The sequence below is a fragment of the Shewanella sp. DC2-4 genome, from assembly GCF_013248875.1.
Classification (GTDB): domain Bacteria; phylum Pseudomonadota; class Gammaproteobacteria; order Enterobacterales; family Shewanellaceae; genus Shewanella; species Shewanella oncorhynchi.
In genome coordinates this window covers 1,326,446-1,384,116 of record NZ_JABRVR010000002.1, presented here as the reverse complement: position 1 = coordinate 1,384,116, position 57,671 = coordinate 1,326,446, and the positions used below count along the sequence as shown (strand labels likewise).

At 46.5% G+C, this 57,671-nt stretch carries 46 protein-coding genes, 1 pseudogene and 1 other annotated feature (1 of these 48 cut by a window edge); of the genes and pseudogenes, 22 read left to right on the top strand and 25 right to left on the bottom strand.

What is annotated here, in order from left to right:
- Positions 1-238 precede the first annotated feature (238 nt).
- Positions 239-976: a YciK family oxidoreductase gene (locus HQQ92_RS06835; protein ID WP_028760989.1), complete on the top strand. Its 738-nt coding sequence runs from the start codon at positions 239-241 to the stop codon at positions 974-976.
- Between the two features lie 146 nt (positions 977-1,122).
- Here the strand turns inward: HQQ92_RS06835 and HQQ92_RS06830 are convergent, their stop codons facing one another.
- The 6 genes from HQQ92_RS06830 to HQQ92_RS06805 all read right to left on the bottom strand — a co-directional run bounded on the left by HQQ92_RS06830 (position 1,123) and on the right by HQQ92_RS06805 (position 6,083).
- Positions 1,123-2,088 carry an exo-alpha-sialidase gene (locus HQQ92_RS06830; RefSeq protein WP_173244122.1) on the bottom strand — a complete coding sequence of 322 codons (966 nt, stop codon included), beginning with the start codon at positions 2,086-2,088 and terminating at the stop codon, positions 1,123-1,125.
- Between the two features lie 101 nt (positions 2,089-2,189).
- Positions 2,190-3,065, bottom strand: coding sequence for a 23S rRNA pseudouridine(2605) synthase RluB (gene rluB / locus HQQ92_RS06825; RefSeq protein ID WP_028760991.1), 876 nt, complete (start codon positions 3,063-3,065; stop codon positions 2,190-2,192).
- Complete coding sequence (gene scpB, locus HQQ92_RS06820; protein ID WP_011788946.1) at positions 3,058-3,654, bottom strand: SMC-Scp complex subunit ScpB; 597 nt, start codon at positions 3,652-3,654, stop codon at positions 3,058-3,060. The genes rluB and scpB overlap by 8 nt, the downstream gene beginning before the upstream one ends.
- A gap of 3 nt (positions 3,655-3,657) precedes the next feature.
- Complete coding sequence (locus HQQ92_RS06815) at positions 3,658-4,446, bottom strand: ScpA family protein (protein ID WP_105252121.1); 789 nt, start codon at positions 4,444-4,446, stop codon at positions 3,658-3,660.
- Between the two features lie 159 nt (positions 4,447-4,605).
- Positions 4,606-5,226 (bottom strand): L-threonylcarbamoyladenylate synthase, encoded by a 621-nt coding sequence (locus HQQ92_RS06810; protein ID WP_028760994.1) that lies wholly within the window; start codon positions 5,224-5,226, stop codon positions 4,606-4,608.
- Positions 5,223-6,083: a PHP domain-containing protein gene (locus tag HQQ92_RS06805; RefSeq protein ID WP_173248605.1), complete on the bottom strand. Its 861-nt coding sequence runs from the start codon at positions 6,081-6,083 to the stop codon at positions 5,223-5,225. Before HQQ92_RS06805 ends, HQQ92_RS06810 begins: the two co-directional genes overlap by 4 nt.
- A gap of 210 nt (positions 6,084-6,293) precedes the next feature.
- Positions 6,294-6,401 (top strand) — a sequence feature (Trp leader region).
- A gap of 97 nt (positions 6,402-6,498) precedes the next feature.
- Between HQQ92_RS06805 and HQQ92_RS06800 the strand changes: the two genes are divergently transcribed.
- From HQQ92_RS06800 to ltrA, 17 genes and pseudogenes are all read left to right on the top strand, one after another.
- Positions 6,499-8,157 (top strand): anthranilate synthase component 1, encoded by a 1,659-nt coding sequence (locus HQQ92_RS06800; protein WP_173244119.1) that lies wholly within the window; start codon positions 6,499-6,501, stop codon positions 8,155-8,157.
- A gap of 9 nt (positions 8,158-8,166) precedes the next feature.
- The gene (locus HQQ92_RS06795; protein ID WP_173244116.1) at positions 8,167-8,769 is read left to right on the top strand and encodes an aminodeoxychorismate/anthranilate synthase component II; all 603 of its coding nucleotides are present in this window, start codon (positions 8,167-8,169) and stop codon (positions 8,767-8,769) included.
- The gene (gene trpD, locus HQQ92_RS06790; RefSeq protein WP_173244113.1) at positions 8,766-9,812 is read left to right on the top strand and encodes an anthranilate phosphoribosyltransferase; all 1,047 of its coding nucleotides are present in this window, start codon (positions 8,766-8,768) and stop codon (positions 9,810-9,812) included. The genes HQQ92_RS06795 and trpD overlap by 4 nt, the downstream gene beginning before the upstream one ends.
- A 6-nt stretch (positions 9,813-9,818) precedes the next feature.
- Positions 9,819-11,297 (top strand): bifunctional indole-3-glycerol-phosphate synthase TrpC/phosphoribosylanthranilate isomerase TrpF, encoded by a 1,479-nt coding sequence (gene trpCF, locus HQQ92_RS06785; protein ID WP_173244110.1) that lies wholly within the window; start codon positions 9,819-9,821, stop codon positions 11,295-11,297.
- 178 nt (positions 11,298-11,475) lie between these two features.
- Positions 11,476-12,666 (top strand): tryptophan synthase subunit beta, encoded by a 1,191-nt coding sequence (trpB, locus tag HQQ92_RS06780; RefSeq protein ID WP_173244108.1) that lies wholly within the window; start codon positions 11,476-11,478, stop codon positions 12,664-12,666.
- A gap of 5 nt (positions 12,667-12,671) precedes the next feature.
- The gene (trpA, locus tag HQQ92_RS06775) at positions 12,672-13,508 is read left to right on the top strand and encodes a tryptophan synthase subunit alpha (protein WP_173244105.1); all 837 of its coding nucleotides are present in this window, start codon (positions 12,672-12,674) and stop codon (positions 13,506-13,508) included.
- 246 nt (positions 13,509-13,754) lie between these two features.
- Positions 13,755-14,186, top strand: a complete 432-nt coding sequence (locus tag HQQ92_RS06770; protein ID WP_105252115.1) for a glycerate kinase — start codon at positions 13,755-13,757, stop codon at positions 14,184-14,186.
- Between the two features lie 71 nt (positions 14,187-14,257).
- Positions 14,258-14,542, top strand: coding sequence for a DUF2798 domain-containing protein (locus HQQ92_RS06765; protein ID WP_028761002.1), 285 nt, complete (start codon positions 14,258-14,260; stop codon positions 14,540-14,542).
- 733 nt (positions 14,543-15,275) lie between these two features.
- The gene (locus HQQ92_RS06760) at positions 15,276-16,778 is read left to right on the top strand and encodes a lysine N(6)-hydroxylase/L-ornithine N(5)-oxygenase family protein (protein ID WP_105252114.1); all 1,503 of its coding nucleotides are present in this window, start codon (positions 15,276-15,278) and stop codon (positions 16,776-16,778) included.
- Positions 16,779-16,780: 2 nt separating this feature from the next.
- Entirely contained in the window at positions 16,781-17,536 is a 756-nt protein-coding gene (locus HQQ92_RS06755; RefSeq protein ID WP_173244102.1) for a GNAT family N-acetyltransferase, read from the top strand.
- A 9-nt stretch (positions 17,537-17,545) separates the two neighbouring features.
- Positions 17,546-19,474 carry an IucA/IucC family siderophore biosynthesis protein gene (locus HQQ92_RS06750; protein ID WP_173244099.1) on the top strand — a complete coding sequence of 643 codons (1,929 nt, stop codon included), beginning with the start codon at positions 17,546-17,548 and terminating at the stop codon, positions 19,472-19,474.
- 96 nt (positions 19,475-19,570) lie between these two features.
- On the top strand, positions 19,571-21,793 hold the full coding sequence (locus tag HQQ92_RS06745; RefSeq protein WP_105252111.1) for a TonB-dependent siderophore receptor: 2,223 nt from the start codon (positions 19,571-19,573) through the stop codon (positions 21,791-21,793).
- Positions 21,794-21,917: 124 nt separating this feature from the next.
- Positions 21,918-22,988 (top strand): siderophore-iron reductase FhuF, encoded by a 1,071-nt coding sequence (fhuF, locus tag HQQ92_RS06740; RefSeq protein WP_173244096.1) that lies wholly within the window; start codon positions 21,918-21,920, stop codon positions 22,986-22,988.
- 113 nt (positions 22,989-23,101) lie between these two features.
- On the top strand, positions 23,102-23,647 hold the full coding sequence (locus HQQ92_RS06735; protein ID WP_028761007.1) for a septation protein A: 546 nt from the start codon (positions 23,102-23,104) through the stop codon (positions 23,645-23,647).
- Positions 23,647-23,946: a YciI family protein gene (locus HQQ92_RS06730; RefSeq protein WP_006082200.1), complete on the top strand. Its 300-nt coding sequence runs from the start codon at positions 23,647-23,649 to the stop codon at positions 23,944-23,946. The genes HQQ92_RS06735 and HQQ92_RS06730 overlap by 1 nt, the downstream gene beginning before the upstream one ends.
- Positions 23,946-24,758 carry an exodeoxyribonuclease III gene (gene xthA, locus HQQ92_RS06725; protein WP_105252109.1) on the top strand — a complete coding sequence of 271 codons (813 nt, stop codon included), beginning with the start codon at positions 23,946-23,948 and terminating at the stop codon, positions 24,756-24,758. Before HQQ92_RS06730 ends, xthA begins: the two co-directional genes overlap by 1 nt.
- 949 nt (positions 24,759-25,707) lie before the next feature.
- Positions 25,708-27,182 (top strand): annotated as a pseudogene (gene ltrA, locus HQQ92_RS23925) (group II intron reverse transcriptase/maturase).
- A gap of 270 nt (positions 27,183-27,452) precedes the next feature.
- Here the strand turns inward: ltrA and HQQ92_RS06715 are convergent.
- From HQQ92_RS06715 to HQQ92_RS06680, 8 genes are all read right to left on the bottom strand, one after another.
- Positions 27,453-28,904, bottom strand: a complete 1,452-nt coding sequence (locus HQQ92_RS06715; protein WP_173244093.1) for a methyl-accepting chemotaxis protein — start codon at positions 28,902-28,904, stop codon at positions 27,453-27,455.
- Between the two features lie 104 nt (positions 28,905-29,008).
- On the bottom strand, positions 29,009-29,500 hold the full coding sequence (locus HQQ92_RS06710; protein ID WP_028761013.1) for a DUF1097 domain-containing protein: 492 nt from the start codon (positions 29,498-29,500) through the stop codon (positions 29,009-29,011).
- A gap of 260 nt (positions 29,501-29,760) precedes the next feature.
- Positions 29,761-32,007 (bottom strand): molybdopterin cofactor-binding domain-containing protein, encoded by a 2,247-nt coding sequence (locus tag HQQ92_RS06705; RefSeq protein ID WP_173244090.1) that lies wholly within the window; start codon positions 32,005-32,007, stop codon positions 29,761-29,763.
- Between the two features lies 1 nt (position 32,008).
- Complete coding sequence (locus HQQ92_RS06700) at positions 32,009-32,512, bottom strand: (2Fe-2S)-binding protein (RefSeq protein WP_028761015.1); 504 nt, start codon at positions 32,510-32,512, stop codon at positions 32,009-32,011.
- 3 nt (positions 32,513-32,515) lie between these two features.
- The gene (locus HQQ92_RS06695; protein ID WP_375539966.1) at positions 32,516-33,283 is read right to left on the bottom strand and encodes a nucleotidyltransferase family protein; all 768 of its coding nucleotides are present in this window, start codon (positions 33,281-33,283) and stop codon (positions 32,516-32,518) included.
- Positions 33,283-34,299 (bottom strand): XdhC family protein, encoded by a 1,017-nt coding sequence (locus HQQ92_RS06690; protein ID WP_028761017.1) that lies wholly within the window; start codon positions 34,297-34,299, stop codon positions 33,283-33,285. The genes HQQ92_RS06695 and HQQ92_RS06690 overlap by 1 nt, the downstream gene beginning before the upstream one ends.
- Before the next feature lie 321 nt (positions 34,300-34,620).
- The gene (locus HQQ92_RS06685) at positions 34,621-36,360 is read right to left on the bottom strand and encodes a methyl-accepting chemotaxis protein (RefSeq protein ID WP_028761018.1); all 1,740 of its coding nucleotides are present in this window, start codon (positions 36,358-36,360) and stop codon (positions 34,621-34,623) included.
- Between the two features lie 145 nt (positions 36,361-36,505).
- On the bottom strand, positions 36,506-37,150 hold the full coding sequence (locus HQQ92_RS06680; protein WP_173244087.1) for an MBL fold metallo-hydrolase: 645 nt from the start codon (positions 37,148-37,150) through the stop codon (positions 36,506-36,508).
- Between the two features lie 255 nt (positions 37,151-37,405).
- Here HQQ92_RS06680 and HQQ92_RS06675 point away from each other — a divergent pair, with 255 nt between their 5' ends.
- The gene (locus tag HQQ92_RS06675; protein WP_173244083.1) at positions 37,406-38,695 is read left to right on the top strand and encodes an alpha/beta fold hydrolase; all 1,290 of its coding nucleotides are present in this window, start codon (positions 37,406-37,408) and stop codon (positions 38,693-38,695) included.
- A gap of 207 nt (positions 38,696-38,902) precedes the next feature.
- On the opposite strand, the gene HQQ92_RS06670 is transcribed toward HQQ92_RS06675, so the two are convergent.
- Genes HQQ92_RS06670 through HQQ92_RS06660 form a run of 3 tightly spaced genes read right to left on the bottom strand, consistent with a single transcriptional unit; the run spans position 38,903 to position 42,561 of the window.
- A complete protein-coding gene (locus HQQ92_RS06670) occupies positions 38,903-39,286 on the bottom strand; it encodes a cytochrome c3 family protein (protein WP_173244080.1) in 384 nt (127 codons plus the stop codon).
- A 42-nt stretch (positions 39,287-39,328) separates the two neighbouring features.
- Positions 39,329-40,966, bottom strand: a complete 1,638-nt coding sequence (gene hutH, locus HQQ92_RS06665; RefSeq protein ID WP_173244077.1) for a histidine ammonia-lyase — start codon at positions 40,964-40,966, stop codon at positions 39,329-39,331.
- 41 nt (positions 40,967-41,007) lie between these two features.
- On the bottom strand, positions 41,008-42,561 hold the full coding sequence (locus tag HQQ92_RS06660) for a flavocytochrome c (protein ID WP_173244074.1): 1,554 nt from the start codon (positions 42,559-42,561) through the stop codon (positions 41,008-41,010).
- Positions 42,562-42,726: 165 nt separating this feature from the next.
- Here HQQ92_RS06660 and HQQ92_RS06655 point away from each other — a divergent pair, with 165 nt between their 5' ends.
- Complete coding sequence (locus HQQ92_RS06655) at positions 42,727-44,253, top strand: sigma-54-dependent Fis family transcriptional regulator (protein WP_173244071.1); 1,527 nt, start codon at positions 42,727-42,729, stop codon at positions 44,251-44,253.
- A gap of 115 nt (positions 44,254-44,368) precedes the next feature.
- On the opposite strand, the gene HQQ92_RS06650 is transcribed toward HQQ92_RS06655, so the two are convergent.
- Both HQQ92_RS06650 and HQQ92_RS06645 read right to left on the bottom strand, forming a co-directional pair.
- Complete coding sequence (locus HQQ92_RS06650; RefSeq protein ID WP_173244068.1) at positions 44,369-45,538, bottom strand: porin; 1,170 nt, start codon at positions 45,536-45,538, stop codon at positions 44,369-44,371.
- A gap of 248 nt (positions 45,539-45,786) precedes the next feature.
- Complete coding sequence (locus tag HQQ92_RS06645) at positions 45,787-47,913, bottom strand: DNA topoisomerase III (RefSeq protein ID WP_173244065.1); 2,127 nt, start codon at positions 47,911-47,913, stop codon at positions 45,787-45,789.
- 166 nt (positions 47,914-48,079) lie between these two features.
- Here HQQ92_RS06645 and HQQ92_RS06640 point away from each other — a divergent pair, with 166 nt between their 5' ends.
- Together HQQ92_RS06640 and HQQ92_RS06635 are read left to right on the top strand one after the other, a co-directional pair.
- Positions 48,080-48,367, top strand: coding sequence for a hypothetical protein (locus HQQ92_RS06640; RefSeq protein WP_173244062.1), 288 nt, complete (start codon positions 48,080-48,082; stop codon positions 48,365-48,367).
- Positions 48,368-48,634: 267 nt separating this feature from the next.
- A complete protein-coding gene (locus tag HQQ92_RS06635; RefSeq protein ID WP_173244059.1) occupies positions 48,635-50,113 on the top strand; it encodes a sodium:alanine symporter family protein in 1,479 nt (492 codons plus the stop codon).
- 126 nt (positions 50,114-50,239) lie between these two features.
- On the opposite strand, the gene purF is transcribed toward HQQ92_RS06635, so the two are convergent.
- The 6 genes from purF to HQQ92_RS06605 form a co-directional block, all read right to left on the bottom strand.
- Positions 50,240-51,754, bottom strand: coding sequence for an amidophosphoribosyltransferase (gene purF, locus HQQ92_RS06630; protein WP_028761029.1), 1,515 nt, complete (start codon positions 51,752-51,754; stop codon positions 50,240-50,242).
- A gap of 57 nt (positions 51,755-51,811) precedes the next feature.
- Entirely contained in the window at positions 51,812-52,300 is a 489-nt protein-coding gene (locus tag HQQ92_RS06625) for a CvpA family protein (protein ID WP_028761030.1), read from the bottom strand.
- Positions 52,301-52,415: 115 nt separating this feature from the next.
- The gene (locus tag HQQ92_RS06620) at positions 52,416-53,189 is read right to left on the bottom strand and encodes an SPOR domain-containing protein (RefSeq protein ID WP_028761031.1); all 774 of its coding nucleotides are present in this window, start codon (positions 53,187-53,189) and stop codon (positions 52,416-52,418) included.
- Positions 53,182-54,453, bottom strand: coding sequence for a bifunctional tetrahydrofolate synthase/dihydrofolate synthase (gene folC / locus HQQ92_RS06615; RefSeq protein WP_173244056.1), 1,272 nt, complete (start codon positions 54,451-54,453; stop codon positions 53,182-53,184). The genes HQQ92_RS06620 and folC overlap by 8 nt, the downstream gene beginning before the upstream one ends.
- A gap of 44 nt (positions 54,454-54,497) precedes the next feature.
- On the bottom strand, positions 54,498-55,283 hold the full coding sequence (truA, locus tag HQQ92_RS06610; RefSeq protein WP_028761033.1) for a tRNA pseudouridine(38-40) synthase TruA: 786 nt from the start codon (positions 55,281-55,283) through the stop codon (positions 54,498-54,500).
- 102 nt (positions 55,284-55,385) lie between these two features.
- Positions 55,386-57,671: the 3' portion of a FimV/HubP family polar landmark protein gene (locus HQQ92_RS06605; RefSeq protein WP_173244053.1), read on the bottom strand. It continues 1,146 nt past the right edge of the window; 2,286 of the gene's 3,432 nt are visible here — the last part of the coding sequence; its start codon lies off the right edge, out of view; it ends in the stop codon at positions 55,386-55,388.

The following is a 57,671-nucleotide window of genomic DNA, read 5'->3' as shown; positions in this document are numbered from 1 at the left end:
ATAGTTTTGTTTTCCCCAAGAAATTAGTCACAATAGCTTTTAGATCTGTGACCAATAGGGCTTATGTTAGCCCCTAACTCATTTCAAGTTAACGTAAAAATATTGAGTTAGCCACAAGTTTGTCACAAAGATTTTAGCTATTGATAACAAAGTTTCATTCATTTGTTTGAAACATGCGTTTATCACTTCGGCGACTCTAGAAGTGGCGGGCATTCTCGCCAAGAGGAAAAAGAGACTCATGTTGGAATATCAAGCAGCAAAAGATTTACTCAAGGGCAAGACAATTTTAGTCACAGGCGCTGGTGCTGGCATAGGCCGAACCGCCGCCATTGAGTTTGCAAAACACGGCGCCACTGTGATTTTACTTGGTAAAACAGTGAAAAAATTGGAAGCAGTTTACGACGTAATAGAACAAGCCGGTTATCCCAAACCTGCCATAGTGCCATTGGATCTTAAGGGCGCAACGGAACAAAATTATCGCGATATGGGCGATACCATAGCCGAGCAATTCGATCATTTAGACGGCTTATTACATAATGCTAGCTTACTCGGTGCCTTAGGTCCGTTTGAACACATAGATATTCCATCACTCGAAGACGTGCTCAAAGTGAACGTCACGGCCCAAGTCATGCTAACTAAAGCATTACTACCTGTGATGCGCCAAGCACCCAGTGCATCGATTATCTTTACGTCGAGCAGTGTGGGTCGTCAAGGCCGCGCTTATTGGGGACCTTATGCCTTCTCTAAGTTTGCCACCGAAGGCATGATGCAAGTTCTCGCCCATGAATGCGATGGCACCTCAGTTCGAGTTAACAGCATCAATCCTGGAGCTACCCGCACTGAGATGCGCGCTAAAGCGTACCCTGCAGAGAATCCACTGGATCTCAAAACCGCTGAAGAGATCATGCCGACCTATCTCTATTTGATGGGGCAAGATTCTAGTGCCGTCAACGGACAGCAGTTTAACGCACAGTAATCGAATCGCTTATTGAGTTTCTGCCGGTATGATTCAGCAATATTAAAGGGCCTATTTATGGCTCTTTATTATTTTAGATATTCTCAAAATGAAACCCAGAACTTGTCGATGATATTAAGTACGACAAAGATACCGCACCGCCAATCCTAGCTTAACTGAATTTTTGCAAAATAAATCATCGTTTTAGCTTTGGCGACTTTGTTTGACTCATCAAGCGAATTTTGTGTATCCAGCTGTGAGTCAGCTAACTCATGGCTGGAGTAATAACTTACCCACAACTCATTTCCGTCAATCACAACGCCCGCATAACTGGTATCGCCCTTCGATGGCAGTGTCAGTAGTTCTTGAACCACGCCAGTATCTGGATGAATTTCAACTAAAGCCGTACGAACTTGCTCATCGTATAAACGCACTACAGCCAACAAACGGGATTGATACATTAACATCACTGGCCCACCAATGCGCTTATCGAGTTCTTGCCATTGCCAATCAGTGAATGGCATTTGACTGCGGCCGAGTAAACCGACAAATTCTGGGCCCCATACTGGATCGCGCCTCAATAGACAAAAGCCGTTTTCTTGATGAAAAACAATGGCAGTTTCGTTGACATAACCTTGATTATTAAACACCTTTAACCAAGTCTCAAACTGCACCCCATCATCACTTTTATACAAGCGGGTATCGCCATCAGGCCCAGCGCGATAACCCACGCCATAGAGTGCATTTTGATGCTCGGTTAAGCGCCATAACCAATAGCCTTTATCAGCGACTTTTAACGCATCCGACCACGCTAGCCCATTGGCTGAGCGCCAAAGATGTGATTGTAAGCCGGACTTATCGTGTAAAGTCCCGCCGCCGAGTAAGAGTAATTCTCCTTGATACTCAATCAGTTTGCCATCGCGTAAATCCGCCTCATCCGAACGGATCAGCGCCACGCTCTGCCAAGTGTCGCCTAAATCCGCTGAGCGTAGAATTCGTAGCGCACCATCGGGTGACACATGGGCAGTCCCTTCACGGAAAACGCAAAACAGTGCCCCCTGAAACGTGATTAAATCGGTAAACGCATTATGGGCAGCGTGTTCCCAAATCCGTTTCACTGAAATTAGCTTCATCCATTCACTCCTCAATCCAACTGAGACTTGTTATAACATAGCTGCAAATAACAGAAAGCAAAAAGGCCGCTTAGCGGCCTTTTTCATTGGGATAAAACAACTTAGCTGCGCTGACGCGATGGCTTAGGTTTTCCCGATCCGGTTACTTTATGCTTACGTACGGCGCGGCGAATTTTAGCACTCTTCACCTGAGCACGGGCTACGCTGTGTTTATCAGCGGCGAGCATAGTACGAGTTTCGGGCTCAAGACCCGCCAGCTTACGCAAGTAGTTAACTTGCTCTACGGGCAATTCAACCCAGCCACCGCGAGGCAGTGATTTTGGCAGTTCGACCATACCATAACGAATACGGATCAAACGACTCACCTGTACTTCTTGGGATTCCCACAAACGGCGCACTTCACGGTTGCGACCTTCGCGTAAACACACATGCCACCACTGGTTCATGCCTTCGCCGCCCGCTGGTTTGATGCTATCAAACTGCGCAGGGCCGTCTTCTAACATGACGCCAGTACGTAAACGTTGTACTGTAGCCTCAGGGATTTCACCAAAGGTACGCACTGCGTATTCGCGGTCGACTTCGTTCGATGGATGCATTAAACGGTTCGCCAACTCACCATCTGACGTAAACAACAATAAGCCTGAGGTGTTAATGTCTAAACGACCCACCGCTACCCAGCGTGAATCACGCACTTTAGGTAAGCGATCGAATACCGTTGGACGGCCTTCAGGATCTTTACGACTACAAATTTCACCTTCAGGTTTATGATATGCCAGCACACGGCAAATAACATCTTCGGCAGACTTTAACGAAATGGCTCTGCCATCGATACGCACTTTAGCATCAGCTTCAATACGATCCCCAAGGCTAGCAATTTCACCATCAATACTAACTCGGCCTGCAGCAATCCATGCCTCCATCTCACGACGGGAGCCATGGCCTGCACGGGCCAAGACTTTCTGCAATTTTTCACTCATTAGTATTTTGCTCTTCTGACTGTTCTGGCGCTGATTTCAAACCTGAAAAAACCGCCTGCAATGACTCAGTATCCGACAGCGGCGGTAAATCCGCTAAGGTGTCTAAGCCAAAATATGCTAAAAATTCTAAGGTAGTGGCATATAACGCGGGTCGCCCCGGTACTTCTTTATGGCCAACTACTTTAATCCAATGTCTATCTGACAAACTTTTTATGATATGGCTACTTATAGCCACACCGCGCACCTGTTCAATATCGCCGCGAGTCACAGGTTGACGATAGGCAATCACCGCCAAGGTTTCTAATGTCGCACGCGAATATTTAGGCGCCTTTTCTTGCCACAGGGGTTGCAAAAAAGGACTCAAGACTTCTAAGGTCTGGAAGCGATAACCCCCAGCGACTTTCACAAGTTGTACACCTCGGTCTTGATAATCCTGCTGCAGCTCATCCAATGCAGCTTTTATTTTGTCTCTGGAAACCGTGAAATCCACCAATACAGTGTCTTTCAACATTTTCGCCGACAAGGGTTTCCCCAATACAAACAAACTCGCTTCAATAAGCTGTTTTAATTGAGTCGGATTTATCTGCATCAATTAATAGGCCTTAACGTAAATAGTTGAAAACGGCTCTGTTTGGTACAATTCCACCAATAATTCTTTGACTAATTCCATCAAAGCTAAGAAGGTGACTACCACGCCGGCACGGCCTTCTTCTAGGGTAAATAAACGTTCAAATGCCGTAAAATCTTCCGAGTTCAACATGGCTAAAATCTGGCTCATGCGCTCACGGGTCGATAACTGTTCACGCTTAACATGATGATCTTCATAGGCATCGATACGTTTGAGTACATCACCAAAGGCGCGGGCAATTTCAAACAGCGAAACTTCTGGCGGGATCATTAACGGCTTAATGTCAGGTGCTGCCACCGCTTTGGCTTGGAACACATCCCGCTCGAGTCGCGGCAAATCATCGAGTTTTTGCGACGCTTCTTTAATCACTTCATAGGCTTTAAGCTGCCGAATAAGTTGTGCCCGTGGATCTTCCTCAACCTCATCTTCGGCCACCATACGCGGCAGCAGCAAACGGGATTTAATCTCGGCAAGCGTTGCCGCCATCACTAAGTAATCGGCGGCAAGTTCAATTCGAGCCTGAGTCAGCAACGTAATATATTCTAAATACTGCGCGGTGATTTGCTGAATGGGTAAATCGACAACGTCTAATTTTTGCTTACGGATCAAATATAAAAGCAAATCCAATGGCCCTTCAAAGGACTCGAGGAATACTTCTAATGCCTCCGGCGGAATAAACAAATCCAGCGGCATTTCGGTCATTGCCTGACCACGAATAACGGCTAAGGGTAAACTTTGTTGCGTGCCCTGCATCCGCTATCTTGCTCCGTTAACACTGCGCTATCCAACCTAGGCTAACGCCAAACGCGCGATTATACCTGTAAATCTACGGCGATAAAACTGCCAAATGTTGACTACCACTATCCGAATCACTTACCCGCATCCATTAGCGATAAATCTAATGTGGCAGATTTAGAGGAACGGCGTGATATCACCCGCGCCTTCACGTAAAATCTCGGCGCCATCTTCAGACATATCAATCACAGTCGTTGGCTTTTCGCCTAAATAACCACCGTGGATAATCACATCCACTTGATGCTCGAGCAAATCACGAATTTGTTCAGGATCAGACTCGGCAAATTCTGCATTCGGCATCACTAAACTGGTCGACATCAGCGGCGCATCTAAGGCTTCAAGCAACGCCAGTGCGATCACATTGTCGGGCACACGAATACCTATGGTCTTTTTCTTGTCATTTTGTAAGCGACGCGGTACTTCTTTAGTCGCTTTGAAAATGAACGTATAAGGCCCAGGCGTGCAACTTTTTAGGATGCGATACGCCTGATTATCCACTTTAGCGTAGGTCGCAAGCTCGGATAAATCGCGGCACATCAAGGAAAAGTTATGATCGTTCTCAATTTGACGAATTCTCGCCATCCGCGTCATCGCGTCTTTCTCACCAATCAGGCAGCCTAAGGCATAACCCGAATCGGTGGGATAAACAATCACACCGCCGCTTTTCAATACGGCGACCGCCTGACTAATAAGCCGCGTTTGCGGATTTACTTCATGTACATAAAAAAACTGACTCATGGTCGTTCCATCCAAGATTCCGATTGCCAGACCCAATCAATACCTTGGGGCTGATACAGATTTTTACCTAATTCTATCCAACTGCTCGGAAAGTGAAAATCACTCCCTATCGATGCGAGCAACTGGTTTTGGACACTCAGCGCCACAAGATTGGCCCTGTCGTCTAACGTTTGCTGGCCAAGCACCACTTCCATGGCATCTCCACCCGCTTCTTTAAATTCACGCACTAAGCGCTTAAGCCACTTAGCCGATAACTTATAACCACTGGGATGCGCCAACACGGCTAATCCACCTGCGTTATGGATGATATCAATAGCACTGGCCATATCACCCCAATTATTAGGCACATAACCGGTTTTACCGCGGGCAAGGTAGCGTTTAAAGACACTGGGCATATCCACAGCATAACCATTTTCAGCCATCCAGCGAGCGTAATGTCCACGGCTCAATGCCGCATCACCCGCCAACGCCTTGGCACCTTCGTAAGCACCTTCAATGCCAGCTTTAGCTAATCTATGACCAATTTCTTGAGCACGTAATTCACGTAATTCACGCTGGTTTTCTAAAAATGCTAATAACGCTGGATTATCAGCATCGAAGTTAAGCGCCACTATGTGGATATCGTAACTGTTCCAGCGAGTAGAGATTTCCACGCCAGAAATCAATTTCAATGGAGTAGCTTGAGCCTGATTAAAGGCACGGGCTTCAGGTAAACCAGCCACTGTGTCATGATCGGTAATGGCAAATAACTGCACACCCTTTTCAAGGGCTCTGGCCACCAATTCAGACGGCGTTAACTGACCATCGGACGCGGTCGTGTGGCTATGTAGATCAGCCAATATGCTTTGAGTATTCATGGCGCTATTGTACGCGAACTTGTTAACAAATGCGCTGCTATCTCGTATTTTGTGGCTGAGTAACATCAATTTTATGCACCATTGCAGCGAATAAATCGCAGGAAGTGAAAAATATTCAATTGACATTCAGCTCCAGCTAAGGTTTTCTATACATCAATTAACGAATTAGCGAGACCCTTTTGAATGACACATATTAACGCTTCATTAAACATCATTTGGTGGTGGCACTTCCCAACGTAGCGGGTGGTGTGAAGCTCTGTGCTCATTTGAAAGTGACCAGAATCAACAAGAAGCCCGCAGAAATGCGGGCTTTTTTGTTAGGTGCGAAAAATGTCGGCAGACTCGGGTAAAAAATTAAGAAAGCGAGATAACTCATGATGTTAAAGACATTTTATAAGGTAGCTGGAATATGAACATGCCCAAACAGACATTCGCACGCTCAAGCACACTCAAGGCGGCATTAACCTACCACAGCGATCCACTACGCTTATATCAGCACATCACCCAAGATGCGCCCCATACTATGTTGCTCGAATCGGCCGAAATCGACAGTAAAGATCACTTAAAAAGCATGGTAATGACCCATGCCGCCATGATGATCCGCTGTGACGGTTATCAGTTGACCTTCACCGCACTGACCGACAATGGCGCGAGCTTACTTGCTCCCATCGCGCTGTTTTTCAGTACAGCAGTCAATGTGGCCCGAGATAACTTGACCTTAGTCGTCACGCTGCAAAAAGACACTCAGCTGCAGGATGAAGATGCACGCTTAAAATCGACCTCGCCACTCGATGGCCTGCGGATGTTTATCCAGCAGATTGATTGTGGCGCCCATACTGACAGCCAGACCAAGCCCGCCTTTGAGGATCTGTTTTTAGGTGGCGTGCTGGCCTACGACTTGATTGATACTGTCGAACCACTGCCTGCCGTACCGAACCGCGATAACGATTGCCCAGACTACTTATTTTACCTCGCTGAAACCTTAATCCTTATTGACCATAAACTGAAACAAGCTGACATCATTACCCATAATTTTAGTGGCGATTCCGACCAGTATGCCACCATTACCGCAGCGCTAAGCGAGCGAGTACAGCGTTTAAGCACACAATGTAAAACTCTGGGTAATTCACCTGCCGATATACCGACACTGGTCGCCATTGACGCAACTGAGCAAGTCAATATTTCCGATGAGGTGTTCAAACAAACCATTATCGATTTGAAAGAACACATTATTGCGGGCGATATTTTCCAAGTGGTGCCATCCCGTAGCTTTAGTTTGCCTTGCCCGAATACTTTAGGGGCTTATCGTGCCCTGCGCCTGACTAACCCTAGCCCTTACATGTTTTATTTCAGAGGCCAAGATTTCACGCTTTTTGGTGCCTCACCAGAAAGTGCGCTCAAATTTGATGCCAGCAGTAATCAGGTGGAAGTCTACCCGATTGCAGGAACCCGCAAACGCGGTAAAACCGCCACGGGCGAGATTGATTTTGACTTAGACAGCCGTATTGAACTTGAACTGCGTTTAGATAAAAAAGAACTGTCGGAACACTTAATGCTGGTCGATTTAGCGCGCAACGATATCGCACGCATCAGCCAAAGCGGCAGCCGCAAAGTCGCCGAACTATTAAAAGTTGACCGTTATTCCCACGTGATGCACCTCGTCAGCCGCGTAACGGGTCAACTGCGCCAAGATTTAGATGCCCTGCATGCTTATCAGGCCTGTATGAATATGGGCACATTAGTGGGCGCACCAAAAGTACGTGCATCACAACTGGTACGCCAAGCAGAAAAAGCCCGCCGCGGCAGCTATGGCGGCGCTGTGGGTTACCTTAATGCCCTTGGTGATATGGACACTTGCATCGTGATCCGCTCCGCCTTTGTTAAAAATGGCACCGCCTTTATTCAAGCGGGCGCTGGCGTGGTATTTGATTCTGATCCACAAAGCGAGGCAGATGAAACCCGTCAAAAAGCCCAAGCTGTGATTTCAGCCATCAAGATGGGCGCTGGACTGCTAGTCAATGAATCGCCAGTAAATGAATCGTCAGCTCAATCCTCTTCAGTGCAATATAAATAGGAGCCAAACATGAAACTCTATCTACTCGATAACTTTGACTCCTTTACCTACAACCTAGTGGATCAATTTCGCAGCCTTGGCTGTGAAGTGGTGATTTACCGCAACGATGTTGCCGCCGATTTTATTGCTGAAAAACTGCTTAACGAACAAGTACCCGCAGCCCTCGTGTTATCACCCGGTCCTGGCGCACCCCATGAGGCGGGTTCTATGATGGCACTTATCGCCAAAGTTGCGGGTAAGGTGCCTATGCTGGGTATCTGCCTTGGGCATCAAGCCATGGTGGAATATTACGGCGGCACAGTGGCACGCGCACCTTTTGTGGTGCACGGCAAGGCAAGTCCGACTTTCCATGACGGTACTGGCGTATTTGCCGGTTTGCCTTCTCCCCTGCCCGTTGCCCGTTATCACAGTCTCGTCGCCACTCAAGTACCGGATTGCTTGCAAGTGATCGCAACCACTGACGCTATGCCGATGGCGATTTTGCACCCTGAGCATAAAGCCGTTGGGTTTCAGTTCCACCCAGAATCAATTCTGACGACGCTGGGCAGCACACTGCTCATTCAAACCTTGGCATTTCTGACCCAAGACATGACAGCAGGAGTAAATGCATGAGTACAAACAATATTCAGCCTTTACTCGACGTTTTATACCAAGGTAAGAGTTTAAGTCGCGAGCACACCTTTGAGATTTTTAGCGCGTTAATTCGCGGTGAAATGAGTGAAGCCACTATGGCGGGCATGTTAGTCGCGCTCAAGATGCGCGGCGAAACCATTGATGAAATCAGCGGCGCCGCCGATGCGATGCGCGCCGCCGCCAAGACGTTTCCCTACTCGAATGGCGATAACCTTAGCAATGGCATCGTTGACATAGTTGGCACCGGTGGCGATGGCTTTAATACCATCAACATTTCCACCACTGCGGCCTTTGTTGCCGCGGCGGCGGGCGCCAAGGTCGCCAAACACGGCAATCGTAGCGTGTCGAGTAAATCGGGTTCATCGGATCTATTGGCGCAGTTTGGCATTGACTTAACCATGTCACCAGACACCGCCAGTCGTTGCCTCGACGCATTGAACCTGTGCTTTTTATTTGCGCCCCACTACCACGGCGGAGTAAAACATGCGGGGCCGGTCAGGCAAGCACTGAAAACGCGCACCTTATTCAATGTGTTAGGGCCACTTATCAATCCTGCCCGCCCCGAATTTATGTTACTTGGCGTGTATAGCCCTGAGTTAGTCTTACCAATAGCAAAAGTATTAAAGGCGCTTGGCACAAAACGCGCTATGGTAGTGCACGGCAGCGGTTTAGATGAAGTCGCGCTGCACGGCAACACCCAAGTGGCCGAATTAAAAGATGGCGACATCATAGAGTATCAACTCACACCCGCCGATTTAGGTGTGCCTTTAGCACAAATCAGTGACTTAGAAGGCGGCGAACCCGCGCAGAATGCCTTGATCACCGAGGCAATTTTGAAAGGTTGTGGCACAGATGCACATGCCAATGCGGTCGCCATCAATGCCGGTTGTGCTTTATATGTGTGTGGGATTGCTGATTCAGTGAAAACAGGAACCTTACTTGCGCTCAGTACCATACAAAGCGGTAAAGCGTTTGAATTGTTAAGCCAATTAGCTAAAGTCAGCAGTGAAACAAAGGAATAAGTGGCAATGACTCAAGAACTGATAACAAATAGCCAAGATATGAGAACTCAGCCACAGGCAGAAACAAACCCTATGCCAAAAAGTAATGTGTTAACCCGTATAGTCGACACCAAAGCTGCCCATATTGCCGCCCTGAAGCTGCGTTTCCCCGAGGCCAGTCTGTCGCCAAAAATCTCTGACCGCAGTTTATTTGCCGCACTCAAGGCGCCCAAGGCGGGTTACATTTTAGAATGTAAAAAAGCCAGCCCGTCCAAAGGGCTTATCCGCGATGTGTTTGATGTAGAAGCCATTGCCGATATTTACGTAAAATATGCGGCGGGCATTTCGGTATTAACCGACGAGCAGTTTTTCCAAGGGGATATGGACTATATCCCTAAGGTGCGCGCTCGGGTGAACCAACCTATTCTGTGCAAAGATTTTTTTGTCGATGAATACCAAATTAAACTCGCCGCCCACCAAGGTGCCGATGCCATTCTGTTAATGCTATCCGTACTCGATAATGCGCAATATCACCGCCTAGCGAAAGAAGCCGCTCAGTATCAACTCGATGTGCTGACTGAAGTAAGTAACGAAGAAGAACTTAAACGCGCCATCGCATTAGATGCGCCGATTATTGGGATCAATAACCGTAACTTAAGGGATTTAAGTACCGACCTCGCCACCACAGAAGCCTTAGCGCCACACATTGGCAGCGACCGCGTGGTGATCAGCGAATCAGGCATCTACAACAATCAGCAAGTACGCCGCCTGAGTCCACTGGTTGATGGTTTCCTCGTCGGTAGTTCGATAATGGCCGAGGCTGATATCGACTTAGCCTGCCGTAAATTGATCTTCGGTCACAATAAAGTCTGCGGCCTCACCCGCATGGAAGATATTCGCGCCGCGGCAACGTCAGGCGCCGTCTATGCCGGGCTGATTTTTGCTGAAAAATCCCCGCGCGCATTAACCCTTAATGCCGCTGAACAATTGCTCAGGGAATATCGCGCATCCGCGGCTCCCGCCATTGAATTCGTCGGTGTGTTTGTTAATGCCGCGCCAAGCACCATTACGGATACCGCAGCCAGTTTGCAGTTATCTGCCGTACAGCTGCATGGCACTGAAACTGAACTTGAAATCGCACAACTCGCAGAGCGACTTGAGCAAGCGGGACTCACTACTCAAATTTGGAAAGCCGTCAGCGTCGATGCGCAAACGGGTGAGCTTGGTAACTTACCTCAGGGAGCATCGCGATATCTCTTTGATAGTAAAACGGCAGACCAATTTGGCGGCTCGGGCCAAGCCTTTAATTGGCAAAGCATTGATGTGAAATCCCTCTGCCCACAAAAAGCCCATGCCATGTTGGCTGGCGGACTCAACGCCGACAATGCGGCCAGTGCCAATGCCCAAGGATTTTACGGTTTAGATTTTAATTCTGGCCTAGAAACCGCCGCAGGAATTAAATCGGCGCAACTGATCCAAACGGCTTTTGCCCATTTACGTCTCTAGCCTATCGCGCTAAGCAAGAAGCCCTAGATGCTGTTGGTGCAGGACAAGAGTGATGCTCAACAAACAATATGAACCTATTAATGCCAGTGGCCAAATAGATAACGATGCGGTTAACCCCAAGACGCTGTTAGCACCATCAAGCCACTGACAAACTGATTGATAAGATAAGGAAAAAGGTATGTCAAAGTTAAAGCTTAACCCTTATTTCGGTGAATACGGCGGCATGTATGTGCCACAGATTTTAGTGCCAGCCCTTAAGCAATTAGAAACTGCCTTTGTGGAAGCGCAGGAAGATGAAGACTTTAAAGCCGAGTTTACCGATTTATTGAAAAACTATGCGGGTCGCCCAACAGCACTGACCTTAACCCGCAATTTAAGCCCAAATCCTATGGTGAAAATCTACCTTAAACGGGAAGATTTACTCCACGGCGGCGCCCATAAAACCAACCAAGTGTTAGGCCAAGCCCTGCTGGCTAAGCGCATGGGTAAAAAAGAAATTATTGCCGAAACCGGTGCAGGACAACACGGCGTTGCCACCGCCCTTGCCTGCGCGCTATTAGGTTTAAAATGTAAAGTCTATATGGGTGCCAAAGACGTTGCGCGCCAATCACCTAACGTATTTAGAATGCGTTTGATGGGCGCGGAAGTGATCCCTGTCACCTCAGGTTCTGCCACCCTAAAAGATGCCTGTAACGAAGCGATGCGCGACTGGTCTGGCAGCTACGAAAAGGCCCACTATTTACTCGGCACAGCTGCGGGGCCACATCCGTTCCCAACAATCGTGCGTGAATTCCAACGCATTATTGGTGAAGAAACCAAGAAGCAAATGCTGGAACGTGAAGGTCGCCTGCCCGATGCCGTTATCGCTTGTGTTGGCGGCGGTTCCAACGCTATCGGCATGTTCGCTGACTTTATCGACGAACCAAGTGTCGAACTGATTGGCGTCGAACCTGCGGGTAAAGGCATAGACACGCCAATGCACGGCGCGCCGCTTAAACACGGTAAGACAGGTATTTTCTTCGGCATGAAAGCGCCTTTGATGCAAGACAGCGAAGGGCAAATCGAAGAATCTTACTCGATTTCAGCCGGATTGGACTTCCCCTCCGTTGGCCCGCAGCACGCGCATCTTAATGCCACAGGCCGCGCCCGTTATGAATCGGCTACCGACGATGAAGCCTTAGAAGCCTTCCAACAACTGGCGCGCTGTGAAGGGATTATCCCCGCATTAGAATCAGCGCATGCTATCGCCTATGCCGTCAAAATGGCGCGCGAGTGCACCAAAGAAACCATTTTAGTGGTCAATCTTTCCGGTCGTGGCGACAAAGATATTTTCACCGTTTCTGACATTTTGAATGGTAAAGAGGTATAACGAACATGAGTGATACATTGACTAACCCAGGCCTTTACCAAGCGGCCCGTTACCAAGCCACCTTTGCCAGACTCAACGCCGAAGGCCGTGGCGCTTTTGTCCCCTTCGTCACCCTTGGTGATCCTAGCCCTGAGTTATCGCTAAAAATTATCGATACATTAGTGCAAAACGGTGCCGATGCCTTAGAACTGGGCTTTCCGTTTTCCGATCCCTTGGCCGATGGCCCTGTGATCCAAGGCGCTAACCTGCGTTCTTTAGCCGCTGGCACGACTCCAACGGCGTGTTTTGAATTACTGGCGCAAGTGCGTGCAAAATATCCAGAACTACCAATCGGTTTGCTGCTGTATGCGAACTTGGTGTTTGCTAACGGCATAGATGCGTTTTACGCCAAAGCGCTGCAAGCGGGTGTGGATTCAGTGCTTATCGCCGATGTGCCAGTGGAAGAATCTGCGCCCTTTAGCGAAGCCGCTAAAGCCCATGGTATTGCGCCGATTTTTATCGCGCCGCCCAATGCCGACAGTGAAACCCTGGAGCAAGTGAGTAAAAGTGGTGAAGGTTACACCTATCTCTTATCCCGCGCGGGGGTGACAGGCACAGACACGAAAGCTGGCGTGCCGGTAGAGGAAATTTTATCTAAATTAAAAGCCTTTAACGCCCCGCCACCGCTCCTCGGTTTTGGTATTGCCGAGCCTTCACAGGTAAGCGCCGCCATCAAAGCGGGCGCTGCAGGGGCGATTTCTGGCTCTGCCGTAGTAAAAATCATCGAAACCCACCAGCACGATGAAGTTAAGCTACTTGCAACGCTTGGGGAATTTACTCGCGCAATGAAGGCTGCAACCTAAGCGAGTCTTGATTTAAATAATCCAATATAAATCAAGAATTCAATTACAAATAAAATAAGTGAGGTAGACTCGTCGCCTCTCTTATTTTGTTTGTATTTACCAAGCTCTATGTTTACTCAGCCTTTATCTCCCTCAAACACAATCTATCAAGGCAATACTGACACTCACGCAGTACTACACTGACAGCGTATTTATTTAGTCACAGTTCCTCGATAGAATGCCCTATCGAAGAAAAACGGACTTTTTATGCAGTATCGGATCTATATTCTCGAATTAACGCCTTGGGGCTGTGGTTTTGAAGGTGAAGTTGCAGGTAAATGCGATAATGGTGCACCAATTTGGTTTTACTACCAAGGTAGCGATCAGCAGGCCGAAATTCGCTTTCCGGTTAACCAATGGGTCACAGTTGAATTGCTTGGCCGATTAGCAAGTGCAAGTCTTCAAGCTGATATGATTAAACAAACGCCACACCAGCATCTGAAGTTTCCGCTGCATAACTGTCACTTTGAAGCTTCAGGACAAATCATCGACATCAGCCAAACACCCGAAGATACAATTTACCTGTTGCAATCAAACCTACCGCTCCCCTTTGATAATGAACTTGGGAAATCCCCTATCTCGCTAGGCCATTGGGTTAATGTAACAGGCGAGCTTTGGGTAACAAATTGGATGAATTGAGTCGATAAAAAAAGGTATAGTGCTAGCCTGTAACAAATCATTCGCCTGATACATATCCATTAGAGGATCCGATGACCATTTCTAAATCTTTACCCGATAACAAACCTCGTACTTTTTTGGGGACACCCAAATTACCGGCAAAGTATGCCACTGTGGTGATGCCATTTTTTCTCTCTATTCTCATGAGTTGTATCGTTTCTGGGATCAGCACTTTCAATGGCGTTGGCGCTTCACCGCAATTTCTCGAACTCTGGCTCGGCGCTTGGCTGATCTCATGGGTTGTCGCCTTTCCGACACTGCTGATGGTGTTACCTTTGGTGCGTAAAATCACAGCTCATTTTGTCGATTTACGCTAGTTTTACGACTTAATCTTCCGATTTAACTATTTTATTTCAAAGCCGTTTTAGGACGGCTTTATCTTGAACTCCTTCTCTTATGCGTACAGCGACTAAAAATTACATCGATAATTGCTCGATCTGTTACCCTGCCAATATTCACTTAAACTAAAACAGTACGACCTACATCATACCAATCGTATTAAATCAAAGCGCTCATTGAGCCCCCTGTCCACGCTTTACAATGGATTTACACTGACCGTTTAGCGGCACCTATGTTTATTGTATAAGGATGACATGACTCCCACCTAAATCAATTTTCCTCTGCTCTCGAACCAACTCAAGCATGAATATAACCCACTGTATTTATATATTTTATAAAAATAGAGCTCGTAAAATCCTAAATGATACATCCCCAAAACGCTGCCTAATTATCACTCCTTTATCATTTACTTATTTGTACCATTAACCGTATCTGCCCCCCTTATTTATCAGTTAAAAGTATTAACCTACAGCCCCACGCAAATGAGAATGGTTTGCATTTGAATATTTTCACATGCTAATTTACCTACCGTTGTCGGGACAGAGACAGCAGGAAATGGCCTAAGGACTGAGCTAAAAATAGCGAGTTGATCAACGCAAGATAAATAGCCAAACAGTCTATTTTGATAACCGCATTCACTTTGGTTTGCGTCCTTAGGTAACTGATTACTGGATCGGCAACGCGCAGTAGCATGTTGCCAAGGAGGCGTAAGTGAGTACACAGCAAAGGGAAATGGATCGCGAAATCTTTGATCTACTTGGCATAGGCATTGGCCCATTCAATCTTGGCCTCGCCGCCTTATCAGAACCTATTCACGACTTTAACTGCTTATTTTTAGATGCTAAAACCAGTTTTGACTGGCATCCAGGCATGCTACTCAAATCCTCAAGATTACAAACACCCTTTATGTCGGATCTGGTGACTATGGCCGATCCCACCAGTCGCTACAGTTACCTTAATTTTGCCAAGCAAACGGGCAGACTTTATCCCTTTTATATTCGTGAGAATTTCTTTTTACCCCGCCACGAATACAACTTGTATTGCCAATGGGTGAGCCAACAACTCAGCAACCTTAAATTTGGTTTTAAGGTCACTCAAGTGGATTACAACGCAGGTGAAAGTATTTATCGAGTTACAGGTTTTGATAGGCGCAGTGGTAAAACCCATTCCTATCAATGCCGAAAGCTAGTGCTAGGCACTGGCACTGAACCTTATCTACCAAAGGATTGCCCAATCCAAGATGCACGGGTCATGCATACCGCCTGTTATATGCAGCAAAAAACCTACCTGCAGAGTCAGAGTGCCATCACTGTAATTGGCAGTGGCCAAAGTGCGGCGGAAGTGTTTTACGATCTACTACAAGATATTGATACCTATGGCTATCAACTCAATTGGATGACACGATCAGCGCGTTTTTATCCCTTGGAATATACCAAGCTTACTTTAGAGATGACCTCGCCAGATTATGTCGATTACTTCCACGAGTTGACCCCTAATCAAAGATGCTCACTGATCGCCAGCCAGAAACAACTCTACAAAGGAATAAATTCTGAGCTGATAAACGACATTTACGATTTGTTATATCAAAAACGTCTATTGGCCGATTTTCAATGCCGACTGATGACGAATGCGGCGCTGACTCATATCGAGCCCCAAGCCAATATGCTCAAGTTGCATTTCCACCACAATGAAAAAAATCACACCTTTGAGCAAGAAACGGGCGCCGTCATTTTAGGCACAGGTTACCACTATCGTTTACCCGAGTTTATCAGTGGTATTAAACAACAAGTCGAATTCGATGACGCCGGACAACTTAGCGTGCAGCGTGATTACAGCATAGATATTCGAGGGGATATTTTTGTCCAGAATGTCGGTTTGCATACCCATGGGATAAGCTCTCCAGATCTGGGTATGGGCTGTTATCGCAACGGCACCATCTTAAAAGCTGTGCTCGGTTATGCGCCCTACCACATTGAGGAACATATCGCGTTTCAAACCTTCGATCCGGCCAAACTTGCCAGTCATCAGCCCTGCGGCGCCAATGCAATTAACACGTTGGATCTTAATCCAAGACATTTTCCTAAGGCGCCACACAGAAAAACTCAAGTTGATGCGCCACAAACTATCCCTCCAACCAAGATTCCAAGTTCTGGCGCAAGTTCAGGCGCGGGAACCAATATGCCGGTCTTAATGGCGCCGAACCAGGAGGCATAATAATGGCAAGCCAATTTAGTAACCATTGTTTAACGCAACTATGTTTAACGCAACTATCCGCTATTTCGAGCATTAATGGTTTCCAGTTCAGAGCGTTAGACCTTACACAAGACATTCCAACACTACAGTCTTGGTTTAACCAAGATTACGCCAAGTTTTGGGGTATGCAGGGCTTGAACCTTGATGCCATAAAAAATCTGTTAGCAACAACAGAACACAAGTTTGCCTTGATAGGTGAATGGCAGGCCAAAGCACTATTTATGGTGGAGCTCTACGATCCCGTCCACGATGAAGTCGGTCAGCACTATCGTGTTGCGCCGGGTGATTGTGGTATGCATCTGATTATCGCGCCGCCAGATGGCAAACCCGTCAGCGGCTTATCCTTGAAGGTGATGGATGCGATAGCGCAGCTCGTGCTTGAAAAACTGGCCTTTAATCGCCTCGTGGTTGAACCCGATCAACTCAATAGCAAAATTCATCGCTTAAATAGCCTGATAGGCATTCGCTATGAAAAAGCGATTCAGTTAAACACTAAAGCTGCTTTCCTCGGATTTTGCACTGCGGCCCAGCGCCTTCAACCATCGAGCACGCCCTCTTTGACGAGCCTAGCCCAAACAACCTCAGCCCTGCCAAGCTCAGCTCAGTCAACGTCTGCTCTGCCAAACTTAGCAGAACAATACTTAGCAAGCCCAACCCTAGCAAAGCCAAGCTCGCACGCGGCATCTGCAACCTCTCCAATGACATTATCGACTCTTTAGGTGAATTAGATGAACTTACCCACAAAAGCCTTATTAATTAACCCATTGCCAACGCAAGATCATCATGACCAAGCAGTACATGCTCAGCAAAGCTCGGCGCTGTCGACAACATCGACTTCTATGCCAGAGCATTTAACCCCCGCCTATTGGCAAGCGGCTAATCGTCATTTAGTGAAGAAAATCCTCTGCGAATTCACCCACGAGAAGCTCATTACGCCGACCCTATACGGGCAAAAAGCGGGGCTCAATCACTATGAACTCAGGCTCAAAGACAGCACTTATTATTTTAGTGCACGACATTATCAGCTAGATCATCTCGCGATTGATGCCGATACCATCCGCGTTTCACTTGCAGGCAAAGAACAAACCCTCGATGCGATGTCGCTGATTATTTCCCTTAAAAATGACTTAGAGATCAGTGAAACCTTACTACCAACCTATTTAGAAGAAATCACCAGCACTCTTTACAGCAAGGCATACAAGTTAGCACATCAGGCAATTCCCGCAGCCACACTGGCGCGAGCCGATTATCAGAGCATAGAAGCGGGTATGACAGAAGGTCATCCGGTGTTTATCGCCAATAATGGCCGGATTGGTTTTGATATGCAGGATTACCGTCAATTTGCCCCAGAAAGCGCGATGCCGATGCAGTTAGTCTGGCTTGGAGTCCGCAAAAACAAAACCACGTTTGCCGCCCTCGAAAACTTGAGTCACGACGCGTTACTCAAGGAGGAGCTTGGCCAACAGTTCACTGACTTCCAACAACGTCTTAAAACGCAGCAGCATGATCCACAGGACTTCTACTTTATACCAGTGCACCCTTGGCAGTGGCGTGAAAAAATCGCCCGCGTCTTTGCCGGCGACATAGCCCGTGGCGATCTGGTTTATCTTGGTGAAGGCAATGAGCAATACCAAGTGCAGCAATCGATACGCACTTTCTTCAATCTTGCATCACCGCAAAAGTGCTACGTCAAAACCGCGCTTTCTATCCTAAATATGGGCTTTATGCGTGGTCTATCGCCCCTTTACATGAGCTGCACACCGCAGATCAATGCTTGGGTTGCAAACTTGGTTGAAAACGATCTTTACTTTGCCCAACAAGGCTTTGTGATCCTGAAGGAAATTGCCGCAATAGGTTACCACCACACCTATTACGAGCAGGCTCTCACCCAAGATAGCGCCTATAAAAAAATGCTTTCTGCCCTGTGGCGCGAAAGCCCACTGCCACACATTGAGCCTAAGCAAAATCTGATGACCATGGCTGCGCTACTGCATACGGATCATGAAGATAAGGCCCTTATTGCAGCCTTGATAGCCGCCTCAGGCTTGCCAGCAAAGGATTGGGTCAGTCGCTACTTAAACCTGTATTTATCGCCGCTGTTACATGCCTTTTTTGCCTACGATCTGGTCTTTATGCCCCATGGTGAAAACCTGATTTTAGTGCTCGATGAATATGTGCCAGTCAAGATTTTGATGAAAGACATAGGCGAAGAAGTCGCTGTACTCAATGGCGCTAAGCCGCTACCTGATGATGTAAAACGCCTTGCAGTAAGCCTTGAAGAAGAGATGAAGCTTAACTACATCTTACTGGATATTTTTGACTGTATTTTCCGCTATTTAGCACCGCTGCTCGATGAGCAAACCAGTGTCAGTGAAAGCCAATTCTGGGAGTTAGTGGCGGACAATGTACGTGATTACCAAGCCCAGCATCCACATTTGGCCGACAAGTTTGCCCAATACGATCTGTTTAAGGACAGTTTTGTACGCACCTGCCTCAATCGTATCCAATTGAATAATAACCAGCAAATGATAGACCTCGCCGACAGGGAGAAAAACCTGCGTTTCGCCGGCGGCATCGACAATCCCTTGGCGGCCTTTAGACAAAGCCATGCCTTTAAGCGCCCTATGCTTAGCAGCGCTGAGCAAAGGACACGTTAACACACCACAAAGTGGATAACCCCGAAACTTTAGCATGGGCCAATGTTGGCCCAGCTTGTTTAACCCCCAACCTAAACGGAATTAAAGATCAACATTATGAAGACTTTTCCTCTCTCCAGCATCGCACTCGTCTGTCGGCAAGCCCTCGTTAACCCGAAGCTATTGCTGTGCTCAGCCATGTTAGCTACGGTTCCCCATGCCACAGCTGACACTGTCGATGCGGATAGTAAGACTAAAAAGCACCAGAAAGAAATTGAAGTCATCAATGTCATTGGCGCTAAGGACTTACACGACAACCGTTATAAAACCCAAGCGATGAACACGGCAACTGGGCTCGATTTATCCTATCTAGAAACGCCGCAGTCGGTCACTTCTATCACCCGCCAGATGATGAACGATCAACAGCTTAATAGCGTGATTGATGCCATGACCAGCGTTGCGGGGATCAATGCCCGCCCAATGGATAACGACAGATACAGTATTAGTGCCCGCGGCATTGCCGTGAGCAGCATTTTGTACGATGGCGTGCCAACCACCTACGATACTCGCTTCAACTATGGGGATAATCTGATCGACACCGCCATCTACGAGCGAGTAGAAGTGGTACGCGGCGCGACTGGCCTCATGACGGGAGCCGGTAATCCCTCGGCGGCCATTAACCTTATCCGTAAACGCCCGACTCAAGAGTTTATGGGCAGCACGTCGTTAAGTGTGGGCTCATGGAATAATGCACGCGGTATGGTCGATGTTTCCAGCGGCTTAAATGATTCGGGTTCTGTGCGCGGTCGCGTGGTGGCCGCCTATCAGGATAAAGATTCATTCCAAGACAGGTACGAGCAGCAGCGCACAACGCTATACGGCATAGTCGAAACCGATATTGGCGATAGCACCTTATTTACCCTTGGTGTCGATTACCAAGATGCCACACCGAGCGGCACTATGTCGGGCGGTTTACCGCTATTTTACAGCGATGGCAGTCGCACTAACTATGATCGTGCCACTTCAACGGCACCCGATTGGGGCTCGGCGCATACCCAAGGCCTCAACACCTTTGCGAGTCTCGAACACAGATTAGATAATGGTTGGAACCTAAAAGGGACTTACACCTACGGCGATAACTCATTGGAGTTCGATGTACTATGGGCCATGGGCTATCCCGATCCTGTAACCAATGTCGGCGCAAAGGCTGGGTCTATCGCCTATGTCGACGGCAGTCGCACCCAACACAATGTGGATTTGCGCGCCGAAGGACAATACCAACTCTTTGGATTAGAACATCAATTGATGTTTGGCTGGAATGGCCAACGCCAAGAGTTCGCCAATCCCTATTATTACCCCACGGCTGCAGTACCGCTTTTAGGGGATTTTCGCGATCCGAACTTCCAATATCCAAAACCTCAATGGAAGGAAACTTATACCACGGGTTCATTTGGCGAAACCAAACAGAGTGCAGCCTATGTAGCAACTCAGCTTAATCTCAGCGACGCGTTAGCTGTCCTCGTCGGATTACGCCTCAATGAGTGGGAAACCGACCAAGATAACTTTGGCGGCCGCTACGATTTTAGCATCAACAACGAACTCACTACTTACTTCGGCCTCACCTACGCCCTGACCGATCAATATTCGCTCTATGCCAGTTATACGGATATTTTTGCACCACAAACTAAGCAAAAAATCGATAAAAGCTATCTAGATCCGGTCAAAGGGAAAAACTACGAAGGCGGAATTAAGGCGAGTTTATTCGATGAGGCCTTAGATATGTCGCTGTCGGTGTTTGAGATCAAGCAAGACAACATAGGCATAGACACTCGCACACTCATTCCCGGCACCACCACTCCTATCTACAAAGAAGTCGATGGCACTAACACTCGGGGTTTCGAATTTGAATCTACGGGTAAAATCACTGATGACTGGAATGTTTACTTAGGCTACACCCAGTTCACCACCGAAGATCCTAAGGGCAAACGCATCAATACCACGTCACCACGTCAGCAGTTAAAACTCTTCACTACTTATACCTTTGGTGGTGATTGGCATAAATTGCAAATTGGTGCAGGGGTTAACTGGCAGAGCCGCGTCTACCAAGATGCCGATAAACCTGTAGGCAATGGTATAGACACGATTAAAGTCGAAGTAGAACAAGGCTCTTACGCGCTAGCGAGTCTAATGGCGAGTTACGCCTTCACCGAGCAACTTAAGCTCAGCGCAAACCTGCACAACGCCTTAGATAAAAGCTACTACAGCCAAGTCGGTCAATATAGTCAATTCCAATACGGTACGCCGCGAAGTGCCAGCTTAACCTTGGACTATCGCTTCTAAGTCAGACTTTTATTGAGATCGTTCGAAAAACCTTGTGAGCCCAAATCTTGGGCTCGCAAGGTAATCATTTACATGGACTTATCGATAACCGCGGGAATCAATCACAACCCTATAAGGAGTGACAATGGCAAGCCAACGGAGAGACACCAGACTGCAAACATTGTGCGATACAGCGCCAAGCCACAACGCGTTGAATCAAACTATTTTGTCACTCAATCAGCTGTTACATCAACGGGCACCCTTCTATGGCGAGCACCTTAGCGCAACGCAGTCCCCTACTGGGTTCAGTTTTGATGAATGGAGCTGCGCCGATACTTATCAAAAACTCATTGCACGTTTTGCCATCGCACACCCTAGCGCAGAAACTCAGAGTGAAACTGAAACTGTAACTGAAGCTGAAACCGAGGCGACTAAAACAGCTGCAAACAGCCGAGCGCACGCTTTCGCCAGTAAAAGCGCTGCGGCCAGTAGAAAAGACACTCGCAAAGCGCTGCATTCACTTTGGGGCCAATGGTATTTTGGCCTTTTAGTTCCGCCTGTGATGGAGTGGATTTTTAACGCCCCAAAAGCCACATTCGAGCCTATTCACTGGCAGCCACAGTCCGTTTTTATGCGGATACACGCAAGTGGCCGAGTGGCAAAATTTGAATTTAAAATAACAAAGCAACAGCCAAATACCGCTTTGACCTTTAAAAAACACCATGGCATCGAACCACTTACCCAAATAAACACTAAGCCAAGTAACAAGATAGACATTGAGGTACACTCGTCATTAATTTCATATAAGCCGCCAGTTGATAAAGAACTCGCCCTACAAGGCTTTATCTTAAACTTACTGCAACCGAGTGTTGAGCGCCTACTCACTTTGAGCCCCGTGCCCGCTAAATTATATTGGAGTCACTTAGGCTATCTGATCCACTGGTATCTAGGAGAGTTGGGATTATCTCAGCAACAAAGTCAGCAACTTAAGCAAGCTCTGTTTCGCCGAACGACCTTTTTTGATGGCACCCAAAATCCACTGTATAACAGCATCAATTTGATTGTTGAACCCAAAGAAGACAGCACAAACATCCAATGTATTCGCCGTACTTGCTGCCTAAGGTATCAACTCGCCAACACTGGCCAATGCCACGATTGCCCACTACTAAGTCGCCCTAACGCTAAGACAAACGCCGCCAAACAAGCACAAGTCTAACTTGCCCATTAAACCCATTTAATGGGCAAGATCGCAATCCTAGGCCCATGGTGCTTTTGCCCTTATGTTGCACATGCTACACTCAAGCCCATGTCTCTTTAACATGATTATTTATGAAACAACTGCTTGATTTCCTGCCCCTCGTCATCTTTTTTGCCGTTTATAAATTTTTCGATATTTATATCGCCAGCGGCGCATTGATCGCAGCCACCGCGCTTCAATTGATCGTGACCTATGCGTTATATAAGAAACTTGAAAAGATGCACTTAATCACCTTTGCGATGGTGACAGTGTTTGGCACACTCACTTTAGTGTTTCACGATGATTCTTTTATCAAGTGGAAAGTGACCATCATCTATAGTTTGTTTGCCATCGCCTTAGGTGTCAGTCAATTGCTCAATAAATCGATATTAAAGTCGATGTTAGGCAAAGAAATGCAAGTAGACGACAAAATTTGGGCTCGCGTAACTTGGTATTGGGTGATCTTTTTCGCCGCTTGTGGCCTAGTCAATATTTATGTCGCCTTTAGTTTGCCATTAGAAACTTGGGTCAATTTTAAAGTGTTTGGTTTAACCGCTTTAACCTTAATTAATACTGTCCTGACCGTATTTTATCTTTATAAACACCTTCCCGAAGATCAACGCAAGGAACTCAAATAATGTGGTATATGATTTCAGCTCAAGATTTTGAGAATAGTTTAGAAAAACGTTTAGCCGCACGCCCAGCCCATTTAGCTCGCCTACAAGCCCTCGCCGATGAAGGTCGTTTACTGATCGCTGGCCCACACCCAGCCATCGACAGTGAAAACCCTGGTGATGCAGGCTTTAGTGGTTCACTGGTTGTCGCAGATTTTGAATCCTTAGTGGCAGCAAAACACTGGGCCGATGCCGATCCCTATATCGAAGCGGGCGTTTACAAAAGTGTTGTGGTTAAACCCTTTAAACGAGTCCTGCCTTAATGAAAATAGTGTCCTTTAACATCAATGGTCTGCGGGCACGCTTGCATCAATTGCAAGCCTTAATCGATAGCCACCAGCCCGACATTATCGGCCTGCAAGAAACCAAAGTGCACGATGAGGCGTTTCCATTAGCCGAAGTCGAAGCTATGGGATATCAAGTGCATTACCACGGCGGTAAAGCTCACTATGGTGTTGCCATGCTGTCTAAAGTCGCACCAGAAAAACTGCAAAAGGGTTTTCCAAGCGATGATGAAGATGCCCAGCGCCGCATGATTATCGGCACATTTACCCAAGCGAATGGTCGTCCATTGACTGTGTTCAACGGCTATTTCCCCCAGGGCGAAAGCATAGACCACCCAACAAAATATCCTGCTAAACGTAAGTTTTATCAGGATTTAATGCACTACTTGCAGACAAATCACAGCAACGATGAAGATATCGCCATCATAGGTGACATCAATATTTCGCCGACCGATTTAGACATAGGTATAGGTGAAGTCAATCGTAAGCGTTGGCTAAAAACCGGCAAATGTAGCTTCCAACCGGAAGAACGTGAGTGGTTGAAAACCTTGCAAGACTGGGGTTTAGTCGACACTTTCCGTCAATTACACCCAGAGCGCATCGAACGTTATTCTTGGTTCGATTACCGCAGCAAAGGGTTCGATGACAACCGCGGCCTGCGAATTGATGTGATTTTAGCAACGCCTTCACTGGCAGCACGTTTAGTCGAATCCGATGTCGATTACGATCTGCGCGGCATAGATAAACCCTCAGATCACGCGCCCATCTGGAGCACGTTCAAAGAGGCTTAATCAGCTAACGTTCGATCATCTTAGTAGACATAAAACATCGGCTTAGGCCGATGTTTTTGTTTGAGAGTGACTTAAGCAGAATGAGATTGGCACAAGTAAGTTAAAAATGAACAGCATACATCGCAGCAAAGTTGTGAGCTTAGCTTCAGCCACAGATTAATCGTGAGCCATGGCATTCACTCGTCGACTCGCAGCCAGTCCATCCTTAGATGCTCGACCGCCCCATCTGATGTGAAAGGATTCACAAATGCCGCGATGGCATGGACGCCAAAGAGCGGCCATGGGGCAGACGGTCGTCTCGCAAATAACCATGGTTCACCTGTTTAGCATCGGCGAAGCCTGTTTGTTTTAAAGAAATAGGTAGCATGCTTTGGGACGTGCGACGTGAAGTCGTATGAAGCGCTGTTCACCGCTTAACGAGTGAACCTTCTGTATCACCAGATGAACCTAGGAGCCTGAATAAAGTAGCGGCTCTGACAATGTAACGAAGATTAGTCTTTGACCAATCGGGATATAAACCGCGAGGGGATGATCCTCCTGATAACCACAAATCGGGTGAGTGCTAGGTAGTCAGTATGATGAATGTAAGTGAATCCGCGTAAGGTGCGTCATGCGATGAAACAGCGGAAGTGGTTAACACGCTGTAGCCAAAAGGCACGAGAGTCGGAAAGAGATTGTCCCATGCTCTTTCGTGATCATTGTACTCTCCGCACCATAGCGGGCATCTAACCTGACATTGCGCGACATACGGAACACGGTAAGCCTGTATCGCTCCCTCTGGGAAAGCCAATATAGCCGATGGCGGTGCAGGTATAGGATGTTGGAGAAAGCAAAGGCTGCATTGTAACGATGCAGATACAGACAACTGTCTGGCACGAAAGTGAGCCCACTTCCGACTGGTCTCCCGTTGCGAGAGAATTTGAAGAACTTTATTCAAGGTGAAACGCAAATGATGATTTCGCATGAAATCAGTGCCTCCCCTGACAGCAACCCGTGGAAATCCATTGACTGGAAGGCCGCTGAGTCGCTTGTATTAAAGCTTCAGATGCGTATTGCAAAGGCAACAAGAGAAGGTAAACAAGGCAAGGTGAAAGCCCTGCAATGGATACTGACTCACTCTCGCTCAGCAAAACTCCTTGCTGTTAAACGAGTGTCGAAAAACAAAGGCAGTAAGACGCCTGGAATAGACGGCATTATCTGGAACACAGATGCACGCCGCATGAAAGCAGTCAATCAATTGAGCAGAAAAAGCTTATCAAGCCAAGCCGCTCAAGCGTATCTACATCCCTAAGAAAAACGGCAAGCTCAGACCTCTCGGTATCCCGTGCATGATAGACAGAGCGCAACAAGCACTCCACCTTCTTGCACTAGAGCCCGTGTCAGAAACACTTGCCGACCCTAACAGCTATGGGTTTAGACCAAACCGCAGTACTGCTGACGCTGTCGATCAGTGCTTTAAGTGTCTGGCTCTAAAGACATCAGCCCAATGGGTTCTCGAAGGTGATATCAAAGCCTGTTTTGACAAGATCGGTCATCAATGGCTTCTTGATAACATCGCCGTAGATAAGCGGATGTTGGAACAATGGTTAAAGTCTGGCTTTATGGATAAAGGGCTGTTTTATCGTACCGACGAGGGTACACCGCAAGGCGGGATCATCTCACCAACCTTGATGTTAATGACTCTTGCAGGCCTTGAGCAGCACATAAAATCCACCGCCCTCAAAAAAGGGGACTAGAGCCAACTTTATTGGGTACGCCGACGATTTCGTCGTCACTTGTGCTTCAAAGGAAGTGCTGGAGAACGATATCAAACCGTTGATTACTGACTTCTTAGCAGAAAGAGGCTTAACACTATCCGAAGAGAAAACGCATATCACTCACATCAACGATGGCTTTGACTTTTTAGGTTTTAACCATAGGAAGTACAAAGGAAAACTGCTCATTAAACCGAGTAAATCCAATACGTTGATGTTCTTAAGTCATCTGCGTGAACTCATCAAAAAGCACGTAACCCTACCCGTGAACGATCTTATCAAACTGATAAATCCGAAACTTAGGGGATGGTCGAATTACTATCGACACTGCGTCGCGAAACAGGTGTTTGGATATGTAGGCCACAAGCTATTCCTTGCGTTATGGCACTGGGCTAAAAGGCGTCATCCAACCAAATCTAAAACTTGGATCGCCCTTAAATACTTCGTCAATCGAAAAGGCCAGTGGCAATTTCACGGTTGGCAGAAGCTCTTGGGTATGGATTGCCAGTTCAATCTCTTCCAAATAGCCAAAGTGCCTATCGAGAGACATGTGAAAATCCGAAGTTCAGCAACACCATTTGACCCTCAATACCAAGCATACTTGGCGAAGAGAAAGTCCAAAAGGCTAGCTCGCAGCTCTTGGAACGAACCTGCTCTGACTGCTTTATAAGTTGCTGGGTATCAAACGATGCTTTTGTGGAGGCTTGAGCCGTATGCAGTGAAAGTTGCACGTACGGTTCTTAGGGAGACGGCACTTGGTAACAAGTGTCGTCCACCCGACAATATAACTAAATAGTTCTTTGGGTACTTCCAAATTAAAATGGCGGAAATCTACGATTTCCGCCATTGTCGGATGATACGTTACTACTTAACATGAGACTCAGTATCGGGCGTTATTGCTCAACACCCCATGCCGACGACTCACATTAAAGGTGACATATTAACTCGTGCGGTACTGCTTTAAAATGCCATCTAACTCGACCGAGGCATGGTGCAGATCATTGGCTAAGGTCACACTACGCTGGGCTGTTTGTTTGATAGTTTCTGACTGATGGCGGATTTCATTCAATTGTCCGGCAATGTCGCGAGCGGCGACACTCTGCTCTTCCGCCGAGGCGGCAATTTGGCTGCTCATATCAAATACCGCATTGACCGATTGCGCCATACCTTGAACATCATCACCGACGGCGATAATCGCACTGCGACCTTCATCGGCCTGATCGACTATCTCCATGGTAATACTAGATAAACGAGTCGTGCCAGATTGTAAGCCTTCAATCATGGCCTGAATTTCTACCGTGGCCTGTTGAGTTCGACCCGCTAAGGTACGCACTTCATCGGCTACCACAGCAAAGCCACGACCTTGCTCACCGGCACGGGCCGCTTCAATGGCCGCATTTAAGGCTAACAAATTGGTTTGCTGGGAAATACTGTTAATGGTTGTGACTACAGCATCGATACTCGCCGCATCCTTAGACAATTGTTCCACCGATGAAAACGCCGCGCCAATCTTAGTTGAGAGTAAGCCAATACTTTCCACTGTGTGGCTAATACGCCCACGACTGGCCAACATTTGGGTTGAATTTTCCTTGGTTTGCAACGAAGTATTACTTGCATTAACAGAGACTTCTTCAATCGCTGAGGTCATTTGCGCCATCGCCACGGCAACGGAATCGAGGAATTGATGTTGGAACCCAATCAGTTTATCACTGGTGGCCGCCTGTTGATTAAATTCATCGGATGCCAATGATAAGGTCTGTGCATTTTTGCCAATAGCTGACACCATTTCACTCATATTGTCGGCGCAGCGATCGATTTCGCGGGCAATCAAACTGAAATCGTCAGTACCAAAGAAGTTTAATCTAAAGCTCAAATCACCATCGGCTAAGCGTTTGATGGCTAAGTACATGTCCCATAATCCACCACCGAGTGAAGTCGAAATCCAGTAACTCAGTTGGAATAAAGGCAACAAGCCCACTAATGCTAACCAGAACATAAAGTTAGCATCGCTACGCGCATCGACTTCCCACTCATGGACATTCTGCGTCAGTTGTAAGGCTTGGCCTGACACGCTGGCGCTGGCCGTCACTTTATCCCCTTGACGCTGCGCTTCACTTTGCCTTGAAGTTACAGTTAACCCGTGTTGACTGGCAAATTGAGATAAGGCGTCAGCTTCTAGCTTTTGCGCCATTGCAACTTGCGCTAGGGTATCGACGCTAGCTTGAACTCGAGCGATAGAGGCCTGCTCAAGGTTACGGTGCGCATGTTGATAGTTGACAAGCGCCACGGCGGCCGTGATCAGCGCCACCATAGAACACACTACCCAAAATTTTCCGTTGAGACTGAACTTGATCAATATGGCATCAATGGTACGAAACTGGATTTGTTTCATCTTGATAATTCCTAAGAACAAAATGCTATTTGGCACTAAATCAGCAGTATAGCTCAGATTGCCACGACAACTATGTCAGTCATAAGATCTGAGCAGGTATTATGCTAATCAGCGCTAGCAACTTGGTTACGTGTGGCGGCAGACCACTTTTGTGTCAGAGTAACCAACTGCCCCGTTAACAGGCTCATGCTAAAACCTAATAAGCCACCAATGATCAACGACGGCACGACATTGGCCACATCACCCGCCATAGCAAAGGTAGTGCAACAGCCAATAAATGCGCCGGGAATAAAGCTAAGCTTTTGATAACTTGCCTGTAAACACATGGCCGAAGTGGCTATGCCGGTAAAAATATACCCAAATACGGGCGAAATAAAAAAGCTGCTACCCGAGATAATGAGCCAAGCCCAAAATACACCGGACAGGTTTGTGCACCACGCCATCATCACGCCCTGAAAGCCAGCCTTAGGTTGAGCAAAAAAAGTGCTACAACCTAAAAAGCCGATCCAAGTGACCAGATGAAAAGCATCTGCGACGCCACACCAAATAGCCGCCAATAGGCCGGCAGAAATAGCGACTTGCCAACGATTTTCCATGGATGACCCCTTTAGTAATTCTATTCACGGAAGTTTAATACCCTTGGGCGCTCTAAAATGTGTATTTTGAGGTGGCTTGGGTAAACATATTGGTTAAATTACCTCTATTTTGGTAACAAAAACCTGATCTATTGCTAATTTTCGGCATTAATGCCCGTAAAATCGCTAACAAGCAATTTTTTTGTGGTAAAAAAACGAAAAAAGCGCTTATTAGGCGCTTTTTTGTTCAAACGGCTTTCAGTTAACCCTCTTGCCGACACTTACACTCGCAATAGTTTATTCACGGGAAGATCGCGGATCCTCTGCCCCGTCGCCGCAAAAATCGCATTGGTTAAACTCGGGGCAACGGGCGGCACACCCGGCTCACCCACGCCCGCTGGCGCAGCATCAGACTCAATAATGATGATCTCCATATCGGGAGTTTGGGGAAGTCGCAGCAAAGGATAATCGTGGAAATTCGATTGCTGCACCTTGCCCTCTTTGTAAGTGATTTCCCCCATCAAGGCTAAACTCAAGCCAAATACAATCGCACCTTCTGTCTGTGCTTTTACCCTATCAGGGTTAACTATCGTGCCCGCATCTATGGCTGCGATGGCATTAAGCACTTTAAGCTGTTTATCCTCACTCACTTCCACCAACATAGCCACAGCGACGTAACTCACAAAACTGCGGTGTACAGCAAAACCCCAGCCCTGATTTTCACCCGCCTTGGGCGCCTTAGCTTGGGCTTTTTCGACCGCGTCGATTACCCCAAAATAGCGACTGACGTCCACGGGATGACGATCAAGATCTTCGCCATAGTTGCCATATTTAAACTGTTGGTCGGTAAAGGTCTCACGCCTTGCTTCACCTAACAGGCTACGCCACATTGCAGGGCAAGAAACCTGAGAACGATGAGCCATTTCATCGACAAAACTGCCGACACTAAAACCGTGCTGAATGTTACACACAGAGCGCATCCAACCAATACGGCTATGCGCCTGCGCTTTTACCGCTTCGTATCTTAAATTTGGCAAAGCAAAGGGCACATCCACAAAGCCTAAATCCAACTCACCGCCAGAGGGATATTCCACCCCTTCAGCAAAGGTTGAACTGATCGATGGGAATCCCGTACGGGCTAAAAGCGCGGTCGGTTTGTTGCTGGCATCAAACAGCGCCTGATAGGACTGGGCGCTGATAGCATGGTAATAACCGTTTTGAATTTCATCTTCGCGGCTCCAACTCACCTTAATTGGACACTTGAATTGCTTCGATAACAGCGCGGCTTCAACACTAAAATCAGGTTTAGATTTACGCCCAAAACCACCACCCAATAGGGTGACATTCACTTTAATCGCATCTTCTTCCATACCCAACGCAGCGGCCACATTTTGCTGTGTACTTTGCGGCGTTTGGGTCGATGCCCAGATTTCACAGCCCTTTCCAGTCACATGGGCAGTTGCAACGGGCGGCTCAATAGAGGAATGGATTAAATAAGGCACGGTATAAACCGCCTTTAACGTATTCGCTTCGTGCCAGTTTTTGATCTCATCACCAACTTGGCGCACAACATTACCGCTTTGCTGTACCCGCTCGACCAACTCTTTCAAATAGAGACTTGAATCATGCTGACTGTTGTCGGCCTGAGTCCAAGTGACTTTTAAAGCTTTGCGCCCTTCAAGGGCACTCCAAGTGTTTGTGGCGATGACAGCAACGCCGCCCAAAGCCTGAAAAGCGGGTGCGCCCTTAGCGGCTGGCAAACGATACACATCCACTACCCCGGACACTTTACGCGCTGCGGTATCGTCCAAGCTTGCCACATCGCTCCCGAGCACCGGTGGGCGTATTATGCTGGCGTAAAGCATGCCGTCGCGTTTGATATCGTAACCATAAATCGCGCTGCCGCTTAACATGGCATCCATATCAACGATTTGGCGTGATGCGCCAATCTGCTTGAAATCTTTAACCTCTTTAAAGGTTAATGACTCAACGGCAGGTACGGGTTGCTCTGATGCGGCTAACGCTAACTCGCCGAACTTGGCCGAGCGGCCCGATTTTGCATGCAACACTTTATGGTCGGCGGTATGCACCTCGCTCACGGGGACTTTCCAGCGCGCAGCGGCGGCTTGCTCTAGCATGGTTCTTGCCATCGCCCCCATCTGGCGCATACGGTCGTAATTTTCGCGAATACTGCGGCTACCGTCAGTGTTTTGGCTGGCATAACGTTTATCGGCTAAGCCTTGAATAGGGACGATTTTATCCCAATCCGCGTCTAACTCTTCGGCTAAGACTTGCAGAATGCCGGTTCTGATCCCCTGTCCCATCTCGGAGCGATGGCAAGTGAGGTACACTTTGTCGTCTTCACCAATGGCAATAAACAGATTCAGCCGCGCTTCTTTATCCTGCGCCAGCGCCATAGGGCTCCAAGTTAGTCCACTCGCCCCTAATGCTAATCCGCCCCCCACTGCGCTAAACAGTTTTAACACGTCGCGGCGGCTGATATTTTCTACGGCAGTAAAAGTACTCATATTAGCCCTCCTGTTTGGCATAGTTTTGCAGTGCGGCTTTGATCCTAGGATAGGTGCCGCAGCGGCAGATATTACCCGACATGGCCGAGTTGATTTGTGCTTCAGAAGGTTTCGGATGCTGCGCCACTAACGCCGCAGCCGACATCAGTTGTCCCGCTTGGCAATAGCCGCACTGGGGCACGTTATGTTCGGCCCATGCATTTTTAAGCTTTTGATTATCCAGCCCTTCAATTGTTGTCAGACGTTTTCCTTGTGCCTGCCCCAAACTGGTTAAACAGGCGCGCACAGGTTGGCCGTCTAAATGCACAGTGCAAGCACCGCATAGCCCTGCACCACAACCATATTTAGTGCCCGTGAGCCCTAAAATATCCCGTAACGCCCACAGGATTGGCATTTTAGGATCGGCATCTAAGGTAAATGATTTACCGTTGATGAAAAGTGTTTGGGTGGAAGCGGCGGTACTGGCTTCCTTGATAACTGCAGTGGTTGATAATACTTCTGCCATAACTCACTCCTTAAGTGCCAACCACGACGCAAGATCGGCTTGGGTATCAATATCAATTGCGGCGCGGGGTAGTGTTATAGCGACTAACGCTCCCCGCTGTGCTTGTTGTTTTAGAATCGATTTCGCCCCGCGATCACCACTCAAGTGAGTGAACTGCGGTAATGTAGAGGCATTAAAAATAGCTGGTACGCCTAAATCATCCAAATAATGGGCGGCAACGTCTTTACCGGTTTCATGCCATGTCCAAATCAGTTGTCGATAATCGTCTGCACTCAAGGCCACTTGGTCTGCCAATGTCAGCAGCATGGCATCAAAGCCCTGCTCTTTGGCATAGCTTGCCGCCAAACTCACTGAGGATGCCAAGCCTGTTTGCCACTGTGGATTAACTAAAATATCAAAGGGTTGGCGGGAATGAAGCTCGACTAATAATGGCTGCAATATGTACTGATGAGCACCGAGTATGATTAACAAAGGCGTATGCTGGAGCGAATGAGTGTCTTTGCGATCCAAACCTAAATCTTGGCAACTAAGCTGCTGTAAACGCTCAACATGAGTGTTAATGATGGTTTGTTCGCGAATTTCCGTAGCGCTATGTGATGGTAGAAGTTGCGCTAACTTTACCCCATCAAAGCGCTTACTCTCACCCGCCGCAAGTACCACAATCAGCAGGCGCTTGGATGAAAGTGGCGTTTTCTCTGTCAACGTTAGCGCTGCCGACTTTGGCGCTGTAGACATTAGTACAGAAGGCTTTTGTACTGGCGGCAATGTCATCAACGCATTATCTCATCGAGATGTTTTAAGGTTGCGCCATGGAGCACGCCGTGGCACTGGGCCAAAATACTTAACGCCACGGCACTCGGTAACTCGCCGCCAAGGGCAAGCCCTGCGGGAGCAGAAAATACCCCAGAAAAAGATTCAGTACTGAGCCCTGCCATTCCAAGCACTTTATCCCGTCGATGGGCGGGACCAAGCAAGGCGATATAGGCTAGCGGATGCGCTTGAATAACCTTTAATGCCGCAGCATCTAAGCCCAAGTTATGGTTCATCACCACGGCGCAATCCAATTGAGCGATATGATTCGCGGTTAATTCCCCCGCGGTCAGTTTCACTATATGGGCATGGGGGAAATCCGCCGCTCTGGCATAGGCGGTACGACCATCGAAAACAGTCACTTGCCAACCTAAAGTGTGGGCCATGGCGGCAACGGGCTTAGCATCGATACCACCGCCAAAGATCCCAAGATGGAATCTTGGTCTCAAGGGAATAATCAGTGATTCTCCCGCGTCTTGGGTGAAAACGCCCGTGCGTACAAAATCGCTGGCGGGGAATGGCGTCAACTCCTCAGAATAAAACGCAGCGTGATACTGGCGTGCATCCGTCCCCGCTTTGACTAAAGGCAATTGGTAAAAACCCGACCGACCGTGGCGAAATGCCTGCACTAGCTCAACTAAGCCAAGATCATGATTCTCTTTTAGCAGAGGGATCAACATGATATCTACTATGCCACCACAACCGAGTCGATAGCTGGCATCGGACTCATCGCTTGCATCATAGGTGACGCACATGACTTGCTTAGTCTGCATGGCATTTTGAGCATGACGGCGTAAATCGGCTTCTAAACAGCCGCCACTTAACATACCTACGCCTTGACCAAACTCATGGAACAACATCATGGCACCGGGTTTACGATAGGCCGAACCTTGAATTTGGGTGATCACCGCAAGCACCCAAGCGTCATCTGCCAGCGGTAGCCAATGCTCTAGTAAATCTTCGATTTGGTGATCCATCCGCAAGGACTCCATTGGGTTAGGGAGATTTAAAAAATTTAATGCGCTTATCGCTATTGAAACTATCACTGTTAATAACGCAGCTATCGACGTCTATTTGTCATCAAAGCTTGACGCAAGTTTTATCAGCAAATAAAACCGCTTCGTCAAACGCTCGCATTAAACATATGGACAACCAAGTTAGCAAAGGCGTGTGCGTATTGAAAGGAGTAATAGATTTCAAAAAGTGTTGAAGCATAAAATATGTTCAGGGGAAGTTAAAGAGGAAGAATTGACGTCCATGTCTGAGTGGCGTTTGTTCGCGAATCAACCACATTTCATCTAAAACTGGTATTCGCCCGCCTTAGTGCGCAGTATCTGGGATTGGTTGTCTAGACTAATGGATGTCGATTCAATCTGTTCGATAATCTGTGATACTTCACGGGAATTATCGCGGATCACCATCATGCTCGAAGCGATTTCTTTAGAAACCAAGGATTGTTCTTCGGTTGAAGCGGCAACCTGAGTATTGATCCCATGAATCGCTTCCGTACTATGGCGAATATCCTCAAATACTGCCACGATACGTTGCAGTTCTACCCCTGCCTTTTGCATTAGCGTCGCCGCTTGAGTCACAGATGTACCCACTTGATTGGTACGGCTTTGAAGGCTTGCGACAATATCATCGATTTCCTTGGTGGAATCTTGAGTGCGCTGGGCTAATGATCGAACCTCATCAGCTACCACAGCGAAGCCTCGTCCTTGCTCACCGGCCCGTGCGGCTTCAATCGCGGCATTCAGTGCCAGCAAATTCGTTTGCTCAGCAATTGCCTTAATCACACTCAACACATTGCTGACTTGGGTACTTTCGTTCACTAGATGTGACATAGAGTCTTGAGTATTCCTAAACTCAGTTTCTAATACCGACATGGCTTTCAACGCTTCCGATACTGTCTGTTTACCTACAGTGACATGCGTTTCATTTTCGGCGGCGCGGCTTTCAGCATTCGAAGTGCTCTCACTCACATGCACTAAGGTCGTGGTCATTTCTTCCATCGCACTGGCGCTGGCATCCAGTTCTCTCGCCACCCGATTTGAGCTTTCACGCGAAATTTGAATTGATGCTTTAGTTTGCTTAGCTAAATCAGCCACCTCTTTTGCAATGCCATCCGTCGTCGATAATGAACTGGCAAGGGAGGATATAAACAAGTTGATTTGATTAACGATTTCGCCAATTTCCCCCTGAGTCGTAACAGAGATCCGCCGCGCAAGATTTTTAGAGCGCTGAATATCGAGCAATTCAACACAGGTCTGCACTAAGGGAGTCACAATCCTGCTTTTAACGATAATAAATCCGCCAACGGCGGCTAAAATCACGATAAATAACACCAGTTGGGACCAGTTTAATGCAGCATGCAGGGAGTCGAGTCGGTTATTCACATCACCATCGGTACGTTTATCCAATGCTGTAAAAAACTCATCAATCGGCTGCATGATCTTAGCTTTTTCTCTGTGGTATTGGTCGCTATGTAATAACTCCCTCGCCATAGTTAAGTTAGGCTCACCTTTGATCGTGTAAGTTTGGGTGTTGGGGTCCATAAAAATACCTTTAACGGCATTCATGGCTTTCACTTCGAGGGCGACTAACGCATCTGAGTTTTGCTGAGCTTGTTCAAGGTAACGGAATTCTTCATCAGAAAAACCGAGGGACTTCATTTGCGTGTTTATCGCAATGCTAGCACCGTCGGGCTTTGGCTTATCGCCATAACTCAACACCAAATCCCAGTAAATCTGGTGATATTTTTCAGGTCTAGACTTCTCACCATTACGGATAGCCAAAATATCCATATACATTTTTTCGTATTTTTCATCACCCGTAACAGCGTAAGTTCGAGCGAGACGCGTTAGGTCATCGGAACTTTGTCTTAACTCATCGGCAACTTGATAGGACTGATATCGGACGCTAGCCGCATCATTAAAGAGATCGATTTTAGACTTAACATTGAAGCTCAATACCGCAGAAATCACGGCACTCGCGACTATGGTCGAAAAGACCACGCTCATCATTGTTTTTGTTTTCATACTTACCCCAGTAGACGGAAGAACTGCTTTAAGTCTAGAAGGAAAAACAGAAAACATAAAAAAGGTTGGTTTATTAGCTGAAATAATCATTTGATTTGCGAGTGATTATCGCTCACAAATCAAGCAATGCTGAATGGCGTCTCAATTACAGTAAAAGTTGGTCCGCGACAAAGGGGTTATGCTCGCGCTCTTCACCAAAAGTCGACATAGGACCATGCCCAGGAATAAATTCAACCTCGGCGCCTAAGGGCCACAGTTTTTCGGTGATCGAGTGAATTAAATCCTGATGATTTGATTGGGGGAAATCGGTGCGGCCGATAGAACTTCGAAACAAAATATCCCCCACCCACGCCAACTTAGATTGGGCAGAGAAAAGTGCAATGTGTCCCGGCGTATGCCCAGGGCAATGCAGCACAGATAAACTTTGCTCGCCCACTTTAACAATATCGCCATCCTGCAGATATTGATCCGGTTCAAAGGCATCGCAATGGGGAAAACCAAAATTTTGGCTTTGCTTAGGTAAGTTATCAATCCAGAATTTATCGGCAATATGCGGGCCAATAATCGGCACATTGGCGGCTTTCGCTAAGGCTTGTGCACCACCGACATGATCGATATGCCCATGGGTAAGGAGGATTTTTTCGAGGACGAGTCCAAGTTTCGCCACTTCGTTTTGGATCCTGTCAATATTCCCGCCGGGATCCACGACCGCAGCACACTTGGTTTTTTCACACCAGATCAAGCTGCAATTTTGCTGAAAAGGTGTCACTGGAATAATCTGATACTTCATAGCTTCAATCTCGTGTTATCCATAAGCGATAGATTACGCTAAGAAACTCATCATGGCTCAAATTTGTATCCAAAAAATTGATCTTCACCAAAAGCTAATCAAATAATCCTAGCTTACGACATAAACTATTTTGTCTATACCCAAGTTAGCTGAAGATACGCGTTTCAGGTAGCCTAGGTTGCTGCATCTTCAGCTTATTTGGGTATACAATCTGCCAATCACAATAACATGATCCTCTGCCATTAAGGTTGTTTGATGAAACCCGATATTATTCTCGCCGGAGTGCTGGCGAAGAAACACACTTTTACCTTACCCCTCAACTATCAAAATCCAATTGCAGAGCAAATCCAAGTGTTTGCCAGAGAACTCTGTAGCCCAGAAAACAAAGATAAAAAACTACCTTATATCGTATTTTTTCAAGGCGGCCCTGGATTTGCGGCCATGCGTCCCGCCAGCAACAGCGGCTGGATCCGCCGCGCATTAAAAGAATATCGAGTGTTATTACTCGATCAACGTGGTACAGGCTTATCAACACCGATTAATTACCAAAGCCTGCAACATTTAGATCCCGCAGCTCAAGCGGATTACCTAAGCCATTTCAGGGCTGACAATATCATTCGTGATGCCGAAACGATTCGTGCCCAGCTTTGTCCCGCCGATAAGTGGGCGATTCTCGGCCAAAGTTTCGGGGGATTTTGCGTGTTACATTATTTAAGCGCCGCCCCTCAAGGCGTCAGCGAAGCCTATATTACGGGTGGCATACCATCATTAACCCGTAGCAGCGACGACGTCTATCTTGCGACTTATCAACGCGTACTGGCGAAGAATAAACAATTTTTCCAACGCTTCCACGATGCTCAACATCTCGTCACTCGCTTAGCAAAACATTTGCTTGAAAATGAAGTGTATTTGGCAACGGGTGAACGCCTCACGGTTGAAATGTTGCAACTGCTGGGTATTAATATTGGAATGGAGCAAGGGCCTGAATCGGTTTATTATTTGCTTGAACAAGCCTTGATCAACACGGCTTCAGGGACAGTCGTTAACCCGTTATTTTTAAATCATTTCGGTCAAATGCTCGATTACAACACTAACCCTATTTTTGCCCTGTTGCATGAAGCCATCTACTGTCAACACTCGGCTTCACAATGGTCGGCACACAGGGTTAGACAGCAATTCCCCGTCTTTAACTATCAACAAGGTAAACCGTTTTTATTCACAGGTGAGATGATATACCCATGGATGTTTGACCAATTTAGTCACTTAGTGCCGCTTAAAGCCGCGGCAGAAATCCTTGCCCATAAATCAGATTGGCCAACACTTTACAATCTAGAGCAACTGGCACAAAACCGAGTCCCTGTTGCAGCGGCCATTTACAGTGAAGATATGTTTGTAGAGATGCAATACAGTTTAGAAACCACAAAACAAGTTGGCAGGCTAAAGTATTGGTTAACATCAGAATATGAACATAACGGCATCCGCATGGATGGAGAACGCATACTGGATAAGCTCATCAGCTTAAACCGAGGCGACACCCTAAGATAAATATGAGCTTTAAGGGCTAATTAAGTTAATGCTGAGATTATATGCCTGCTCCTCATCAGTTGAGTGATTTTGGCAAGCTTTAACGACCCATTTCCGTATGAGTAAACCGTTTTGGTTTACTCTTTTTTTTGCAAAAAATGCACTCACCTTCGGCGAGTGCATTGCCCAATAAAATAGACGACAAAGCAAAGTGACAAAATCTTAAAACTATCGCTTCATTTTAGGATAAGTAAATTCATGACATTGATTACAATAAACTTTGCTTTCTTTATGTTCTTGATGACAGTAGGTACATGGTAAATCAGAACCGTAATGTAAACTGTCATGGGGATTGGGCTCGACCGAATGCCCCGCGTCTTCAGGTCGCTTAGTCAGTTTAGCCACATCCTGAGGAGAACCATGGCAGTTAGCGCACACTGCGGCATCAGGTATGGTCTTACGCTTTACATCACCATGACAGGCAGTACAGTCGACCTGACCATTCTCACTTGTCATCACATCCTTATGATAATCCTTAATATTCATCGCATTTGTTGTTATTGGCAGCATGAACATGCAACCAAGTAAAAGTGTATATAAGGGTTTTAACATCAGACTCTTCCTATAGCGGGGCATACTGCCCCGCATAACATATTAATAATTTGCGATAAATTCAGTTGAAGTTTGGATATCAGGCGTGAATGGGCGATCTTGAGCAACAAATGGCACTTTTTCTCGGTAAGCCTTGTACATGGCTTCGGTCGCTTTACCTAAATGAAGATCTGGAGTGGCCAACTTACGTAAATCAATCGCTTGACTTGAATGCAGCAACTCTAAACCGTAGATCACACGTGTGTTGTCAACAATCTGGATCAAATTGTCCGCAGCAAGCTTCAGGTTAGTGAAAGTATCTTCAATTCCCCCCGCAATTGAAATCCCATCAAATGACACTGGGGTCGCCAACTGTTTATTACGAACCTGCATATCTACAAAAGCTTTTTGAATCGCGCCAAAAGCATGGCCATTATTACCTGGAGCACTTAAAAAGCGTGGCAGTTTAGTAAAGTGATCATCGGATAAGTGGATAGTGCGCATGACACTGTTATGGGATACATGCGTCAACGCCACGCTCAAGTTTTGTACTGCCAGTGTAACAGGCAAAGGTTCAAAGTTCGTGGTTGGGAACACACCACCTTGCCCTTCGACAATATACTTAGCAACCTGTGGAAACTTCGCATACTCATTCGATGCGCCAACAATAACTGCAGGGTTATCATCCGAATGATTTATTTGAATATTTACCACATCATTCAATTCTGCTAACGCTTGTTCAGCACTGGCTAACGTGTATGCTGTCGTTCGGTAACTGAGAGGGTCCTGCAAAGGACGTTCATCATTAAGCTGCCATAAATAACTGCCATCTAACTGTTTTAGAATGTCACTTGTGCTGGCTTTAATATAAGGGAAAGGACGAATATCATTGGTTTGTGGTAAAAATGGCGCCACGTTACCATTTAATCCCTCAAGGCTTAAACCAAATAGCGTTGGCGAGATAGAGAGTAATTGCTTGGCCTCACGGTAACCTTGCATCGCATAAGCAACTGAAAACGAATTGTTAGACAGAATTGATAGTGCATCTTTCCCCATAGGCACAAGTGGTGTAATTCCGGCATCCGCCATAGCATCTTTACTGCTAACACGTTGTCCTTTGTAGAATACTTCCCACTCACCCACCATAGCTAACCCGACATGGGATGAGAGCAAAATATCCGCTTCACCTACAGTACCGTGGGCGGGGATGACTGGCGTTAACCCTTTGTTAAGGTATGCCTCATAGAGTTCAGCCACAACAGGTTGCACCCCTGTTTGTCCCGCGAGCATAGTATTTAAGCGTACCGCCAAGGCTAATCGAGTTAACCGAATCGGTGCAGCGTCACCGACTCCTGCACTATGAGCTCGAAAAGTGCTGTAGTTAAAGTTACGTGATGCCTCAAGCACTTCATCACTTAACTTGCCATTGGCATCAAATAACTTGTGATCTTTGTTCAAACCAACGCCCACAGTAAGACCATAAACAGGCTTACCTAAACGAGCAGCTTCCATCAACAAACTATTAGCTTTAACGAGTTGGGTTTTCGCTTGAGATGCAATCTTGACTTTAGCGCCATCGGCGATTGCCCATGCTTGTTCTTGCGTTAAATGTTTACCATCGAGGACAACGTGCTCCATCGCTAAAGCACTCCCAGAGAGTAGGCTTAAAGTAAGCGATGCCATCAACACTGATTTATTCATTACCATTCTCCAATACATTGTAATTTTTAATAAAAATCTAATTATGCTTGCTTAAGCACCGCCGCCTTTGCCGCGGCACAATTTCGGCCCGCGTTGCGACCAGTAACAACGCCCTCTGCGACAGCACAAGCGCCTAAACGGCTAGCACCGTGAATTCCTCCGGTTGCTTCACCTGCGGCATACAGCCCTGGAATGGCTTGGTAGGTGACTAAATGCAGTACTTCTGATCGGGTATTCACTTTAACGCCGCCCATGCAATAGTGAACTTTTGGCCACATACGAACGGCATACCAAGGCCCTTTATCTAGCACAATGGCTTCTTGCAGAGGACGTGCGAATTCTTTATCAACACCATTTTTTACCGCTTCGTTCCAACGGGCGACTTGAGCTTTTAGTGCTTTGGCTGGCATACCATAAATAGCAGCAAGTTCGTCTAAGGTTTCTGCTTTACTAATCACCTTATATTTCAGTCCCCAATCTAAGGTTTGCGCCTTACTAGCCCCTTCTGCATTAGTGAAACCAATAGGATAAACAGGCTGACCATGTTCATCACGGCGAGTCATGATAGCGTCAGCTCTCGCTTTACGATCTGCAAGTTCATTGAAAAAACGTTCACCAGTGCGCACATCCACCACAATACCGTGGGGATAGGTCGCAATCGTGTTGAACTGGGATGCAGTACCAAAGCCTTTTTCATCGGGAGATGCCCATGGGCCGAGTTGAATTTGGTCTAAATGAATAGGGTTAGCACCTAAGAGCATCATTTGCTTTAGGGCTTCTGAAGTTGCACCAGCATGATTGGTGGAATCTAAGTCGTTATTTAACTCAGGTAGTTGCATCATGCGATATTCAATATCGCGACCAAAGCCCCCCGTTGCCATAACAACACCACGGCGCGCGCCTATGCGACGTATTTTACCGGTTCGCTCATTAGGGAAATAAAAACCTTCACGAACTTCGACCCCAATCACGCGACCATCGAGATCTTTCACAAAGCTTTCGAGCTTGGTCTGATTTCTCATCACCACGCCTTTATCTCTCGCGGCGTTAATCAGCGGTCTGATAATACCTGCCCCTGAACTTTCAACGGTTTGCAAGACTCGTTGTATTGAGTGTCCACCAAAATGCTGCACAAAAGGTTTCCACTTAACCCCATGTTCAATCAACCACTGACAGGATTCAGCCGTGCCATTACACACCAGTTTTAACATCTCAACATCGTTCATGCCCCGACCTGCTCGCATCATATCGGCGACCATTTCATCGACAGAATCATTAATTCCAGCCTGTTTTTGCAACTCAGAGCCCGCCACAGCCATGGCACCGCCATTGATAGTTGAATTACCACCAAAGACTGGCATCTTGTCCACAACCATAACGCTCACACCAGCCTCTCTAGCTTGTAATGCCGCAGACATCCCAGCAAAGCCACTGCCGACAACTAATACATCCACAATCTCATCAAATACTTCAGGAGCAACACCACAATTGGCTGTTGCAGGTAAGGCTATTGCAGCCCCAAAGCCAGCAGCCATCACGGCCCCACCTTTTAGCAACTGCCGACGGCCTGTATCAATATCTTGAGTTTTACTCATGCTTACTTCCTTCAATAATGGCTGGAACTTGTCAGCATGGAAGTGCATGCGCTGTGCCAAGCACCTAAAAAGAGGTAATTAAGTGGGGAACTTTGATTGGAGGCACGGAATCACGAAATATAAAGATCTACAATCACGATACTTAATGATTAACATGAAATATCAATGGAAAAACACTTTTATCACGAATCGACACTGAGATTATTCAGTAGCCTACAACTCGAAAAGTCCCTGCAAAGTTACTTCGAGTTTATTCGGGATGAACTGCCTATTGATGGGCTATTTATTAATATTTTTCGCAAACAATTTAATGACATACAATTTATAGCTCATGTCAATGCTAACCAATCATGTACCTTAGATAGGCAAATATCTATCCCTGAAGAACTGGCTAAGTGCTTAGATGACCCTCAACGCCCACGCGTGAGAATTGTTAATGATATTGAGCACGACCCAATCACAGCTTTAGTTGCACCTAAGGTGATCAGTGGTATTCGTTCGCTGATCATTTTGAGAATGTCTATCGAAAATACCCACCTTGGGATAGTCGGATTTTATGCCAAAACGACAGGCGTTTTTCGCCCTCGTCATGCTGATTTAATTGCTCCGCATATGCATGCATTAGCCTTGATCACTGCACTAAATCTACGCGGACGTAATTTACTTAAAGAAAATGAAGCACTCTCAAAGCAGAATGTGAGTCTTCGCAGAACACTGGATGTCCAGAATGGCGTAGTGGGAGCCAATTCAGGCTTGAAACACGTCATGCAGCAAGTGCAATCTATTGCCAAGATTAATACGACCGTCCTAATGCTGGGTGAAACGGGGTGTGGAAAAGAAGTAATAGCCAATGCTATTCACGAACTTTCTGAACGTTCAGATAAGCCCTTTATCAAGGTCAACTGCGGCGCCATTCCAGATACTTTGATTGACTCCGAACTCTTTGGTTATGAAAAAGGGGCATTTACTGGGGCTGAGTCCCGTAAAATTGGCTACTTCGAACAAGCCAATGGCGGCACTATCTTCCTCGATGAAATTGGTGAGCTACCACTATCCGCACAGGTTCGATTACTCCGTGTACTTCAAAATAGCAGTATTACCCGTGTAGGTGGGCATGATGCTGTACAGCTTGATATTCGTATAGTGGCTGCCACCCATAGAAATTTACAAGCTATGGTACACAGAGAAATGTTTCGGGAAGATCTTTGGTATCGCTTAGCTATTTTCCCTATTGAAATCCCTTCATTAAGACAAAGACGTACAGACATTCCTTTACTCGTACAGCATTTTATCGAGCAACTGAGTTCAAAGTTCAACCTGCCTCAATTGCCAAGAGTTGCACCGGAACAATTGAATATTCTGAATCAATACGCTTGGCCAGGAAATGTCCGAGAACTCATTAACGTGCTCGAACGGGCGATAATACAACAACCTTCGGGACCGTTAGATTTTGGCTTCCTTGCTCCACATCAGGGTGAGGAAATTACGACCCAAGCAAATCAAACCGTTATCATAGATCCAAACTATGCGAGCGATAAACTTGTGCCCCTTGATGTTATGACCAGAAAATACATTAGTCATGCACTGCGGATTACAGGTGGAAAACTCTATGGTCCAGGAGGTGCGGCTGAGTTATTGGACATCAATGCTAATACGCTGCGTAGCAAAATGAAGAAACTGGGGATTGTGTAATCTTTCAAGGCTAACGAGTGCGCTATAACAAAAATAGAAAGCATCGGTTAACAAAGTGCATAAATAACAAAGGTCACATAAGTGACCGTTGAAAAATTAATGATAACCATAGGATCTAGAAGAAATAACGGATTCCCACCGCATAGTTGTTATCTTGTAGATCTTCATAGGCTTTATCATCCATACTGCTGAAATCTATTTTGGCCTCAACGTACATAATTGTGTCGCGGCTATAGCGATAATGCAGACCTAACACTGCAAATTGGCGTGTCCATTTTCCTTGGATCGCAGTATCTACATCGGTATCAAGATCTTGATATGTCAGTAATACAGTTGGAACGAAACCATTATCATACTGATAAGCAACAATAAACTCTGCTCCAGTTGAATCATATAAATCTCCACCCACTAATTCGTTTTGCTCACTCTTATGGGCGTTAAAACCTACGTATAAACCGTCAGCATCACGACCTGGAGCATATTGATAGAAACTACCGTATTGGGCGCCAATACCAATAATTTGGTTAGTGTTATCAACCTCTTGGCCTGCAAGATTTCCGGTAAAATCACCACGATTAAATCCCGCTAGCACTTTAAATTTATCAGTAAAGTTGTAAGTTACACTTGCACCGTAGCTAGGTTCGAAACTCAATTCGGAACCATCTTTCAAGGGAGCACCACTGCCATCATACAAGGCAACATCGCTATTTTGTTTAGAGGCATACTGCACTGCGACATGTAGATTACCAAAAGTATTACGATATTGCAGCGCAGCATCGGCACGTCCTGCCCCTGTTAAACCACCGTCACCGAAGGTATAGGCCCCCACTGACCACCCCGTAAAAGCATTGAGCACATCGGTTGTGTAAGCAACATCATAGTAAGCCCCCCATTGCTTACCAAAACTGATCTTTCCCCATTTCTCATGGGACATCCCTACATAACCCAGTCGATTGAATAAAAAATCTGAATTTTTAGATGCAGATAACTGACCGCCACCTTGGCCTTGCGTGTATATAAGGCCGTCATCACTGGTCACCATATTGATACCCCATTCCGTATGGGCAAAGGAGCTCCAGCCATTTTTCTCTTGACGGTCGAAACGAAAACCAACACGAGAAAAATTATCTATAACGGAAGTTTCATGACCATCATTTAACGCGGCAAAACCTAACCAACCTATCATGTTAACGCTGTTAGTTTGGTCATTATACAACTCAACGGCTTGAGCAGTTCCCATTAACAATAAGCTTGGGATCATCAAAGCGAGCAATGTCTTTTTCATTTCATCTACCTTTAAATTCAGCGAAACCACATATAATTACATGATTTATTTGATATATTATTTTCCCCAATCAATAGTAAGCAGGTTATATGCCACCGGGAGGAAAAGCTGAAAATCAAGGTGTTTTTTAGATACGGATCAGGCAATCTCGAAATATCGTGATTATCGGTTGTTAAATACCGTTAGATAAATTAAATGTCGTTATTACATCAAAAGACAATAACGACATATATGCAACAAGTGTGTCATTACACTGCTGTTGTAGATTTGCGGCTATTAGAAGCTGAACGACTGGTTGATCGAGTTACCGAACTTTTGGAACTAGTCTTTTGGGAAGCATATTTGTTGGAACCATCGTTTTTTGTTGTACCTATACCTTTCGCTGAACTTGATTTTTTAGAGTACGACTTACGATAACCGGATTTATTACTTGCCGTTTTACGATAACCTTGGCCTTGTAAACCATTAAGCGCGGTTGGCAGTTGTGCGCCTGCATTCTGGATAAGCGTGGATAAGGTGCCGAGCAGTGGCTGCATAAAGGCTTGATAAGAGGTTTCTTTATGGCAAATGCCGTTCAAGCTCGCTTCCCAAAGCGCTGTCATATCCGGCGTAGTCGCACTCGCGGGCAAGCTGTTAATCAATCCTTTCCCCACGTCTGTCGAGACAATAGATTTACCTAAGCGTTGTAAAAAACCGCGTTTGAACAGCAATTCGATAATACCTGCACGGGTGGCCTCTGTACCTAATCCGTCGGTTTCTTTAAGAATTTTACGGATCTCAGGATCGGTCACATAACGGCTAATACCCGTCATAGCACCGAGTAAAGTGGCATCGTTAAAGGCCTTTGGTGGTTGAGTATTTTTCTCCAACAATTCGCCTCGAGTACAATGCAAAGCCTGTCCCAATTTCAAAGGCGGTAATTGGCCGATAAACTCGTCATTCTCCTCATCGTCCTTACCTGCGCTTTCTTCCGTCGACTTGTTGCCACTCGCCTTACTGCCATTTGGCTCTTGGCGGGCAAAGAGTTGCTTCCAGCCGAGGGATTTATCCTGACGCGCCTTGGTATTAAATAAGCCACCCTCGATTGTCACTTGCACTGTGGTTTCACTGTAACAATAAGCCGGATAAAACTGGGCTAAGTACTGGCGAGCAACATGAAGATATAACTGCCTCTCACGCTGACTCAAGCTAGATAAGTTAGCCGTCTTCTCTGTGGGGACGATTGCGTGATGGGCGTCCACTTTTTTATCATCCCATGCTTTAGATTTAAGACGGGGATCGGGTGCATCAGCACCTTGCAATAACTCAGCAGCACCGTCACTTATCGCCTTAAGTACCGAAGGCGCAAGGTTATGTTGCTCAACGGGTAAATAACGACTGTCGGAGCGTGGGTAAGTAATGAGTTTATGACGTTCATACAAACTTTGGCAGGTATCGAGCACATCCTTAGCACTCATGCCAAACCGTTTCGCCGCATCAATTTGCAACGCGGATAAGCTGTAGGGCAATGGTGGATTCTGTTTCTTGTCCTTAGCCACTAATTGAGTGACTAAGGCGGGTTTATCACTGATGCGACTCACCACATTTTGCGCTAGCCCTCTCGCTAACACTCGTCCTTCTTCATCCATATAGGGCTGACAAGCTTCGCTAGGTTGCCACTTGGCGCTGAAGGTTTCTTGCTTCTCGGTCGCCAAATGCGCTAGTACTTCATAAAAAGGTTTAGATTGAAAGTGGGCAATCTCTTCATCACGGCGCACCACTAGCCCAAGCAATGGCGTTTGTACTCGGCCGACGGATAACACGCCTTGATAACCGACCTTTTTACCTTGGATGGTGTACGCGCGGGTCATATTCATGCCATAGAGCCAATCGGCACGACTGCGGGCTAATGCCGATGTGGATAAAGGAATAAACTCGCGATTGCTGCGTAGCTGCGTTAGCGCCCGTTTTACAGCTTGTGGGTTTAAGTCACTGATCAGTAAACGCTGAGTTTGATGTAGCTTGTCCCCCGTCACGCCAAGATAGGCAATCACTTCATCCACGAGTAACTGCCCTTCACGGTCGGGATCGCCCGCATTAACCAAGGTGTTGGCTTGTTTGACTAATCGTTTTAGCACTGTGAGTTGACTGCGGGTTGCGGCCTTAGGTTTGAGTTGCCACTTGTCTGGCACTATTGGTAGGTGCTCAAACTTCCATGCTTTAAATTCAGGATTATAGGCGTCAGGTTCTGCTTGTTCGAGCAAGTGACCGACACACCAAGACACACAATCGCCATTGGCGGCTTCGATAAATCCATCGCCTTTTTTATGGGGTTTAGGCAATACATCGGCAATGGCCCGCCCTAGGCTAGGTTTTTCTGCGATATAAAGGATCATACAAACACCAAACACTGGATATAATTACAGTATAATTTAGCCCAAACGCCTGTTGAGTGCAAATTTCTGTAGTAAACCGTGCTTAAATGTCAAAGCTTAAGTGTAAATTTAATTGCGAATGATTCTCAACAAGGCATAAGATACATTAAATGACTAAGGAGTAACTATGAGACAATTTGCAATAAATGCGCGACAAGCAATGACAATAACTCCAGCATTAATATTAAGATTCAATCAGTTATTGATATTCCATAGCTTAATGTTACTCGCATTAAGCATGCTCACCAGTACCTGGCTGGGACAAATGAAAATCATCGATATGCCGTTAGCATGGGGATTCATTCTCGTCATTCCTATTGCTGTGAGTTTATCTCTATTACTCAGCCATCAAATCACGCGCCATAGCTTAAGCAGCTTATTCGGCGTGTGGATGCTACTTTGGGTAATGGGATAACTGACATTCATAATAAATCACTACCGTATTTCGAGTTAACTCGCCCCTCTGCTCTATTTATCCATGCTAAAACTCAATTTCAAAACACATTGATTTCAAATATTTAACATTTTAACTATGAAGCTCCCTAAAAAATAGTTATGTTGAGTATCTTGGATATTTACAAAAAATGTCTTAATCAAAAGTGAATGTCCTAACTCAACATCTGTTGAATAACCGTAAACCTAAAAACTCTGCTAAAACAACACAATAAAGGAATCGGAGTCTATGAATGAGATTGTCAACGCGATCAATAGTGTAATTTGGAGCCCTGCACTTATTTTTCTTTGCCTAGGTGTCGGGCTCTATTTCTCCCTTCGCACTCGATTTTTACAGCTGCGCCATCTGCCAGAAATGATCCGCCTGATGTTTGATGGTAAGAGTACTGATGCGGGAGTGTCGTCTTTTCAAGCACTCGCGATGACATTAGCGGGTCGAGTCGGTACAGGTAACATTGCAGGGGTCGCCACAGCAATCACCTTTGGTGGTCCTGGCGCTTTATTTTGGATGTGGATGGTTGCCTTTCTCGGTGCCAGCTCCGCCTTCGTTGAATCTACCTTAGGTCAAGTCTATAAAGAAAAAATCAATGGCGAGTATCGTGGTGGGCCTGCTTTTTATATTGAAAAAGGCTTAGGCATGAAATGGTATGCATGGGTATTTGCAATTGCGACCATATTTGCTTGCGGGATCCTGCTGCCGGGCGTACAAGCTAACTCGATAGGTTCAAGTTTAAAAACCGCTTTCAACATAGATCCTAATGTGACTGCAGCCATACTGGCTATGCTTCTTGGCTTTATCATTTTTGGCGGTGTAAAACGTATCGCTCACTTTGCCAGTGCCGTCGTCCCCTTTATGGCACTGGGTTACATCATAGTGGCTTGTGTCATCATAGCGCTAAATATTGGCCAGCTACCGGGTATTTTATGGTTAATTATCAAAAGTGCCTTTGGCTTTGATGCGGGTTTTGGTGCCATTTTAGGCTTAGCCATCATGTGGGGGGTAAAGCGGGGTATTTACTCCAACGAAGCGGGTCAAGGTACAGCGCCACATGCCTCATCTGCAGCGGCGGTAAGCCATCCAGCCAAACAAGGGTTAGTTCAAGCTTTTTCTGTGTATATCGACACCTTATTCGTTTGCTCTGCAACTGGTTTCATGCTGCTTATTACAGGACTGTATAATGTTCAGGGCCCAGACGGTGCGGCGCTCTATACCGGCATTGCCGGAGTCGCTGCAGGACCAGGCTACGTACAAACGGCAATGGAAAGTATGATGCCAGGATTTGGCAATATCTTTGTGGCTATCGCACTCTTCTTCTTCGCCTTTACGACCATAGTGGCTTATTACTACATTGCCGAGACCAACATTGCCTATATCAACCGTAAAGTAAATCATCCTTGGTTCATGGTCGTTCTCAAAGTCGTGATCATTGGCTCAACCGTATACGGCACAGTTAAAACGGCTGATATGGCTTGGGGAATGGGTGACATTGGTGTTGGACTCATGGCATGGCTCAATATTATTGCCATTATTCTATTAAGGAAAACCGCATTCACTTGCCTAAAAGATTATGAATCACAGCAAGCACTCGGCATAGAGCCACTTTTTGACCCGGTAAAACTGGGTATTAAAAATGCGGATTACTGGGTTGAACGTAAACACGCTGAAGAAAATGTAATGACTGAAACAACACAACGCATAAATACGTAGACGTTATCACGATGATCCGTTAAGCAAATATAAGCCATTAAAAAGCCAGTGATTTCTCACTGGCTTTTTTGTATCGTTTAGAACAAAAATAACACAAAATTTACGATACTGAATGACCCACAATCTTTATGGGTGACAGACGTTATGCAGCTCTAAGTTAGTGCCGATATCTTTATTTCGATCGGCTTTAGCATCATCATTACGCAGTTGCGTCAAGTGATCTAAATACGCTTGGTCAACGTCGTTCGTGATGTAGTGACCATCAAATACGGACGTTTCGAAACGTTTAATTGCAGGATTCTCCATTCTTACCGCTTCAATTAAATCGGGTAAGTCTTGGAAAATAATGCCATCAGCACCAATTAACTTGGCGATTTCATCGGCATCACGACCGTGTGCAATAAGCTCATTCGACGTTGGCATGTCAATACCGTACACGTTCGGGAAACGAATTTCCGGTGCGGCAGAGGCAAAGTACACTTTCTTAGCACCTGCTTCACGGGCCATTTCGATGATTTGCTCTGAGGTCGTACCGCGAACGATAGAGTCGTCCACCAGCAAGACATTTTTGCCTTTGAACTCAGTGTTAATCGCATTCAACTTACGACGCACTGACTTCTTACGCTCCTGTTGACCAGGCATGATGAAGGTACGGCCAATATAACGGTTTTTCACAAAACCTTGGCGGTACGGTAAGTCCATGCAACGGGCAATCTCCAGCGCGATATCGCAAGAGGTTTCAGGAATAGGAATAACCACGTCGATATCGTGATCGTACCATTCTTTCTTAATCTTCTCGCCAAGCTTAGCGCCCATGTTGACGCGACTTGCATATACAGACACTTTGTCGATCGTCGAATCTGGACGGGCAAAATAGACGAATTCGAAGATACAAGGTGCATAGCTAGGCTCGGCTGCACATTGACGGGTATACAGCTGACCGTCAATTGAAACATAAATCGCTTCACCCGGTGCCACATCACGCATCACTTCAAAGCCAACAGCATCGAGTGCCACGCTTTCAGAAGCCACCATGTATTCAGTGCCAGTGGCGGTTTCGTGCTTACCTAATACTAAAGGACGAATACCAAATGGGTCACGGAACGCAACTAAGCCTTGACCAATAATCATGGCAACAACCGCGTAGGCGCCACGAGCTTGTTGGTGTACGTTAGCGACCGCATCGAACACTTCTTCCGACGTCAGGGTTAAACTCGTGGTTTTTTGCAGTTCGTCGGCCAACAGGTTTAACAAGACTTCAGAATCCGAAGTGGTGTTAACATGACGACGCTTTTTGATCAGTCCTTCGGCTAATTCGACTGTGTTGGTTAAGTTACCGTTATGGGCTAATGAGATCCCAAATGGCGAGTTAACATAGAAAGGCTGCGCTTCAGATGCGCTTGAACTGCCCGCAGTTGGATAACGCACATGGCCAATACCAGCATTACCTTGTAGGCGTTGCATATGTTTGACTTCAAAAACGTCTTTAACCAAACCATTGGCTTTACGTAGTCTGAAAGCACCACGATCAATGGTCACAATACCTGCCGCATCCTGACCTCTGTGCTGCAACACTGTCAGTGCATCATAAATGGTCTGATTAACCGATGATTGGCCAACTATTCCGACGATACCACACATGGGTAAGCTTCCTCATTGTAAGATGTTCTATCACTTAGGATTATTTTATTTTCTTTCTTATAGTTTGGGTACAAAGCTGGAGGTATTTTCCAAATAGTCAAAAAACCATTGAATAACAACGCCAAATTCGGGTACTAGCACAGAATCTTTCCACCATTGGGAGTTGGGAGAGCCTGTAAAAGCATCCATGAAAAACAACAAGGCGCTCACAATAAGCGCGCCTCGAATAGCACCGAAGCACAAGCCCAAAAGCCTGTCAGTGCCAGATAATCCGGTTTTGACAACAAGTTGTCCGAGAATATAGTTAACTAAGGCACCGAGTACCAAAGTGGTAATAAAGAGGATGGCAATAGAAACGCCATTACGCAGCATCTCATCGTTCATTTGTGTTAAGTGAACGGCAAGATCTTGGTAAAATTGGCTGGCAACAAAGAAAGCCGCAAACCATACCACTAAGGACATGGCTTCTTTGGCAAATCCACGGATCAGACTGATAAGAGTCGATAATCCGATGACGAATATGATAGCGTAATCAATCCAAACCATTGAGATGGCTTTCCGACATGGGCTTTAAGACGGCGCGATTCTACCAGAGACTGAAACGATTCTCACCCCTAGTGAGGTAAATAAATCATTTTCAGTCTCGAGTGTTGTATCACCATTAAGATTCTAAGGGATTAAAAGGAACAATCCAGCCCTTGAGACGTGTAAGGTTTTCCACCTCAACTTGTACTTTCTTCAGCTTTGCCTCAGACACATCGGGTCCGACAAACACTTTAGTTAATACGCCATCTTTAGGGTTTTCAGGAATAGTGTACGCTTTAAAACCACTCTTACGCAGCTGTGCAACCAAGGCTTTAACATTCGTTGCGTTGTTAAAACTGCCAAGCTGCAAGGTAAAGCCACTTTTCAAGCTGTCACGGCTGACCACTTTAACGGCATCCTCTTTGGCTGCACTGGCTTTGGGCGTTTCTGCTTTAGGCTTTTCAGCCTTAGCCACAGTAGTCGCTTTAGCGTCCGCTTTTTTAGCCGGCTCAGTTTTTACAGTGGCTTTAGGCGGCTCTTTTTTAGCTTCAGGTTTCGTTTCAGGCTTAGGCTCTGCTTTTTTAACATCAGGCTTAACGTCTTTCTTAACATCTTGCTTTGCGACTTCGATTACTGGCGCAACGGCAGACTTTTCATTGTCAGCATTAACTGGCATTTCGGCTAAGGCGACCTCAGTCCCATTCAGCGCGGCAGCATCCTCGGCTGACAAGACTTCAAACATATCATCGTCGGCTTTTTGCTGCTCAATCACGGTCGGGCGCAAAGGAATTTCGGAAAACTGCTCTTCTTGGCGATCTTTTTTGCCATCCAAAATATCCGGCAAAAAAATTACCCCAAGCGCAACCAGCACCACAGTGCCGACTAAACGATTATGAAACTGGCTAGACAAAACTGACTTCCTGCATAAATTGAGACTTAAAACCTGCCACAGTGTAAAAGGAGCCAAACACAATTACCACATCATCTGGGTTAATTTGCGCTTTTAATGCAGACCAAGCCTCAGATATGTCCTCAAACTCAAATGCAGCAGCCTCAGTGGCTAATGTTTTGCGTAGCATGGCCGAACTCGCGCCACGCTCACCGTGCAGACTGACCAAATACCAAGTGTCGATCAGTGGATTGATCACAGGCAACACACCTGCAATATCTTTATCCTTCAGCATGCCGCAAAGGGCGAACACGCGCTTACCCACAACGATTGGCGCTAACTGTTGTACCAAAAACCGCGCCGCATGGGGATTATGGGCAACATCGAGTAACACTAACGGCTGCTCACTCACCCGCTCTAATCGACCCGTTAACCGAGCCGTGCTAATACCCTCAGCAATAATTGAAGGCGTGATATCCGGCCAGCCCTGCTCAATCACTGCCAATACAGTCGCCGCATTAGGTAATGGCAAAGTTGGTAACGCTAAATCGTGCAGTTTGAGCACTTGACCTTGAAAATCCCACAGATTGCCATGGGCTTGATAACTGAATTCGTTACCGACGCGATACAAGATGGCGCCAACCTCATTGGCGACATCATTGACAGTGTGTGGCAAGTTGGGTTCACCGACAATGGCAGGTTTACCACGGCGGAAAATGCCCGCCTTTTCACGGCCCACAAGCTCACGGGTATTACCGAGATAACTTTCATGGTCTAAATCGACCGACGTCAGTACGCTAATGTCGGCATCGATAATATTGGTGGCATCTAAGCGTCCACCTAAACCGACTTCTAAGATAACCACGTCAAGCTTAGCGGCTTTAAAGAGTATCAAGCCTGCAAGCGTAGCGTATTCAAAAAATGTCAGAGAAATATCGCCGCGCGCGGCTTCAATTTGCTCAAATGCCGTAACAAAATCGCTATCACTGACATCGCTACCATTGATACGCACTCGCTCGTTGTACTTCAGCATGTGTGGCGAACTGTATACGCCCACCGTCAAACCCGATAAGCGCAGAATATTTTCGAGCATGGCGCAGGTGGTACCTTTGCCGTTCGTCCCCGCCACTGTCACTATCTTGGTTGGACCTAAATCCAAAAGACCAAGGGTTTGCGCGACCTTAGAGACACGGGTTAACCCCATATCGATTTCGGTTGGATGTATAGATAGCAAATAATCCAACCACTGTTCCAATGCTGCATTTGACGCTGGTACTGTAAGCATGTCCGTATATCCTCGTATTCGATTATCTCTCAAATAAGATCTTTTCAATCCAACATGAATAATGGCCCAAGGGCGAGCTTAGGTAATTGATATTGTTCTGGATAAGTCACATCAACTAAATAGAGTCCATGGGGTTTAGCCGTTGCTGCGGCTTGGTTTCTGTCTTTTAACGCGAGCAAATCGCCCATCCAAGTCAGTGGCTGATTACCTAGACCGATTTCTAACAATGAACCGACAATATTGCGCACCATGTGATGCAAGAAAGCATTCGCGGCGATATCAACAATCACATACATACCTTGGCGCGTGACATTAACGCAATGCACATTACGAAACGGTGTTTTCGACTGACACTGAACAGCGCGAAAGCTAGTAAAATCCTGCTCACCTAAGAGTGCCTGTGCCGCTTGGTGCATTTTGTCAGCATCGATATTGCCGTGATAATGGCTTACACCATGGCGTAAAATCCCAGGGCGAAAAGTGTGATTATAAATCACATAGCGGTAGCGTCTGGCGGTGGCCGAAAAGCGCGCATGGAAACTGTCGTCGACTTCTTTGACCCAACGTACGGCAATATTGTCGGGCAAATTAGCATTAACCCCTAAGGTCCATGCGCCTTCATTACGAATGGCATTGGTTTCAAAATGGACCACTTGGCCTGTGGCATGCACGCCCGCATCGGTACGGCCAGCGCAGAAGACGCCGATAGGCTCATTAGCCACTATCGATAACGCCCGTTCTAATTGCCCTTGTACTGAATCGACTTCGGCCTGACGTTGCCAGCCAAAATAACCATTACCGTCATATTCAATACCTAATGCAATCCGCATCCACTTATCCTCACAATTGATTTAGCGGCGCATTTTATCACAGCAGCCCATAAAAAAAACGGCGCTGAAGGCGCCGTTAGATTGAAACACTCTCAACCGGGATTAACTAATCTCTTTGAGCAAACGTCCAGCTTCATCCTGCTGGCGCTCGTTACCGTCAATTTGCACTTCTTTGAGCAGGGCTTTCGCACTGTCGCTGTCGTCAATTTCGATATAAGCACGCGCTAAATCCAGCTTAGCGTTGACTGAGTTTTCTTCATCATCAACATCGATCATCGCGGCATCACCGATTAAGGCACCGACATCACTCATCTCAACGTCAACTTCCGAATACAAATCGGTATCTGCGCCCTCTTCATCGGCATCATTCAGCAACTTGTCGATGTCGATAAAACCGTTTTCATTTTGAAAACTGGTTAAATCATGGTCAGGAACAAACTTTTTCTGCGCTTTTCGTGACTCCTGGGCATCGAGTGCAGCCAAGGCTTCATCGACGGTAAGATTATGATCATCGACCAGAGAGAAACTGTCTTCCGACGTCAACACATCTTCATCGTCATAATCTGTATTGGCTGTAAAAGCGGCGAGCACATTATCGTCACTTAAGTCGAGCCCTTGCTCAAGGTCCAAATCATCCGCGTCTTCTTTGATATCAAGTTTAAAATCTTCATTAAAATCAATATCGTTACGCGTAGCCTTAATGGGCTTCTCTTGAGAAGCATAATCGAGCGCTGTGGCATCTTTGTTAGGCTCAACATCATTAGCCGTTACATCTGCTTGCGTTGCCGCAGGCTTAGCCTTAGGCGCAAAATCTAGCTCTGAGTCCCAATCGAGCACATGGGGATCTTTGCTCTTATTGGCTTTTAAATCATTAAAGAAAGAAGATTCTTTTTCTTTAACACTGGCCGCGGCTGCAGCAGCGGCCAAAGTGACTGCGGCCGTCGCTAATACATCAGCGTCGTTATCGTCACTCAATTCCTCGACTAATGTAAAAGTATCATCGGTGCCGTCGATAGAGTGAGCCGCACCTATGCCTTTAAGTAAATTATCTTCGTCAACTGAATTGTCTTCTGAATCGAGTTGCGCCGTTTCCATATCAAAGTCGAATTCATCTTCATCGGCATCCAATTGCTCCGGCACATCAAACTCAGCTAAGAGTGCATCTAAATCATCATCACCTGACGCTTCACCTTTTATGTCTTCCGGTAACGAAGCTTCTAATTCTGCGGCAATTTCTGCACTGATATCATCATCTTCTGTATCGACTTTGAGTTCAGGCTCAGCATCAAAACTCGCTAGTAGTAAATCAATATCATCGGATTCTTCTACGCCTAATTCATTAAGCTCATAGTCTAACTCAGCGGCAATTTCAGCACGAATATCGGGCTCGACTTCAGGTTCAGCCGCTGGTGTCGGTTTATCAAAATCCGCTAACAGAGCATCAATATCATCGGTATCTTCCACACCCAGTTCATCAAGCTCAGCGTCTAACTCTGCGGCAATTTCAGCGCCGAGGTCGGGTTCAACTTCGGGTTCTGCTGGTTTATCGAAATCGGCTAACAGGGCATCAATGTCGTCGGTATCTTCTACGCCCAGTTCATTAAGCTCAGCGTCTAGCTCTGCGGCAATTTCAGCGCCGAGATCAGGTTCAACTTCAGGTTCTGCAGGTTTATCGAAATCGGCTAACAGGGCATCGATGTCATCGGTGTCTTCTACGCCCAGTTCATTAAGCTCCGCATCTAGTTCAGCAGCAATTTCAGCGCCAAGATCAGGTTCGACTTCAGGTTCAGCGGCTGGCGTTGGTTTATCGAAATCAGCCAATAAGGCATCGATATCATCAACGTCTTCTCCGCTAAGTTCATCATCTAGCTCATCACCGAGGTCTGCGGCTATGGCAGCACTGAGATCTTCATCATCAGACGCAACAACTTCTGGCGCTTGTGCAGTCTCAATATCTTCAGCAGGAACGCTAAACTCGGCAAGTAATGCATCAAGATCATCGTCATCCGCGATGGCTTCATCGGCAGGTTTAGTGTCTGCGACTTCAACATCATTCAGCTTAGAAGTAATATCATTACTGTCATCTTCTTGAGCTAAATCGCTCGCAAAGTTACGCTCTAATTCACTTAAATCCTCTTCGGCTTCGGTGCTGTCTTCAGAAGTGCTGTCGTCAGAACCTAGGCCAGCTAATAGTGCATCAAGATCGGCTTCCTCAAGAATATTGCCAGATTTGGGTTTCTCCTCAACAATATCCTCTTCCTGATCGCCCATAGCTTCTGCCCACAGGTCATCAAGAGATTGCCCTTCGTCTTCAACCTCAGGTTCGGCAGAGATCCCCGGATCGACAAACATTTCAGAAGCCATATCCATCTGATCGTGGGAGTCAGT

Bases quoted from the DNA above. Each gene is read 5' to 3' on its own strand.
- folC (WP_173244056.1), bottom strand. From the start codon at position 54,453: ATGCTTACAGTACCAGCGTCAAATGCAGCATTGGAACAGTGGTTGGAT.
- HQQ92_RS06685 (WP_028761018.1), bottom strand. From the start codon at position 36,360: ATGAAAACAAAAACAATGATGAGCGTGGTCTTTTCGACCATAGTCGCG.
- HQQ92_RS06815 (WP_105252121.1), bottom strand. From the start codon at position 4,446: ATGCAGGGCACGCAACAAAGTTTACCCTTAGCCGTTATTCGTGGTCAG.
- HQQ92_RS06670 (WP_173244080.1), bottom strand. From the start codon at position 39,286: ATGTTAAAACCCTTATATACACTTTTACTTGGTTGCATGTTCATGCTG.
- HQQ92_RS06675 (WP_173244083.1), top strand. From the start codon at position 37,406: ATGAAACCCGATATTATTCTCGCCGGAGTGCTGGCGAAGAAACACACT.
- HQQ92_RS06710 (WP_028761013.1), bottom strand. From the start codon at position 29,500: ATGGAAAATCGTTGGCAAGTCGCTATTTCTGCCGGCCTATTGGCGGCT.
- rluB (WP_028760991.1), bottom strand. From the start codon at position 3,065: ATGAGTGAAAAATTGCAGAAAGTCTTGGCCCGTGCAGGCCATGGCTCC.
- fhuF (WP_173244096.1), top strand. From the start codon at position 21,918: ATGGCAAGCCAACGGAGAGACACCAGACTGCAAACATTGTGCGATACA.
- HQQ92_RS06745 (WP_105252111.1), top strand. From the start codon at position 19,571: ATGAAGACTTTTCCTCTCTCCAGCATCGCACTCGTCTGTCGGCAAGCC.
- HQQ92_RS06735 (WP_028761007.1), top strand. From the start codon at position 23,102: ATGAAACAACTGCTTGATTTCCTGCCCCTCGTCATCTTTTTTGCCGTT.
- purF (WP_028761029.1), bottom strand. From the start codon at position 51,754: ATGTGTGGTATCGTCGGAATAGTTGGCCAATCATCGGTTAATCAGACC.
- HQQ92_RS06830 (WP_173244122.1), bottom strand. From the start codon at position 2,088: ATGAAGCTAATTTCAGTGAAACGGATTTGGGAACACGCTGCCCATAAT.
- HQQ92_RS06660 (WP_173244074.1), bottom strand. From the start codon at position 42,561: ATGAGTAAAACTCAAGATATTGATACAGGCCGTCGGCAGTTGCTAAAA.
- HQQ92_RS06795 (WP_173244116.1), top strand. From the start codon at position 8,167: ATGAAACTCTATCTACTCGATAACTTTGACTCCTTTACCTACAACCTA.
- HQQ92_RS06680 (WP_173244087.1), bottom strand. From the start codon at position 37,150: ATGAAGTATCAGATTATTCCAGTGACACCTTTTCAGCAAAATTGCAGC.
- xthA (WP_105252109.1), top strand. From the start codon at position 23,946: ATGAAAATAGTGTCCTTTAACATCAATGGTCTGCGGGCACGCTTGCAT.
- HQQ92_RS06810 (WP_028760994.1), bottom strand. From the start codon at position 5,226: ATGAGTCAGTTTTTTTATGTACATGAAGTAAATCCGCAAACGCGGCTT.
- HQQ92_RS06835 (WP_028760989.1), top strand. From the start codon at position 239: ATGTTGGAATATCAAGCAGCAAAAGATTTACTCAAGGGCAAGACAATT.
- hutH (WP_173244077.1), bottom strand. From the start codon at position 40,966: ATGAATAAATCAGTGTTGATGGCATCGCTTACTTTAAGCCTACTCTCT.
- trpCF (WP_173244110.1), top strand. From the start codon at position 9,819: ATGACTCAAGAACTGATAACAAATAGCCAAGATATGAGAACTCAGCCA.
- trpB (WP_173244108.1), top strand. From the start codon at position 11,476: ATGTCAAAGTTAAAGCTTAACCCTTATTTCGGTGAATACGGCGGCATG.
- trpD (WP_173244113.1), top strand. From the start codon at position 8,766: ATGAGTACAAACAATATTCAGCCTTTACTCGACGTTTTATACCAAGGT.
- HQQ92_RS06755 (WP_173244102.1), top strand. From the start codon at position 16,781: ATGGCAAGCCAATTTAGTAACCATTGTTTAACGCAACTATGTTTAACG.
- HQQ92_RS06655 (WP_173244071.1), top strand. From the start codon at position 42,727: ATGGAAAAACACTTTTATCACGAATCGACACTGAGATTATTCAGTAGC.
- HQQ92_RS06625 (WP_028761030.1), bottom strand. From the start codon at position 52,300: ATGGTTTGGATTGATTACGCTATCATATTCGTCATCGGATTATCGACT.
- HQQ92_RS06800 (WP_173244119.1), top strand. From the start codon at position 6,499: ATGCCCAAACAGACATTCGCACGCTCAAGCACACTCAAGGCGGCATTA.
- HQQ92_RS06700 (WP_028761015.1), bottom strand. From the start codon at position 32,512: ATGGCAGAAGTATTATCAACCACTGCAGTTATCAAGGAAGCCAGTACC.
- HQQ92_RS06705 (WP_173244090.1), bottom strand. From the start codon at position 32,007: ATGAGTACTTTTACTGCCGTAGAAAATATCAGCCGCCGCGACGTGTTA.
- trpA (WP_173244105.1), top strand. From the start codon at position 12,672: ATGAGTGATACATTGACTAACCCAGGCCTTTACCAAGCGGCCCGTTAC.
- scpB (WP_011788946.1), bottom strand. From the start codon at position 3,654: ATGCAGATAAATCCGACTCAATTAAAACAGCTTATTGAAGCGAGTTTG.
- HQQ92_RS06770 (WP_105252115.1), top strand. From the start codon at position 13,755: ATGCAGTATCGGATCTATATTCTCGAATTAACGCCTTGGGGCTGTGGT.
- truA (WP_028761033.1), bottom strand. From the start codon at position 55,283: ATGCGGATTGCATTAGGTATTGAATATGACGGTAATGGTTATTTTGGC.
- HQQ92_RS06715 (WP_173244093.1), bottom strand. From the start codon at position 28,904: ATGAAACAAATCCAGTTTCGTACCATTGATGCCATATTGATCAAGTTC.
- HQQ92_RS06765 (WP_028761002.1), top strand. From the start codon at position 14,258: ATGACCATTTCTAAATCTTTACCCGATAACAAACCTCGTACTTTTTTG.
- HQQ92_RS06650 (WP_173244068.1), bottom strand. From the start codon at position 45,538: ATGAAAAAGACATTGCTCGCTTTGATGATCCCAAGCTTATTGTTAATG.
- HQQ92_RS06805 (WP_173248605.1), bottom strand. From the start codon at position 6,083: ATGAATACTCAAAGCATATTGGCTGATCTACATAGCCACACGACCGCG.
- HQQ92_RS06695 (WP_375539966.1), bottom strand. From the start codon at position 33,283: ATGACATTGCCGCCAGTACAAAAGCCTTCTGTACTAATGTCTACAGCG.
- HQQ92_RS06730 (WP_006082200.1), top strand. From the start codon at position 23,647: ATGTGGTATATGATTTCAGCTCAAGATTTTGAGAATAGTTTAGAAAAA.
- HQQ92_RS06690 (WP_028761017.1), bottom strand. From the start codon at position 34,299: ATGGATCACCAAATCGAAGATTTACTAGAGCATTGGCTACCGCTGGCA.
- HQQ92_RS06635 (WP_173244059.1), top strand. From the start codon at position 48,635: ATGAATGAGATTGTCAACGCGATCAATAGTGTAATTTGGAGCCCTGCA.
- HQQ92_RS06645 (WP_173244065.1), bottom strand. From the start codon at position 47,913: ATGATCCTTTATATCGCAGAAAAACCTAGCCTAGGGCGGGCCATTGCC.
- HQQ92_RS06750 (WP_173244099.1), top strand. From the start codon at position 17,546: ATGAACTTACCCACAAAAGCCTTATTAATTAACCCATTGCCAACGCAA.
- HQQ92_RS06640 (WP_173244062.1), top strand. From the start codon at position 48,080: ATGAGACAATTTGCAATAAATGCGCGACAAGCAATGACAATAACTCCA.